We start from the raw sequence: 56,247 nt of genomic DNA, 5'->3' as shown, positions 1-56,247 counted from the left end.
GATCGCCCGCAGGGCCGACTCCGCCTGGTGCCGGGTGTCCCGGTAGATCTCGTCGTCCTCCAGCACGGCGAGCAGGGTCGGCGTCGCGGGCGCCGCGGCCGCACCGGCCCGCCTGAGGGCGTACATCAGCCAGTACTTGGTCGACTCATCTCCGAACCAGTGGTCGGCGTCCTCGCGGGCGGGGAAGGGGAAGGCGCGGAGCGCCGCGTGCACCGCCGGAACCGCGGCGGCGCCCCGTTCGCCCAAGGTGGCCGCGGTCAGCACACCGAGGAAGCTGCCGGCCTCGGGCAGACTCGCGACAAGCTCCTCCGTCGAGGACTCGCCCTCGCCGGTGAAGTGTGCCAGTAACCGCTCGGCGGAACCGTGGCCGTCGTGACGATCGAACATCTGGAAAAGGACGGTGGTGGCCTTGCCCTCGTCGATCTCCGCCAGCGCGATCACCGCGGCCTCCCGGGCCGCCGGGTCCGCACCGTTCGCGATCAGGTCCGCCAGCGCGTCCACCGCCGTACCGTGCCAGGCTTCGTCGAGGTCGCGCGAGGCCAGCTCACGGACTGCGGTCACGCTCGCCGGGCCGTCGTCCCAGTGGTGGCGGACGTCATCGAGCAGGGTCTCCACGTCGCCGCCGTCCATCACCCAGGAGGGGTGGCCGACGCGTCGCGGCACGAGCCCGGCATGGCCGGACCAGTGGAGAACGTGGACCTGGCCGCCGCGCCCGCCGATCAGCCAGCACCGCCCGTCCGGCGTACCGGCCACCTGGGTCAGCTCCCTGGGGCCGGCGGGCGTGGGGGGCGTGAAGCGGCCGACGGGCCCACGGCCGTGCAACCGCCAGAGCGCGGCCGTTCCATCCTGGGAAACCGACATCACCAGGTCAGTGCGGGTGGCGAGCGCCAACGCCCGGACGCGGCCGCCATGCGCCTGAACGCGCCCAAGGCAGTGCCCCGAGCGGGCATCCCACCACGACAGCGAACCGTCCCTCCCGCCGAGCACCACCAGCGGCAGGTCCGGATGCGCCGCGATCGCCGTCGGCCGGGCTGACGGGGCGAACGCGGCCACGACCGCCCCGGTCTCCGCGTCGAGAACGACCACCCGGCCGCGCCGCGGGGACACCACGAGCCGCCACCGGTCGCAACAGCGCGTCAGCCGCTGATCCGCCGCATCGCGTCCGCCGAAGGCCCACACGAGCCCGGCGTCGCCATAGGTCTCCCCGCAAGGTCGTCGCCAGGCCTCGATCCGGCCCGCGTCACTGCTCACGACGATCAGGCCGGAGCCGGTGCGCCCCAATGCCATCGGGGAATCCGACTTGATGCTGCCGTAGAGGGGGCCGAAGACGCCCAGCCAGCGGAGGTCTCCGCACTGCCTGAGCACCGCCTCCCGGTCCGAGGACGTGAGGAACCGCCCGCCGTCCCAGGGGAGCTGCCGCCACTCCAGGGCCTCGGCGGTCACCGTCCATAGCGAGGCCGACGGGCCTGTGGTCAGCAACGTAGGCCGCTTGGCGTCGCCGATGAACACAGCGCTCTCCACAGACCCGCCTTGCAGCCCTCCCACATAGGCGGTCAGCAGGCCATGGCGCAGATCCCACAGCCGGACCTCGCCGCCGCGCGCGCCGGTCGCCCCGATCCGTCCGTCCGGGGAGACCGCGACCGCGGTGACGGCGTCGCCGTGGTCCTCCGACGCCCCGATGTAAAGATCACCTTCGTCGGGCATCCCCGAGAGGTAGCACATTTCGGGTGTGTCCGGCGAGATATACGGCAAAGCGGAGCTGCCGCAGCCTCGCCAGACCTGATGACACTTCGATTCAGGCCGGGTGCAGGTCAGATTTGCTAGGTTGCTTGCGCAATGCGGCAGATATTGCCAACGGGGAGGTTTAATGCGCAGGTGGGCTGCTCCATCCGTGATCGGCTGGACAATCGCGTCGATCGTTGTGCCAGGTGCCGCGCATTTGCGTGCCGGACGCAAGCGTACCGGTCTGATCATGATGGGGATCTTCGGTGTGCTGCTGATCGGTGCCGTGATCGCGCTGGTCAACGCCAAGGCGCTGGCCGGTCTGCTCCTCGACCCGACCTGGCTGACCGTGATCATAGGCCTGTGCGTGGTGGGCGGGCTGGCATGGGCCGCAGTCGTGATCAGTTCCTACGTCGTGCTGCGTCCCAGCAAGCTCGGTAGCCGGGGTCAACTCGGTACGGGCGCGGTCGCGGGCGTGCTCGCGGTAGCCGTGGCACTGCCGTTCGGACTGGTCGCCACCACTGCCCGCACCTCCGACGACGCGATCGGCTCCATCTTCAAGGCTTCACCGTCTCAGCCGATCGATCACAAGGATCCGTGGCGAGGACGTGATCGGCTCAACATCGCGCTGCTGGGCGGCGACGGCGCGGCCTCACGCAAGGGAGTGAGCATCCGCACCGACAGCATCAACGTGGTCAGTATCGATGTCCACACCGGCGACTCAGTGGTCTTCGCGCTACCGCGGGAGATGGAGAACGCACCGTTCACGCCAGGCTCCGCACTGGCCAAGCGATTCCCGCCGCCGAAGAACTTCTGGCTGCCACCGGGTCAGGGCCGCGGCTCCGCCGACCTGATCAACGGCATCTGGGCCTACGCCGACATGCACCCCGAGGTCGCCGGCCACTCCCCCGACCGCGCCCCGGAGGCGACCAAGAACGCGCTCAGCCAGATCCTCGGCATCAAAATCGACTACTACATGCTGGTCAACATGTGGGGCGTGGCGCGCCTGATCGACGCTCTCGGCGGCGTCACCATCAACGTCGAGCAGGACATCTGCTACGGCGTGGGCCGCGCCGACGGCGGCGTGGTCAAGGCCGGCAACCGCACCCTCAACGGCACTCAGGCTCTCTGGTACGGCCGGGCCCGCGACCATCCGGGCAGCACCTGCGCGGGCGGCGACAACCGCACCCGGATGCGCCGCCAACAGTGCGTGATGAGTGCCATGCTCAGCCAACTCAACCCGAGCAACGTGCTGCTGAAGTTCAACGCCCTGGCCAAGGCGGCCAAGGAGACCTTCCGCACCGACGTCCCGCGTGGCCTTCTGCAGGACCTGGTCCCACTCGCCCAGAAGGTCAAGACCGCCCGGGTGTCCAAACTGAACTTCGTTCCGCCCGCCTACAACCCGGCATACCCGAATTATCCACTCATCCTCAGGACGGTGAAGGCCGCCATCGCGCGCTCCCGCGGCTCGAACCAGACTGTCCGCGCCGAAGCCGCCACCCCCTTCTCCTTCCAGTACGGCTACCGCCACGCGCTCGCCGCGTCAGGGCATCAAGCAATCCAGTCGACTGGACACGCTGAACTCGTCATGCGCGCCCACCAACAAGGGAACCTAGCCGGCCCCGGCCGCGAAATATCGGACGGCATTGATCAAGGCGGCTTCGCATGAACTATCGCATTTGCCGGCGACCCGCCCTTCCTCTACAAGCTGTAGAGTATGCGCGATATTCGGGTGAAAGGTGAAGCATGCTGCGCTGGTTCCGGGTCGTGGCGGTGGCCGAGGCTTGCTCGTGGGCGGGGCTGCTGGTCGGGATGTTCTTCAAGTACGTGGCCGCGACCGGCGAACTCGGGGTCAAGGTGTTCGGGCCGATCCACGGGGCGCTGTTCGTGCTGTACGTGGTCGGAGTGATGCTCTCGGCGCGAGAGGCGGGCTGGAGCCGAGGCGCGGTGGTGCTGGGCCTGGCGTGCGCGGTGCCGCCGTTCACCTCACTGTGGTTCGAACGGCGGATGGCGGCGCGCGCGGCGGCCGGTCAACCCGCCTGACCCGGATGGGTGATCACGGGCTCGCGCCCATGATCGCGCTGGCGTTGAGACGGCACCGCCACCCGGCCGGCACATCGTCATGACCATGCTCGAACGGCTGCCGACGACGGTGTGGTCATCGCATGAGCAGGGCGTTCAGTTCGTCGGCGATCAGCAGGTTGGGGTCGATCTTCATGCCGGTGAAGTGGCCGGCGAGTTCGAGCGAGAGCACGCCGTGCAAGCGGGTCCAGAAGGACAGGGCGCGATGCAGACTGGCGGCGTCCGCCGGGTGGCCGGAGGCCCACTCACGGTGAGTTTCCAGGTGGGCGTCGAATGGGGTCGCCGGCTTGTCCGCCGATACCGCGCCGCAGACCTCGAGCAGCACCGTCATGACCTCGAATGAGATCGTGGTGGTGTCGTCGGGTGCGTGGTAGCCGGAGCACCGTACACGCTTCGCGCGGATCACCACCCAACGGCGGCACCTGCTCGCCGGTCGACGAGCGCACCGTGCGAACCTCTTACACGAAAGCGGGCCCGGTGCCCGTCCGAGTGTGAGGAGCCCCCCGACGTGTCCCCCGTGATTCTCTCCGCCGCAGGCGTCTGTCTCGTCCTTGACGTCGCGGGCTCCGGCCTGCCGCGCGTGCGCCATTTCGGTGCCGACCTCGGCGCGGTCGCCGAGCCGCACCTCCTGCCCGCGCTGGCGTCGCTGACGCCCGCGCCGCCGCTGGTGCCGGTCCAGGGCGACAGCTGGTACGGCAGGCCGGGCCTGGCCGGAGCCCGTACGTCCGGGAATTGGCCGGTCAGGTGGAGCCTTGAGACCCCGGTCGAGGCGCGGGCCGTGCCCGGTTCGGGCGGCAGCGTGACCGTGACAGCGTCCGACGAGCGGGCCGGGCTGCGGCTGGTGAGCGAGCTGGCCATGGACGCCCAAGGCGTGGTCACGATGCGGCACGCGCTGACCAACACCGCCGCCGATCCGTACCGCGTGGACGGGTTGACCTGCGCGTTGCCGCTGCCCGCGCGGGCGGATGAGCTGCTCGACTTCACCGGGCGGTGGGCGCTGGAGAAGGTGCCGCAGCGCAGGCCGCTGGCCTACGGCGTCTGGTCGCGGGAGAACAGGCGCGGGCGCACGGGGCACGACGGCACGGGCCTGCTGGTGGCGGGGACCGGCGGGTTCGGGTTCCGGCATGGCGAGGTGTGGGCGGCGCACGCCGGGTGGAGCGGCGACCACGTCCACTACGTCGAACGGCTGCAGGAGGGCGTGACGCTGCTGGCCGCGGGCGAACTGCTCGCGCCCGGCGAGATCACCCTGGGCGAGGGCGAGACGTACGAGACCCCGCTGGTCTATTTCACCTGGTCGGACTCCGGGCTCGACGAGGCCGGCGGGCGGTTGCACAGCCACCTGCGCTCGCGGGGCCCGCGCCCGGCCCGCCCGGTCACCCTGAACAACTGGGAGGCCACCTACTTCGACCACGGCCTCGACCGGCTGCTGGCGCTGGCCGACCGGGCGGCGGAGGTGGGGATCGAGCGGTTCGTCCTCGACGACGGCTGGTTCCGCGGCCGCCGCGACGACCGGGCCGGGCTCGGCGACTGGTACGTGGACGAGGGGGTGTGGCCCGACGGGCTGCACCCGCTGGCCGCGCACGTGCGCAAGCACGGCATGCAGTTCGGGCTCTGGTTCGAGCCGGAGATGATCAACCTCGACTCCGACCTCGCCCGTGAGCACCCCGAATGGGTGCTCGGCCGCGCCGACCGGCTCCCGCCGCCGCAGCGCAACCAGCACGTGCTCGACCTGGCCCGGCCGGAGGTCTTCGACTACCTGCTGGAACGGCTCGACACGCTGGTGGGCGAGTACGCGCTGGACTACATCAAGTGGGACCACAACCGCGACATCGCCGAGCCCGTCCACGACGGCGTGGCGGGCGTGCACGCGCAGACCCTGGCCGCATACCGGCTGATCGACGAGCTGCGCCGCCGCCATCCCGGGCTGGAGATCGAGTCGTGCTCGTCCGGCGGCGCGCGCATCGACTACGGCATCCTGGCCCGCACCGACCGGGTCTGGACCTCCGACAGCAACGACGCGCTCGACCGGCAGGCCATCCAGCGCTGGACCGGCCTGCTCGTGCCGCCGGAGCTGATGGGCAGCCACGTCGGCGCGCCCCACGACCACGTCACCGGCCGGTCGCTGCCGCTGTCGTTCCGGTGCGCCACCGCGCTGTTCGGCCACATGGGCGTCGAGTGGGACCTGACGTCGGCGAGCGACGCCGAACGCGCGGAGCTGGCGGAGTGGATCGCCCTGCACAAGCGGCTGCGGCCGACGCTGCACGGCGGGACCGTTGTCCGTGCCGACCATCCCGACCCGGCGGTGCTGCTGCACGGCGTCGTCCGGGACGGGCACGCGGTGTTCGCCTGCGTCCAGCTCGCCTCCCGCGTGGCCACGGGCCCGGCCCCGCTGCGCCTGCCCGGACTGGACCCCGAGGCCGTCTACGAGGTACGGGTGGCGGGCCGCCTTCCCACAGGTGTCGCGCTGCCGGAGTGGACGGCCGCCCCGGTACACCTGCGGGGGTCGGTCCTGGCCGGGCTCGGGCTGCCGTCCCCGGCCCTGAAGCCCGCCACCGCGCTGGTCATCGAACTGGAGCTGGTGCGCTGAACCTGGTTCGGTAATCAGACGGGCTCATCGCGAAGAACTGCCGGAAGCGGCGGCTGGCGTAGTTGGGGTCGCTCCACCCCACCTGCCGGCCGATCGCCGCGACCGGCAGGTCCGTCTCGATGAGCAACGCCGCCGCCCGTTCGGCGCGCAGCCGGTTCAGGTAGGCCATCGGCGAGATCCCGAGCTGGGCGGTGAACGTCCTGGCCAGGTGCGCGGACGAGACGTGCGCGAGCGCCGCCAGGTCGTCCACCGACCAGCCCCGGCGCGGGTCGCCCTCCAGCTCCTGTACGGCCAGCAGCACGGCGGGGTGCGTCCCCGCGCTCCGGGCAGCGGGTTCGCCGAGCGATGCCGCGGCGCCGCCCAGCAGGCACAGCAACGCTCCGACCTGCGTGATGTGCCCGCCCACCGCCGCGGGAAGCGCGGCCTCCACCACCGCGAGCGCCCCGCCGTCCAGCCGCGACACGTGTCCCGAGCGGTGCAGCAGCCGGCCGATGTGCGGTTCGGCCCGCAGCCATGCCAGCTCCCGCTGGAACATCTCCGGACCGACGTACACGTTGTGCACCACCAGCTCGCGGCAGTCGCGGTAGCCGTGCCAGTCGCCGGGTCGCAGCAGCGCGACCGAGCCGCGGCTCAGCTCCTGTTCGCCGGTGACCGAGACGTGCGTAGCCGTACCGCTGACGACCACGGCCAGCTCCAGGAAGTCGTGGCTGTGCGCGGCGTTGTCGGCCGCCAGCTCATGCCGCTCCGCCACCACGGCGGGCCGGGCGGGGGTGAAGACGTCGTCGCGTCGTACTCGGTGCACATCAGGATTGTGCTACGCACGAGCATCCCCGTCCTAGCCCGTCCCCTGGCCGCCCGGCGAGAGTGGAGGCACATCGACAAGGGAGAAGCACATGCTTGACGACGCTCAGGTGTCCGCCTACCGGCGTGACGGTTTCATCCACGTGCCCCAGGTGATCTCGCGGCCGGAGGCCGACCGGTACGCCAAGGCGGCGCTGGCCGCGCAGGAGACCGTGCGGGACAACCGCGAGGGCGCCATCTTCGTCCAGTTGCTCCAGCTCTGGCAGCAGGACGAGACGCTCCGCGAGCTCACCCTGCATCCGGGGCTCGCCGCGATCGCGACCCGCCTGGCGGGCGTGCCGTTGCGGCTCTGGCACGACCAGTTGCTGATCAAGCAGCCGCACAACGGCGCGGCCACCGAGTTCCACCAGGACCAGCCGTACTGGCCGCACGCCGGCTCGCGACACGCCCTGTCGGCCTGGATCGCGCTGGTCGACGTGCCCGTCGAGCGGGGCTGCATGACGTTCCTGCCCGGCTCGCAGGACCTCCAGGACCTGCGCGCCCAGGACTTGTCGGACGAGAAGGATCTCTTCCGGGTGGCGCCCGAGCTGCGGTGGCGGCAGCGGGTGACCGTCCCGTTGAAGGCGGGGGACTGCACCTTCCACAACTCGTACCTGGCCCACACCGCCACGCCCAACTTCACCGACGACCCGCGCATCGCGCACGTGGTCATCTACATGGACGCCGACGCGGTCTTCGCTTCCGAACCGGCGCACGTGCTGACCGACCCCCTCGGCCTCACCCCCGGCCGGCCCCTGCCCGACGAGCACTTCCCGCCGCTGCCCGCCACCGACTAGCCCCGCCCGGCACCGCCCCTCATACCCGGTAGAGCCGCTCGATCGCCGGACGGGGAAAGGGGCAGTGCCGGCCCGCCGCCTTCTTCAGTCTTCGCCGTGATAGGCGCGTAGCTCGCGGCGTGCCTGGTGACGGCCTCGGCGGCGCTCTTCGCGCCGGAAGTAGCGCCACTCCCGGCCCCCATCGCCGTAACCGAACAGGTGGTAGGCGTAGGCGGTGGCGCTCCAGTAACAGCCGCCCGTACGGTGGCTCAGAGACGCGCTGCCGGCGGTGATCTCGTCCGGCAGCGTGCACGGCCCGAACCGGTGATCGTGTACGGGCAGGCAGGTCGCCATCGGCGCGTCGGCCATCCGTACCCACCAGGGCCGGGTCTTGTCGGTCTTGCTCATACGGTCACCTTTCGGCTCCGTGACACCCCGGGCTGGGGCTGTCATGAGACCGGATGCACCGTGATCACCTCCGACTTCGCGCACGATGTATCAGGGCCGAAAGCGGCGTGGCCGCACAGAGAAGCTGATTCCGATCTTACCGACAGGAGAACTTGACCATGGCACCGCTACGCCTGATCTCATTCGGCTACCTGCACCAGCCCATCGGGCCCGACGGCCTTCCCATCCCGCCCGAAGCCGACCGGATCGAAGACGTCCGCGAACGCCTGCGCGATCCCGCGGCCGCGAGGTCGAAGTGGAACACCTCCATGCGCACCTGCCCCGCGTCTCGAACCAGGTCATCCCATGATCAGGCGCTGCGCCGGCCGTGGGTGGCTTACCGCCATATGGTCGAAAAGCTCTCCTCCGTATGACGTGCGTCAGTGCGCGGGGCGTGCGGTGCTGCCTCTGACGATGAGGGATGTGGCGAGTTCGATCCGCGTGCCGGCCGAGCCCTTGCGGTGGGTCAGCTCTTCGGTGATCAACCGGACCGCCTCGTTGGCCATGTCGTCGAGCGGCTGGCGGACCGTGGTGAGCGGCGGGGACATCATCTCGCACACAGGAGAGTCGTCGAAGCCGACGACGGACACCTCGTCGGGGATCCGGATGCCGCGCTCGGCCGCGGCCTGGTAGACGCCGGCGGCCTGCAGGTCGGAGCCCGCGAAGATGGCCGTGGGGCCGTCGGGGTGGTCGAGCAGCTCGGCGCCGAACGTCTTGCCGCCGGAGACGAGGAAGTCGCCGAAACGCGTGAGGTCCGGCCTCGGCTCGACGCCGAAGGTGCGGTGCGCGGCGAGGTAGCCCTCGTGGCGGTCGAGGCTGCACTGCGTGTCGAGCGGCCCGCCGATGAAGCCGATCCGCTCGTGACCCAGCTCGAGCAGATGGGTCGTCGCCATGACCCCGCCCGACCAGTTCGTGGCGCCGACGGTCGACAGGCGGGGGTCACGCTGGCCGACCGGGTCGAGGAGCACCAGCGGGACCCGCAGCAGCTCCTCGACCGCCGAGATCTCCTCCTGGTTGGCGCGCGAGAGCACGAAGACGATGCCGTCGGTGCTCCGCTTCCGCACGATCCCGATCCAGCGCCGGAGGTCGAAGTCGGGCCGCGCGGACGAGGTCACGACGAGCGAGAACCCCCAGCGCGCGGCCGCCTGCTCCGCCCCTTTGACGAGGACCTCCGCCCAGGGCGAGCCGAGCCCGTCGATGAGCAGGTCGATGAGGCCGACCCGGGGTGTGCTGAGCGGGCGGAGCGCTTCGTATCCGGAGGCCCGGACCGCTTCGAGGACCTTGTCGCGGGTGGCGGCGGAGACGTGCTTCTTGCCGCTCAGCACCTTCGAGACCGTCGGCACCGACACTCCGGCCGCCACCGCGACGTCGGAGAGGGTGGGTCGGGGCACAGGACCTCCCGTTTGGCGTCGTGAAACTTTCGGAAACTCTATCGGCTCATGGCCGCAGACCGACCTGGTCTTTGAGGCGTGATTGGCAACTGTTGACACGACTACGGGCCGGAGCCTAGCGTAACCGCACGGCAATGTCACAGCAATTTATCCGAAAATAGGCCGAAAATTTTCTGCTGCGATATTCCAGCATCACATCTAGCGCTATCAACAGTGAGGGTGCGTGCATGACGATCGATGAGCGCCGAGCGCGACGCGTCGGTGACCTGCTGGCCGGCATGTCGCTCGACGAGAAGCTCGCGCAGCTCGTGGGCGTGTGGCTGAACGTCAACCGCGAAGAGGGGGTCGTCGCGCCGCTGCAGGATGCGATGCAGGGAGAGGACGTCGCCTTCGAGGAGTTCGCCCGCCATGGCCTCGGGCAGATCACCCGCCACTACGGGACCCGGCCCGTCGATCCGGAGTGGGCGAGCACCCTGCTGGCCGCGCGGCAGCGGTGGCTGCTCGACCACACCCGCCTCGGAGTGCCGGCGCTGGCACACGAGGAATGCCTCACCGGTCTGGCGGCCTGGCGGGCCACGACCTATCCGGTCCCGCCGGCGTGGGGGGCATCGTTCGACCCCGAACTGGTCGAGCGGATGGGCCGGCAGATCGGGTCGAGCATGGCCGCGCTCGGCATTCACCAGGGGCTCGCTCCCGTGCTCGATGTGATCCGCGACCAGAGGTGGGGCCGGGTCGAGGAGTGCGTCTCCGAGGATCCGTACGAGGTCGCGACGATCGGGGCGGCGTACGTGCGGGGGCTCCAGTCCGCGGGCGTCATCGCCACGTTGAAGCATTTCGTCGGCTATTCCAACTCCCGCGCCGGCCGGAACCTGGCCCCGGTCCACGCGGGGCCGCGTGAAGTGTCCGACGTGCTGCTGTTCCCCTTCGAGGTGGCGGTCCGGGACGCGGGGGCGGGCTCGGTGATGAATTCCTACGCGGAGATCGACGGGATCCCGGTCGCCGCGGACGCCCACTACCTGACCAGGATTCTGCGCGACGAGTGGGGTTTCGAAGGCACCGTCGTCGCGGACTACTTCGCGGTCGCCTTCCTGCACACGTTGCACGCCGTCGCGTCCGACGCCGAGGACGCGGCCGTGCAGGCGCTCACGGCGGGAATCGATGTCGAGCTCCCCACCGGGGTGGCCTATCTGGAGCCGTTGAAGCGGGCCGTGTCGAGCGGGCGGATCGCCGAATCGCTGATCGACCGGGCCCTGCGCCGCGTGCTGCTGCAGAAGGCGGAGCTCGGGCTGCTCGACGACGACTACGAGCCGGCTCCTTCGGGGCCCGTCGACCTGGACGGCGCCGAATCCCGGGCGCTGGCGCGGCAGTTGGCGGAAGAGTCCATCGTGCTGCTGACCAACAACGGCCTGCTTCCCCTCGGTGACGGCGCGGGCAGGCGCGTCGCCGTCATAGGCCCGAACGCGGACAGCGTCACCGCGCTGTTCGGCTGCTATTCCTTCGTCAATCACGTCCTGCCGCACTTCCCCGACGTCGAGCCCGGCATCGCGTCGCCGACGCTGCTCGACGCCCTGCGGACGGAGTTTCCGGACGCGGTGCTCCAGGTCGAGCCCGGCACGGGTGTCGACGACGGCGACCGCACGGGCATCGCCGACGCGGCACGCCTGGCGGCCGCCTCCGATGTGGTGATCCTCGTGCTCGGCGACCGCTCGGGCCTGTTCGGCCGGGGCACCTCCGGCGAGGGCTGCGACGTGGACACCCTCGACCTGCCCGGGGTCCAGCAGGAGCTCGCCGACGCGGTCATCGCCACGGGCACGCCGGTCGTGGCCGTCCTGCTGACCGGCCGCGCCTACGCCGTACCGGGCATCCTCCGCGAGGCCGCCGCCGTGGTGCAGGCGTTCTTCCCCGGCGAGGAGGGCGCGGGGGCCATCGCCCGGGTGCTCAGCGGCGCCGTGAACCCATCGGGCCGGCTGCCGATGAGCATGCCCGGCTCGGTCGCCGGTCAGCCGTACAGCTATCTGCATCCCCGGCTCGGCGCGGCCAGTTCGGTGAGCAACATCGACCCCGCTCCGGTGCTGGGTTTCGGCCACGGGTTGAGCTACACGAGTTTCGCCTACGAAGAGGTGACCGTGGCCGGGACGGCCCCGGCGGCGGACGGGTCGATCCGCTGTTCGGTCGTCGTCCGTAACGCCGGTGACCGGGCGGGTGCGGAGATCGTGCAGGTGTACGCGTCGGACGTAGTCGCCTCGGTCACCCGGCCCGTCGCCCAGCTCGTCGGGTACGCGCGTGTCGAGCTCGACCCCGGCGAGCGCGCGTCGGTCGACTTCGAGGTGCCGACGCGGCTGCTGGCCTTCACCGGGCGCGACGGCCGGCGCGTCGTCGAGCCCGGCGAGGTGACGGTGACCGTCCGCCGCTCCGTCACCGACGTCGTCGCCGAGCGGCCGGTGACGCTGACCGGGCCGGTGTACGAGATCACCGGCGCCGAACGGCGGTTGACCACGGTCGACGTACAGAAGCCACATCACTCCGAGAAGGGACATTCGTCATGACCGTGGTCGTTCAGACGAGTGTCCTCCGCCGCTGAGCGACCCGCCGCCAGGACGCCAGCCGTACCGCCGACGCCCCGAGCACCAGGATCGCGATGATCAGCACCGTCAGCCCGGCGGCCCGCTGATCGGCGGACAGGTCCGACACCCCCGGCGGCGACACCAGCGTGAACCAGTCCAGGCCCACCCCCGGCCCGAACCACAGGGCCAGCCCGAGCGCGAGCGGCACGACGGCGACCACCGCGAGCAGCCGCGCCCGCGTCACCCAGGTGACCGGGCGCGGCAGCGGATCCACCCCGGTCAGCACCCAGAAACACAGCATCCCGGTGCAGAACAGCAGGGCCAGAGTGAGCAGGTGCGCCGCGTAACTGTACGACGACTGCTCCAGCCAGCCGGTCCCGTACAGCAGCGCCACGGGCACGACCTGCAGCGCCGCGACGGTCACGGGGTGGGTGAGGCGCGAAGCGAGGCCGCTGTCCAGGATCGCGCGGGGCACGTCGCCGTACTGCGATCGGTCGGTGGTGGTCTGGGCGGCGAGCGTCAGCGGCGCGCCGAGCGCCAGCAGCAGCGGCGCCACGAGGGCGACCAGGACGTACTGCAGCGCCTGCGCGGACAGCATCGCGCGGGCGTAGCCGCCCACGCCGCCGAGCAGGGCGAACGCCAGCACCGCGAGCCCGGCCAGCCACGCGGCGGTACGGCCGGGCGGCCACGGCACCCCGTCGCGGGCCAGGCGGCGCAGCCCGATGAGGTAGCCGACCGCGGGGACGGCCAGCAGGAGCAGGATCAGCGGGTCCAGCCTGACCTCGGTGACCAGGTTGCCGATCGAGAAGGGCGGCAGGTCGTACTCCAGCAGGAGGTGGTCGTGGCCGCCGCCGCCCTCCGAGGGCGGTGGCGGGGTGCGCGACAGACCCACGGCCAGCCCGACGGCCGCGGCCATGACGATGGCCTCACCGGTGGCCAGCCGGACGAACGTGTGCCGCACCGGACGTTCGGCCAGGCCCGCGACCGTGCGGCGGCGATGGTGCCAGCCGAAGGCGCCCAGGGCCACCAGCGCGGCCGCCTTGGCCAGGATGAGCAGGCCGTAACGGGTCTGCCAGAGCTGGGCGACGGCGTCGAGCCGCACCCAGGCACTGGCCACGCCGGACACGGCCACCGCGGCGAAGCAGGCCAGCGCCAGCGTGCTGAACCTAGGCACCACCTCCGCCAGCCGGTCCGACCGCCGGAAGTGGACCAGCACGGCGGCCAGGCCGCCCACCCACACCGCCACCGTCACCAGGTGCGCCATCAGGGCGGAGATCGCGATGTCGTGGTCGCCCGCCGAGGCGGCGTGGCCGACGTAGGCGGGCGGCAGCACCGCGAAGGCGGCGACCGCCAGCAGGAAGCCGTTCAACCAGGGTGAAGGCCCGAAGCTCGTGCCGATCGCCACCACCCCCGCCGCCACGGCCACGATGAACAGCGCCTGCGTCTGGGGAACGGTGGTGCCGAACGTCAGGATCGACGGGTCCTCCAGCAGATCGGCGAGCGGCAGGCCGGTGACCTCCGAGATCGTCAGCAGGTACGTCACGGCCGCGGCGGCGGCCCAGCTCAGCGCCCACCGGCCGGCGGCGCGCAGGCAGGCGGCGGCCTCCGGCGTGCCGCGCGGGGCCAGGAGCACGGCGGCGACCAGTGTTCCCACGGTGGCGAAGGCGCACAGGTCATAGACGAAACGGGCCAGGGGCAGGCCCCAGTCGGTGATCGGTCCCGCCTTGGGCAGGCCCGGGAACGACTGCTGCGGCAGACTTCCGCCGAACAGCAGGGCCGCGACCAGCACCAGGACTCCGGCGGCCACGGCGACAACGGCGTAACGGCGGGCCGTCGACGGCCCGCCTCGGGAAGTGGACACGGCTGCTCAGGTGCGGGTGGGCAGGGGTCGACGGCATGCGGGGGTGGACGTCATGGTGTTCTCCACGTGGCTGCGGGATGGGGGTTCAGAGAGCAGCCGGGAGCGGGGGGCCACGCCGGACGACCGCGTGACGTAAGACGCTTTCGTACGGGATGCCGGGCGGGCGGTAAGCGGGCGTCGGCGGAGCGGGCGGGCGTACGGGGCACGGCGCCAGGATCAGGACCACGCGTACGGCCAGGCGCCGCAGCACCGACCACAGCGCGGTCTCGCCCCTGGCCACCCACCATCCGGTCACCAGCATGGCGGTGAGATGGCAGAGCTCCATCTCGACGTCGGAGCCCAGCCCATGACCGGGCGGCATGGAGGCGGGGGCGGCGTGCCAGGCGAACAGGCCGTGCAGGAGGAGTTGCGCCGAGCCGAGCAGGAGGGCGATCAGGACTGGTTCGCGCTCCCGGCCGGCCGCCACGGCCGTGATGGCCGTCACGACCCCGGCTCCGAGCGCGAGCGGGCCGGGACCCGGCAGTGTGCCGCCCGCGAACCAATGGGCCAGGGCGGCCAGCGCCACGCAGACGGCCGCGAAGAGGGCCGACCGCGCTAATCGCAACGGCAGCATGGCTCGCATGGTGCCCAAATGCTCCCACACCAGGAGCCTGTCGGGAGGCCCGTTATAACCTATGGCCCTATATCCCGAAATTTCGCGCTTTATCGTGGTGCGCTACGTTATAGCCGTGACGAACGGGACGCCGGCCGAGCTCTTCACCACCAAGGCCGACCACGCGTACCTGCGGGTCAAGGAGCTGATCCTGTCCGGAGTCCTGCCGCCCGGCTCCGTGATCGCGCAGGTCAAGCTGGCGCGTGACATCGGCATCAGCACCACGCCGCTCCGCGAGGCGCTGCGCCGGCTGAAGAGCGAGGGCCTGGTGGCGCTGGACGCCCACCGCGACGCCCGGGTGGCGCCACTGTCCGCGGAAGAGGCGCGCGACCTGCTGGAGATGCGGCGCTCCCTCGACCCCTTGGCCGTCGCCCTGGCCGCCGAGCGCAGGACCAGGGCCGACATCGCGGGCATGCGCGCGGCCGCCGAGGGGCTCGGCCCGCTGCCCGGCGACCCCGCGTACGAGCAGCTCGTCGCCCATCGCCGCTTCCACGCCGCCCTGTACGGCGCCTCGCACAACGACCTGCTCATCGGCACGCTCGACGGCCTGTGGGACAAGTCCGACCGCTATCGCCGCCTGGCCCTGGAGGTCGAACGCGGCCAGGCCGCCCGCGACCGCAAGGCGGCCGAGCACGAGGCCCTGCTGGAGTACGTGATCGCCGGAGACGCCGACGGCGCGGCGGCCGTCATGCGTGAGCACATCGACACCAGCCTGGGCGCGCAGGCCGCCCGGCGGCTGCGCGCGCAAGCCGACTCCGCCCGCGCCGACTCTGACCGCGCTGATTTCGACCGGGCTGATTTCGACCGGGCTGGATCTGAGCGGGCTGGATCTGAGCGGGCTAGATCTGAGCGGGCTGGATCTGAAGTGGACGGGATCGATGTCTGACGGCTGGCATCGGCGCCATCGGACGGCTCTGCTGCTGGGGCACTCCATGGGGACGCAGGTGGTCACGTTCGTGCTGCGGCCGACCATGTCGTACGGGGCGATCGAGCTGCACGTCCCGGCGGCGTGGCTGGGCGTGCTGGGCGCCAGCTTCGCCGTCGCGCCGCTCGTCCTGGCCATCCCCGCCGGTCAGGCCGCCGACCGGTACGGCGAGCGGCGCATGGCCGTGGCGGGGGCGGTGCTGCTCACGGCCGCCTGTGCCGCGTTCCTGGCGTTCGGCCACACGATTCCCGGGCTGATCGCGGGCGGCGTGCTGCTCGGCACGGGACATCTCGGCTGCGTCATCGCCCAGCAGGCGCTGGTGGCGAACGTGACCGTGCCCGGCCGGTACGACACGGCCTTCGGGCACTACACGTTCGCCGCCTCGCTGGGCCAGGCCGCGGGGCCGGTCCTGATCACCGTGTTCGGCGGCGCGCTGGCCATTCCCGACACCGGCCGGATCTATCTGTGGACCTGCGGGATCGCTGCCGTACTCGTCGTGCTGTCGGCGCTCCTGACCGGCAGCCCGCGGTCCGCCGCGCAGGTCCGTGGCGACGGCGCCGGAGTGCGCTCGCTGCTGCGGCTGCCGGGTCTCGCGCACGCGCTCGTGACGAGCTGCGTGGTGCTGGCCGCGGTCGACATCACGCTCGTCTACCTGCCGGCGCTGGGCACCGAACAAGGGCTCGCCTCGGGCGTGGTGGGCGGCCTGCTGGCGATCCGTGGTGTGGCGTCGATGGGGTCGCGGTTCTTCCTGGGCCGCCTCTCGCGCGCCTTCGGCAGGCGACGCCTCCTGGTGGTCAGCACCGTCGCGGCGGCCCTGGCCATGGTGGTCACGCCGCTGCCCATGCCGCTGTGGCTGCTGGCCTGTGTGCTGCTGGTCATGGGGTTCGGGCTGGGGGTGGGGCAGCCGATGACCATGTCGTGGCTCGCGGAGTCAGCGCCCGCCGGTCTTCGGGGGCGGGCGATGTCGCTGCGGCTGGCGGGCAACCGTACCGGGCAGATCCTCATCCCGGGCGCGGCCGGACTGGTGGCGGCGGGGGCGGGGGCCGCGGGAGTGCTCCTGATCACCGCACTCGGCCTCGGCTGGGCAGGCGTGGCCGCCCGCCGCCTGCCCGTCGACACGTGACCGCCGTGAGCCACCTGCCGTTCGCTCGCGCGAGGCGGCAGGCGGGCATCCCCTTGTAACGTGGTGCCGGTCCAGGCATCCACCCAGGGGAGCAGCCGCATGCGCTGGCAGGTCCACGCGGAAGAACCGCTCTACACCGACCGCTGGCTCGACGTCCGCGTGGCCGATGTGGAACTGCCGGACGGACGGCATCTCGATCATCGACTCATCCGGACCGCGCCCGGAGCGGGTGCGGTCGTCACTGACGAGCAGAACCGCGTGTTGCTCATCTGGCGGCACCGCTTCATCACCGACACCTGGGGCTGGGAGATCCCGATCGGCAAGATCGAGCAGGGCGAGGAGCCGATCGCAGCCGCCGCCCGCGAAGTCGAAGAGGAGACCGGCTGGCGGCCCGGCCCCCTGCGGCCGCTGCTCTACACCCAGCCGACCAACGGCATCTCCGACTCCGAACACCACGTCTTCCACGCCGACAGCGCCCAGCACATCGGGACGCCTACAGAGCCATGGGAGGCCGAGCGCATCGAGTGGGTACCGCTCACCGACATCCGCCGCCTGATCGACAAGCGTGACATCGTGAGCGGGACCAGCATGAACGCGCTGCTCTACGTCCTCAGTGAGGTGTAGGCGTCGGCCGTGGTACCGCCGTCCCACACCCCACAAGAGCTTGGTTTATCGACCCACGGGGTTGTGGCCGGGCATCACCAATCTGCCGCCCCCGTAACGGAAGTAGCATGCGCAACCTCGATGAACCCTGAACGCTTTTCATCCTGAGTAGCGGCCTGTCTCGATGGCGTGCAGGACCGTGATGGCCTGCACGATCGTGGTGATGCGGTGCGGGCAGCAGCGCACTTTCGCCAGGACCTTCCAGGCCTTCAAGGTGGCGACGGCGCGTTCGCCGTGGTCAGCGCGTCGATCAGTCCGGCGGCGCGGGCGGCGGTCAGGTCGTGGGTGCTGCCCGGCAGTGCGGGCGAGGCCCACACCAGGCGCCCGGCCGGATCAGCCAGGACCTGCACGTTCACTCCGTGCCGGTGATCCTTTCCCAAGTAGTACGGCTTCTGGTCGGCGAGCCGGTCGATCGGGATGAGGGCGCCGTCCAGGATCGCGTACGCCAACCGGGACGCGCGCATCATCGCCGAGTGCAGGTCGTCGGCGAGTTGGGCGAGCAGGTCGACGATAAACCCGGCGACGTCGGTGGTCATCCCCGCGATAATGGCCGACGTGGAAGAGGTCGAGGTCGTCGTCGCCCATAACGAGCGCGCGACCCTGCGCGTCGGCGACGTGTTCCTGAAGATCGACGCTGATCAGGCGCGCACCGACGTCGAGGTCGAGGCGATGGCTATGGCGCCGATCCCGACTCCGGAGGTCCTGTGGCGGAAGCCGCCCGTGCTCGCGCTCGCCGCCCTCCCAGGCACGGCACTCGGCCGCCTCGGCGAGCCGTCGACCGCGTCGCCGGCGGCGTGGGCCGCGGCGGGTGCCGCCGCACGGATGCTGCACGACGCGCCACTGCCGCCATGGCCCGGTCGGAGTCTCGGCGAGATCGCATCGCACCTCGACGGCGAATGCGAGTGGCTCGTCACGAACGGCGTCCTTCCCACCGACCTGGTCACGCGCAACCGACGGGTCGCCGAGGCTGCGCTCCGGCCGTGGACACCGGTGTTCACGCACGGCGACCTGCAGATCAGCCACGTGTTCATCGACGGTGACGAGATCACCGGCGTGATCGACTGGTCCGAGGCGGCCCAGGGCGATGCCCTGTACGACCTCGCCACCTTGACGCTCGGACACGAGGAACACCTTGGCGACGTCGTCGCCGGCTACGGCACCGACGTCGACCTCGACGTGATACGCGCGTTGTGGTCGTTGCGAAGCCTGCTGGCGGTCCGCTGGCTGGTCGAGCACGGCTTCGACCCGTCCTCACCAGGCTGCGAGGTCGACGTGCTGAGATCCCGGCTGTGAGGCCGCACGAGCCCGACGGCCACGAGCGCCGTTCTGCCGCATCGAGCGGGCCATCTCCTGAAGCGCGTCGTCGCTGTTCGAGCGGCAGGCATAGACGTGATAGCTGAGGTCAGGGTGCTGCGTGACCCGTACCTTCGTCGTGATCGTCCAGGCCGCGGGCGCTGAGGGCCTCGCCGAGCGCGTCCGCGTGACGCAACGCGCTCACCACCAGTGGTACGGCGAAGGCGCGCACGCTCCACTCCACTCCCCTGGCGCGCTGGGCCTCCCGCACCCGGGTGGCCAGGTCGGCCATGACCGGCACGCTGCGGATCGTGAGGGACAGCAGCAACGACAACCGAAACGGGTCAAGCCCCACCCACCGCGCCGGCGACAGACAGCGCTCGAGGAACGCCATCATGGCGACCGTCCGCGTCGTCAGGGTGACCAGCCCGGCCAGAGCGACGGCCAGGACGACCCGCGACACCGAAGTGATCGCCGACGGCAGATCCGCGAACACCACCTGCATGACGAACAGCGCGACAGCGAACCAGCGGACCGGCCGGACCTGCGCCCAGGCCGCCGCCGCACCCACCCCCGAAACGGCGAACAGCACGCCCACCACCAGCGCGGCGACCGCCATCGCCACCGGCGCGCGCAGGAGGACGAGCACCGTGCACAAGGCGGCCAGACCCGCGAGCTTGGCCCCCGCAGGGAGGCGGTGCAGCGGCGAGTCACCCGGGACGTAGGCGCCGGTGAGCCCGTTCACGACATGAGCTTCCGGTAGTGGTCGATGGCCGCCCGCGGCGTGGTGTCGGCCACGATCCGCCCCTCGTCCAGCACCAGCAGGCGATCGAAGTCCGCCAGCAGGGCGAGATCGTGGCTGACCACGACCACCTGTTGCGGCAGCTCGCGCAGCACATCGGCGACCAGCCGGGAGTGGCGCAGGTCCAGCAGGGTCGTGGGTTCGTCCATGACGAGGATCTCGGGTTCGAGCACCAGGACCGAGCAGAGGGCGAGCAGCTGTTTCTGACCGCCGGACAACTGGTGGGCGGGGTGGTCGGCGTGGCCTGCCAGGCCGTACCTCTCCAGGATGTCGGCGACCCTGCGCTCGACCTCCTCGCGCGGCAGCTTCCGCCGGCGCAGGGAGAACGCGACGTCCTCGGCCACGGTCGGCATCACGATCTGCGCGTCGGGATCGGTGAACAGGAACCCGACACGCCGCCTGATCCTGGCCGCGTGGCGGCGGGTGTCGTCACCGAGGACGGTGACGGTGCCGGAGGTCGGCAGGACCAGGCCGTTCAGCAGCCGGGCCAGGGTGCTCTTGCCCGAGCCGTTGGCCCCGATCACGCCCACGCGCCGCTCGGGCAGCGCGGCCGTGACGCCGCACAGCACCTCACGCTGCCCCAACCGGACCCGCACGTCGTCCAGCTCGATCACGCACACCACCCATACATCTCAACCGGCTCGCTCACTGACCCCACCCACGGATGCCGGTCATCTCCATCACGGATTCCACCGATCCCGCTCATACCACCTCGAACAGGGCGGCGACTCCGAGGCCGCCGCCGACCGCCGCCGTCGCCAGCCCCAGCGTCCCCGGCGGCGCACCCGACCGCACCAGCCGCGTGAACAGCCGCGCGACCACAACGGCTCCGCTCGCCCCCCACGGATGACCGAGCGCCAGCGCGCCACCGTCCGCGCAGACCCGCTCCCTGTCGGCGCCGAGCGGGTCGAGCCCGAGCGCGTCGGTGACGGCCAGCGTCTGGGCCGCGAACGCCTCCACGATCTCCACCGCCGCGATCTGTTCCATGCTCACTCCGGTACGGCCGAGCAGCCGCCGTACCGCGGGCACCGGACCCCAGCCGGGCAGGGCGGGATCGCAGCCGACGACCGCGCCGCCCCGCAGCCGGAGTCCGGGCAGCCCGGCTCTGGCCCGCAGCCGTTCCGAGGTGAGGGCGACCACCGCCGCCCCGTCACTGACCGGCGACGAGTTCCCGGCCGTCACGGACCCACCCGGGACGAACGCCGCCGGCAACCGCGACAGCGACGCCGGCCGCATCAGCCGGGGACGCTGGTCCTCCGTCCGGCCGCCGACCTCGACGATCTCCGCCGCGAACCGCCCCGCCTCCCGCGCGGCCACCGCCTTGGCGTTGCTCGCGCCCGCGTAGTCGTCCTGGCGTTCCCGATCCACACCGCGCGCCGCGGCGAGCGCCTCGGCGGCGGCCCCCATGTCCGGGTCCGGGTGGCCTGCCGGGGTGAAGGGCGCCCGCTCGTACGGAACGTCGGGGCTCCCCCGGTGCGCCCGGAGCGGCGCGGTGGAGGCGCTCTCGGCCCCACCGGCGATGACCAGCTCCATCTCCTCACTGGCCACGGCCTGACCGGCCATCAGGATCGCCGCCAGTCCGCTGCCGCACTGCCGATCCACCGTGACACCGGGAACCGCCTCACCCAGCCCCGCGCCCAACGCCGAGACCCGCGCCAGATTCCCGCCGGGACCCATGCAGTTGCCGAGCACCACGTCGTCGATGGGCACACCGAGGCAGGCGACGTCACGGGCAACCACCTCGATGACCGGCGCCGCCAGCCTGTCGGCCGTCACCTCCTTGAAGGCGTGCCCGGCAGTCCCGATCGCCGTACGACGCGCGGCCACGATGACCGGCACGGCCTCTGATGGGAGTCGCGTCATCAGCGGAGCCGCCAGAGGTACGGGTCGCCGTCTGCCGGACGGGCGGCGTCGGCGTCTGCCCGGCGGGCGATATCGCCGTCTGTGAAGCGGGCGATGTCATCGTCCGCTCGGCGGGCGGTATCACCGTTTGGCAAGCGGGCGATGTCACCGTCTGCCAGGCGGGCGGTGAGGAGGCCGCGGGCCGGCTTGCCTGCCGAGGTGCGGGGCAGGGTGCCCACCGCGTACCAGCGGCGGGGGCGTTGCGCCGCGGCCAGGCCGCCGCGTGCCGCGGCCTCGAGCGTGGCCCGGGACGGCGGCGTCCCGGCGCCCACTTCCACAATGGCCGTGACCACCGCGCCCAGGTCCGGGTGCGGCGAGCCGACCACCACGACGTCGCCCACTCCGCGCACGGTCCTGAGCACCTCCTCGACGTCCTCCGGTACGACCGTGGCCCCGCCGGTCTGGATCGCGCCGTCTCCCCGGCCGCGCAGCCGCAGGACCTCACCCGGCAGGTACGGCTCCGCCACGTCGCCGACGCTCATCCACCCGTCGTCGTCGACCCGCAGCGGCCCCGACGCCCCTGCCAGGTAGCCCTCGGCCAGCCAGGGCGACCGCACCCACACCTCGCCGAGCGACTGGTCGGGGTGCGTCCTGACCTGAAGTTCGGTGCCTGGAAAAGGGCGCAGCCCCGCGCCGTCGACGTCGATGGCCACGAAGGACAGCTCGGTGGCGCCGTAGTAGGACACCACCCGTACCCCGGCGCCCGCCGCCCGCTCCCGCAGCCCCGCGGGCAATGCCGCCCCGCCGATCACGACGGTCCGCAGCGGGGCGCCCTCCGGCAGGGCATCCAGTACGGCGGGCAGGAGGTGCGGCACCAGGTGCGCCACGGTGGCCCGGCCGAGCTGCGCGCCCAAGGACCCGGGTGACCAGCGGCCCGGCACCAGGACCGTGGCGCCGACGGCCAGCGCGTGCACGGCCGCGAAGCCGTACAGGGACGAGCTCAGAGGCCCGGGCACCAGGACGACGTCGGCGGGCCCGATCCCGGCGAGCTCGCTCACCTGCGGGAACGACCCGGTCCAGGACGCGCGAGTGCGGACCACGGCCCGCGGCCGGCCGGTGCTCCCGGAGCTGAAACACGCCCAGGCCCGATCCCCGGCCTCCGGCCGCGGCCACACCGCCGCAGGTGCGTCCGCCGCGGCGGATGACCGCACACCTCCCTCAGCGGGTGACACAAGGCCGTCCGCCCCGCGAGCAGCGTTCATCTCACCGGGAGGACGGCCATCGAGGCCGCCGAGGTGACCTCGATGGTCAGGGTGATCGGGGTGACCGAGGTGGTCGAGGTGACCGAGGTGGTCGAGGTGAACGAAGTGACCTGGGTGGTCGAGGTGGTCAAGGCCGTTGAGGTGGAGGTCCGCTGGGATCGCGGCCCGTACGCGCTCGTCCCACGCCGGGTCGCACAGCAGCGGCGTACCCCCCGCCAGGTCCGTCGCCAGTGCGGCGGTGAGCTGGTCCGCCGGGTCGGTCAGGGTGATCGCGACCAGGGCGCCGCGGCCCATCCCCAGCGCGGCAAGGTGCGTCGCCGTACCGTGGATCCGTCGGGCGAGCTCCGCGTAGCTCAGTTCGCCCGACGGACCGCACACCGCGAGGCGGTGTGGGTGGTCGGAAGCGTGTCGCAATACCTGTACGGCGACCGGCATGACCGGGTCAGCCCTCCTTGCCGGCGCGGAGCCGTTCGCGATGTACGGCCGGGACGGCGTCAGGGTATGCCCGTTGAGTCCCCCTCGTCACAATCGACGCCAGCACCGCCTTGATCAGGTCACCGGGCAGGAACGTGAGACTGAGCAGCGCCGCCTTGCCCAGCGAGATCCCGCTGACCAGCGCCTGCACCGGGAGGCCGACCAGGTAGATCACCCCGATGCCGCCGGCCACACAGGCCACCACCAGCCGTACGACGCTCGGGTGATGACCGCCGCGTTCGACGATCCAGCCGGTCACGGCCGCGCCGGGCAGCCAGCCGAGCAGGAACCCAGCCGACGGCCCCACGAACACGCCCAGCCCCCCACGCCCGCCGGCCAGCAGCGGCAGACCCGCGGCCACCAGCACGAGCAGGACGGCGACGGCCACGGCGGCCCGCCACGACCCCAGAATCGTGCCCGCCAGCATGACGCCGAACGTCTGCAGCGTGATCGGGACCGCGTTGCCGAAGGCGTTCAGGGTGCCCGGCAGGCCGAGCGCGGCGATCAGCGCCGCGAAGACGGCGATCCGGGCGATGTCGCCGGTGGGGAAACCGTTCCCCAGGTTGAACTTCGGCATGTCGCCTCCTCCACTCTTGTAGGTGCGCGGATCCGATCTCACACCACAACGTCGCAGGACACGCATGGAGGGATGCCACAACAATCGCCCACGATAGATGTCGCACCCAGAGAGGCGGCATTTGAGTAGGGGCTTACTCTCGCCGAACATGGGCGGCTCCCCGACCGGGAGGTCACCCGCTCTTACATCGGTGACGGCCTCACCCCAACGGACTTCACCACCGCCACCGACGATCACGAGGGCACTGAGCTGACCGCCCCGCGTGGCACGACCCTCCGCCTGCACCGGATCCTGCGCCCGGCCCCGGACGGCGGGCCTCTCCTTCCGCCGGAAGCGACCGGCCACGTCGCCGGCTCCTGGCACATGCCGGATGGCGTCCGCGCGCGGGGATTGTTCGTTGTCGTTCGCACCGGCCCCGGCAGGTGACCGCCCGCGCGGCCCATCAAGATCGTTAGTACCTGACGCAATCCTGCTTGGCCAGAACCAGGCTCATCCCGGCGACCTTGTTGCTGCTGTTCGACACGTAGAACATGTAGTACGCCTTCTTGCCCGGCACATCGGCGGTGGGGTACCCACCCGGACCACGCCGCAGATGGGGGTAGGCGGCCTTCAACTGCGCCCTGGTGGAGCCGAGGCTGATGCCCTGAGGCGTCTTGAGGCCGGCCGGCGCGACGATCATGGCCACGCCGTGCTTCTTGGAGATGTACATCCCCACCCGGTATTCGCCGTACGGGCTCTCCTTGAGGTCCCAGCCCGTGCACCTGGCGGAGTCTCCAACTGTTTTGCGGACGATTCGCCCGGTCGCCTTGGCCTTCGAGGCGGTCATGCCGAGCTTCAGGTTGCCGTACCCGTACGGCCCCAGCGTCGCCTTCTGAGCGGCGAACGCGGCGGGCGCGACGGCGACCGGCACGGCACCTCCCGCCAGCGCCATCACCAGCACTGAACGGCCGATCCGTAGGGCGGTCGCCTGCTTCATGGTGTTTCCTCCTCAAACTTTGACTTGATCACTTTAGTGATAGTCCGGATTGGTTGTGGAGAATTCGCACGGTTTCCGGCAAACGCCGCCTCATCACGATGGGCGCCGCCAGGTCATTCGCGAAGCCAGAGGTGGTCAAGCGCCTCCACGCCAGGTGGGCAGGGGCCGGTGACCGGCGGCGACCTCGTACGCGGCCACGGCCATGAGGCGTGTGGAGTCGAGTGTCGGCAGCGGTGACACCTCGGGTGCCACCAGGAGCGGGATCTCGGTGCAGACGAGCGCTACGGCGTCGCACCCGCTGTCCGCCAACCGCGCGATGACACGGACGTACTCCTGCCGCGACTCCTCGGTGAACACCCCGTTCACCAGCTCAGCAAAGATGATCTCGTTGATGATCCGCCGGTCGTCCGCCTCCGGCACCTCGGCCGCGATCCCGCGTGCGGCGAGCGCCTCCGGATAAAGCCCGCTGTCCATCGTGTACGACGTACCGAGCACGGCGACCTTCGCACGCCCGTCGCGAACCGCCTGGTCGGCGACCACCTCGGCGATGTGCAGGCCAGGCAGGGCGAGATCCTCGCCGGGCCGTTCGAGCGCCAGGTGGGCGGTGTTGTCCGGACAGGCGAAGAAGTCGGCCCCGGCGCGGGCGAGGCGCTCGACGCTGACGGCCAGCCTGGCCCTGATCGAGTCGTAGTCACCCGCGTCCCAGGCGGGCATGCTGTAGCCGAAGGCGATGTAGTCGAGGGTCACGTCGGGATGCTCGTGCCGGCCCACCCGGCGAAAACCCTCCTGGCAGTAGGCCAGAAAGCACAGGGCCGCGCCTTCGGTGCTGTGGGCGAGGATGCCGAGATGCCGCATGATGATCATTCCTTCGGTGCCGGGAGCCTTCGCCCACCTCCGCGTAAGGCGCCACGATGTGCCGGCGCGGCGGCGGGGTGGCCTGCGGCGACTACGACGTGATCTCAACCGTACGGCAGAACCGGCGACGGCTGTCGCCACGACCGCCGTGGAGCGATGTGATCGCTCATTTCTTCCCAGATTCGAGGGAAAGCACCACTCGCGGGAACCGTGAAACTGGACGGTATTGGGCTGCAACTCGCTACTAATCGTTTATCGAGCCACTGGCGATTGAATCATCGCAACATTTGCGCTCAAGCAGCGGGGGGAAATAGTCATGTCATCAAGCGAACAACGACCCGACGACCAGCCGGCGTTATCCGACGACGGTAACGGAGCCAGACGATCCCCGGCGGACGTCGTCATGCCGGAGCTCTCTCGCCGCGCTTTTCTGGGGACCAGCCTCGGAGCCATGGCGTTGGGCTCGCTGTCCTGGGTCGGCGCGCCCATCCCGACGTCATGGCATTGGGCCCCTCGCGGCAAGCCCGGCCCTGAGGTGACGTACGGGATCGGTGCGGTGGCAGTCGTGGAGAGGGCAACGCCGGCCTCCCGCCCCTTCGTCTTCGTACGGGCGGAGGACAGTCATCTGTGGATTCTCTGGCAAAAGCCAGACGGCACCTGGGAATGGGCCGACCAAGGAGGAAAGGTCGATCGACCGGTTGGCGTCATCGCTCTCGACGACACCCCGCAGGGAAATCGACCTTACGCGTTCGTCATACGAGACCAACATCTCTGGGTGAACTGGTGGAACGGTACAACGTGGATCTGGTCCGACCAGGGGCAGCCGCCGAGCGTCAACCTTTTCCGAGGCCTCGGCGCGGTGACGATCGCGCTGAAGCCGACGATGAGTCCCGCGCCCTTCGCCGTCGTCACCGGCAGCGACGGCAATGCGTGGGTGAACTGGTGGAACGGGTCGTCCTGGCTCTGGTACAGCATGGGTTCGCCCGGCGTCGCGATCGGCTCCTCGATGGGAGTCCTCGCTGTCACGGACGAGAGGACCGGCGAGCAGAGCCTGCAGGTCTACGTGTGGGGCGGCGACGGGCAGTTGTGGCTCGGCGTCACGGACATGGTGGCCTCACGGTGGACCGCTCTTGGCGGGCCCCAGTACCCTGCGGTGATCGGTGGACCGGCCGGTGCGGCGATCATCAAGCGCGGCCCCGGGCAGCTCTCCCAGTCCTGCTGCTTCGTCCTGAGCGTATCGACCGGCAACGTCTGGGTCTGTCAGGACGACTCCTGGCTCGAGGTGGGCGCCCCGCCGAGTGACCTTTACGCCCTTGCCGGCCTGGGTGCGATCAGCGTCCCGGACATGAACAACAACTCCCAATACGCGCTGGTCTTCGTGACCGACGGCAACAACTCCGTCTGGGCCTGCCGGTGGGACGGCGTCAAGGCGGTCTGGGAGGACCACGGGAATCCGACTGGCCGTACCATCGACGCGGGCATCGGCATCACCAACACCTCTGCCTCGCCTGGAGCAGCTCAGCTGCCCCATGCTTTCATGCGAACCACCGACGGACTCGTATACGAGAACTGGCAGCAGTAAGCCCGCGCGGGAGTCGCCCGCACATGGTCACGTGGTTTCGAGCATGGCGGTGATCCGCCGGCGGACCTCGTCGCTCACCGGCACCTGTACGACCATCACCAGGTCAGGGCGCTCGACCAGGCGGAGCTGGAACATCTCCAGCTCGACCCGCCCGGCCCCGGGATGATCGAGTTCGATCGTCGCGGGTCTGAAGGTGCGGACGGGGTACTCGGTCCACCACTCCCGGAACTCCGGACTCTCCGCGGTCAGCCCGGCCACGATGTCCGCGAACCGCGCGTCGTCCGGTCGCTGCCCGGCCATGGCCCGGAACTGGCTGAGGACGGCCCGCGCCGCCGGCTCCCATCGGGTCATGCGGGCCCGGTTCTTCTCATCGGTGAACATCATCCACAGCAGGTTGCGCCGGTCAGGCGGAAAGTTATCCGGATCGTGGCGGATCAGCGCGTACGGCCGGTTCCATGCCAGGTAGTCGAAATGGCCGTCATAGATCGAGGCGATGTTCGGCGCCGCGGCGTCGACCAGGCGGCGCAGTCGCGGACGTACATCATCGGTGGGGGTTCGCCGGTCCGGGGCGGCGAGGCCGGCCAGGTCGCGGAGGTGGCGGTGGTGGTCCGGACCGAGGAGCAGCGCGCGGGCCAGCGCGTCGATCACCTGAGCCGACGCGGAGATGTTCCTGCCCTGCTCGAGCCAGGTGTACCAGGTAACGCCGACGCCGGACAGCTCGGCGACCTCCTCGCGCCGGAGGCCGGCGGTCCGGCGTCGCCCCGGCATCCCGTCTTCCGGCAACCCCACGTCGGCCGGCCGCAGCCGGGCCCGCCGCGCGCGCAGAAAGGCACCCAGCTCGGCGCGCCGCGCCGTCTGCCCGCTGTCGTGACCGCTTCCCACAGCGCTCCCATGGACGGTGAACCGACCGGCAGGTTAGCAGTATCTGTACCAGGATCGACCGTCTCTTCGTGGCTAGCCTGATCTTTGTCACTGTCAGGCGGAGGAGGGGACATGGCTCAGCAAAAGGGGCCGGTGCTGGTGATCGGCGCCACCGGCCAGCAAGGGGGCGCGGCCGCGCGCCAGTTACTCGATCGTGGCTGGGAGGTTCGCGCTCTGGTACGGGACGCCGGCTCGCCGGGCGCCGAATCGCTGCGGACGGCGGGGGCCACTCTGGCCACCGGCGACCTGGACGACCCGGCGTCGCTCCGGGCGGCGATGGACGGCGCGTACGGCGTCTTCCTGGTGCTGACCATGCTCACCGGCCCCAAGGTGACCCCTGAAGGGGTGGCGGCCGAGGAACGGCGCGGCACGGCGGTGGCCGAGATCGCCAAGGAGTCCGGCATCGGGCACCTGGTCTACAGCTCGATCAGCGGCGCGGGCCTGGTGAGCGACATCCCGTACTACGACAGCAAGGCCCGCATCGAGGAACGCATCGGCCTGCTCGGGCTGCCGGCCACCGTCCTGCGGCCCGTCATGTTCATGGAGAACTTCACCTCCCTCACCCGCCCGGTCATGGACGGCGACGAGCTGGTGGTCAACCTCGCCGTACGCCCGGAGACGCGGGTACGGCTGATCGCGATGCGGGACATCGGGGCGTTCGCCGCGATCGCGTTCGACCAGCCCGGCGCGTTCATCGGCCGGACCCTCGAGATCGCCGGAGACTGCCTCTCCGCTGAGGCGATCGCCGAGACCTTCGGCCGGGCCGGTGGCCTGCCCGCCCGCTTCCATCAGGTGCCCATCGAGCAGATACGGGCCTTCGACGACCAGGTGGCCAAGATGTTCGCCTGGCTCGGCGAACGCGACGACGACGAACCCGACTTCCCGGCGCTCCGGGCCGCCCACCCGGGCCTGATGACACTGGAGAACTGGCTCGACACGACCGGGTGGAAGCCATGACCGATGGACTGTTGCTCCCGCCCGGCGCCGGATCCCGCATCCAGACCGCCGGCATCACGCTCAAGGTAGGTGCGGAGCGGTCGGCGAGCTGGTCGGTGTTCGAGGCCGACGTCGCACCGGGATTCGATGTCGGGGCGCACCTGCACCATAACGTCGAGGAGGTGTTCTACGTCCTCGAGGGGGAGCTCGAACTGCTCGCCTTCCATCCCCGCGACAAAGCCGACGACGACTGGCGGACCTGGGAGTCGGATGCCGGCACGCCGGTGTTCAAAGGCGGTCCGGGGAGTGTCATGTTCGTGCCCGCCGGCTGCCCGCATGCCTTCTTCAACCCCGGCCCCGAGCCCGCGCGGATGCTCTTCCTCGTCTCCCCGTCCGGCCACGAGCACTACCTGCGCGAACTCGCCGACCTGATAGCCACCGGCCGGCCACCGGATCAGGAGGCGATCGCCGCACTACGGACCCGCCACGACATCCACCAGCTCACGCCCCTCGCGAACCGCCTATAGCCACAGCTCGGAGATCCGGGCCTGGTCCCGGTCGGTGGGGGTGAAGGTGACGAGTTTGTGCTCGGGTTCGTCGGCGAGCTGGAGGACGACGTGGTGCAACTCGAGCTCCCCGAGGACCGGATGGCGCAGCCGCTTGGTGCCGGAGGCCAGAGGTACGACCTTGTGCTGCGGCCACCACTCCCGCACCTCGGGGCTCGCCGCGTGCAGGCGGTCGAGCAGCGCGCTGAAGGCGGGGTCGCCGGGGTGCCGGGCCGCGGCCGTACGGAAGCGGCCGAGCAGCGCGGAGGCCTCGCCCGGCCAGTCGACCATGACCTGCCGGGCGCCGGGATCGGTGAACATCCACCAGAGCATGTTGCGCGCCTCCGGTGGCCGGGCCGGCCAGTCGGTCCACAACGCCCGGGCGGCCCGGTTGGCCGCCAGTACGTCGAAGCACCGGCCGGTGACGTAGGTCGGGCACGGGTCGAGCCGGTCCACGAGTGAGACGACGACAGGTGAGAGCGATTCGGCGACGGCGGGTGTCTCGGCGGGCGGGGCGCCGTGGATGAGCTCATGGATATGGCCGCGCTCGGCGGCGTCGAGGCGCAGCGCCACCGCGAGCGCGTCGAGCACCTGGCGCGACGGGCGCACTTCGCGGCCCTGCTCCAGGTAGGTGTAGTACGTCGAGGAAATGGCCGCGAGCTGGGCCACCTCTTCCCGGCGCAGTCCGCGGGTCCGCCGCCGGGCCCCCGCGGGCAGGCCGACGTCGGCGGGCTGAAGGCGCTCGCGGCGGGAGCGGAGCAGGTCTCCCAGCTCTCTGGCCCGGATCGCGGATTGCGACATCCTGGTACTTCCATTACTAGAAAAAACCTGCTGTGGATACCAGAATAAGCCGTGGTTACGGTGAAAGCCATGAACGTACGAACCCTCGGGCCGGAAGGTCTCACCGTCTCGGCAGTCGGCCTCGGCTGCATGGGCATGTCTCAGGGCTACGGGCCGGCCGACGACGCCGAGTCGATCGCCACCCTGCACCGGGCCATCGACATCGGCGTCACCTTCTGGGACACCGCCATGAGCTACGGCCGTGGCCACAACGAGCAGTTGCTCGGCCGGGCGCTGGCGGGGCGCCGGGACGAGGTGGTCCTGGCCACCAAGTTCGGCATCATCCGCGGCGACGACGGTGTCCGGGTCGATGGCCGGCCTGAGAACGTCCGCGCCTACTGCGAGGCGTCACTGGCCCGGCTGGGCGTCGACCACCTAGACCTGTACTACCAGCACCGCGTCGACCCGCAGGTGCCGATCGAGGAGACCGTCGGCGCCATGGCGGAGCTGGTCGCCGAAGGCAAGGTCCGCCATCTCGGGCTGTCGGAGGCGAGCCCCGGCGAGCTGGAGCGCGCGGCCGCCACCCATCCGATCAGCGCGGCGCAGTACGAATGGTCGCTGTGGTGGCGGGACATCGAGGACGATGTGCTGCCCACCGCCCGCCGGCTGGGCATCGGGCTGGTCCCCTACAGCCCGCTCGGCCGCGGCTTCCTGGCCGGCGCCGTCACCACGGACACCCTCGGAGCCGGTGACTTCCGTCTCGGCGATCCGCGATTCCAGGACGACAGCCTGGAGCGCAACCAGGCGCTCGCCACCGAAGTACGGCGGCTGGCCGCCGAGCGCGAGGTGACCCCGGCTCAGCTCGCGCTCGCCTGGCTGCTGGCCCAGGGCGACGACGTCGTCCCGATCCCCGGGACCCGGCGCGCCACACGTCTGGCGGAGAACGCCGGCAGTGCCGACGTCGTCCTGTCTCCCGCCGACCTCGACCGGCTGGAGGCGGCCGTACCCCGGTCGGCCTGGTCGGGAGACCGCCAGTCGTTCGCCGCCCACCGGACGGTCCGCGCCGTGTGACAGGAGCCACCCCCGCGCGTACGATGTGCCGCGCCGCCACGACGCCTAGACTTCCCGACCGTGGCAGGCATCGTTTTCAGGCAGCTCACCGGCGTGCTGGCCGGGCTGGTCACCGGAGCCGCGGCCCTCGCCCTGCTGGCCTTCGCCTGGCCGTACCGGAGCAGGTGGGCGCCGCGGATGGTGGCGCTGGAACGGGCCCGGCTGGCCGCCTGGTTCGGGCAGGAGACCGACGGGTCCGCCTCCGGTCACGGCTATCTCGCGCTGCGTGCGCTGGTCGGGGTGTTCGGCGGCTATCTGGCGCTGGCGCTGCTGTTCCTCGCCCTGCTGTTCCTGGGCGGCAGCATGTGGGTGGTGTTCTCCGGCGAGTACGCCCCGGTGGCGCTGGACCTGCCGGGCATCAGGCTGTCGATGCACAGCTGGGCGGTCGGCCTGGCCTGCGGGGTGCTGATGCTGGCTCTGGGCGCGTTCTGGTGCCGCCTGCTGGTGGCGACCGAGCGGCGACTGGCCGTACGCTTCCTCGGTCCCGGGCCGCAGGAGCTGATGCGGCGGCGCATCGCCGAGCTGACCGTCACCCGTTACGGCATCGTGCGGGTGGTCGACGACGAGCGGCGCAGGATCGAGCGCGACCTGCATGACGGCGTGCAGCAGCGCGGCGTGGCGCTGGCCATGCTGCTCGGGCGGGCCCGGCACAGCCCCGCCGGGGCCGCCGAGCTGGTGGACCAGGCGTACGCCGAGTCGCGGCAGCTCCTCGACGAGCTGCGTAGCGTGGCGTGGCGCATCTACCCGACGGCGCTCGACGAGCTGGGCCTGCGCACGGCGCTGGCCGGTGTCGCCGAACGGTCGTGCGTGCCGGTGACCGTCGAATACGGGCTGGCCGGGCGGCCCGTCTCCGAGGTGGAGACCGCCCTGTACTTCGTGGCCAGGGAGGCGATCACCAACGCGGTCAAGCACGCGCGGGCGAGTGACATCCTGGTCGTGCTGAGCGAGGACGAACGGGCGGTACGCCTGGTGGTCTCCGACGACGGCCGGGGCGGCGCCGACCCGGCGGGCGGCGGACTGTCGGGGCTGGCCCGGCGGGTGATGGCGCTCGACGGCCGGTTCGAGGTCGACAGCCCCTCCGGCGGCGGCACCAGGATCTGCGCGACCCTCCCGAAGGAGGGACAGTGCGGCTGACCGCGACCCGCGATGTGCCGCCGCCGGAGGAGGGGACGTGCGGCTGATTCTCGCCGACGACGCCGTGCTGCTGCGTGAGGGCCTGATCAGGCTGCTGGAGGATGCCGGGCACGAGGTCGTGGCCGCGACCGGCGACGCGGAGTCCCTGATCGCGGCGGTGGCCGAACACCAGCCGGAGATCGCCGTGGTGGACGTCCGGATGCCGCCCACCCACTCCAACGAGGGGCTCCGCGCGGCGCTGGAGATCCGCGAACGCTGGCCCGCGGTGGGCGTGCTGGTCCTGTCGCAGTACGTGGAGAAGACGTACGCGGCCAAACTGCTCTCCGGGGTCACCGAGGGCATGGGCTACCTGCTGAAGGACCGGGTGTCGGAGGTGGCGGACTTCCTGGGGTCGCTGGAGCGGATCCGCGAGGGCGGGACCGTCATCGACCCGGACGTGGTCAAGCAGCTCCTCGCCCGCACCACCCACGTGGACCCGCTGCGTACACTCAGCGAACGCGAGTCGCAAGTGCTGCGGCAACTCGCCCAGGGCTACACCAACGCCGCGATCTCCACGAACCTCCACATCTCCCTGAGCACAGTGGAGAAGCACGTCAACGCCATCTTCGACAAGCTCGGCCTGCCCGTGACCCCCACCTACAGCAGACGGGTGCTGGCGATCCTGCGCCACCTCGACGGCTGAGCGCCGCCTGACGCCTCAAGCGAGCTGGGCGGCGCGCGACTCCAGATAGCGCTGCTCGGGGAGGCTGAGCGTGCGGCGGGCGGCCAGCTCGTACTGGGTGCGCGCCGCCTCCCGGTCGCCCGCGAGGTCGAGCAGGTGCGCGCGTACGGCCAGCACCCGGTGATGCCCGGCGAGCGCCGGATCGGTCTCCGCCTTCGCCAGCCTCTCCAGCCCGGCCTCCGGCCCGTGGACCATGGCGACGGCGACGATCCGGTTGAGCGTGACCATCGGGCCCGGCGCGATGCCGTCGAGCAGGTCGTACAGGGCGAGGATCTGCCGCCAGTCGGTGTCCTCGGCCCGCGGCGCCTCGTCGTGCACGGCCGCGATCGCGGCCTGCACCTGGTAGGGACCGATCGGCGCGGCGGCCAGCGTCTTGGTGATCAGCTGGGCTCCTTCGGCGATGGCCGCGGCGTCCCACCGGCCGCGGTCCTGCTCGGCCAGCGGCACCAGCCCGCCGTCGGGCCGGGTGCGGGCGGGGCGGCGGGCGTCGGTGAGCAGCATCAGGGCGAGCAGCCCGGCCACCTCACCGTCGCCGGGCAGGCGGTCGTGCAGCTGCCTGATCAGGCGGATGGCCTCGCCGGACAGCTCCACGCGGTGCAGCGTGCCGCCGGAGCTGGCGGTGTAGCCCTCGTTGAAGATCAGGTACAGCACGTGCAGCACCGCGCCCACCCGCTCGGCCTGCTCGGCCTCCGGAGGCAGCGTGAACTCGGCGCCGCTGCCCTTGATCCGCTGCTTGGCGCGGCTGATGCGCTGCGCCACGGTCGGCTCGGGCACCAGCAGCGCGCGGGCGATCTCCGCGGTGGTCAGCCCGCCGACGGCACGCAGCGTCAGCGCCACCTGGGAGACCGGGGTGAGCGCGGGATGACAGCAGAGCAGCAGCAGCGTGAGCGTGTCGTCCACGGCGGGCGCCGGATCCGGCTCCGGCGGCGCCAGCGCGGCCGCGCTCTCCTCTCTGCGCCGTCGCGCGGACTCGCTGCGCCACAGCTCGATCCGCCGGCGGGCGGCGACCGTGATCAACCAGCCCTTGGGGTTGTCGGGCATCCCTTCGCCGGGCCACTGGACGGCGGCCGCCAGCAGGGCCTCCTGCACGGCGTCCTCGCACAGGTCGAAGTCGCCGTAGCGCCGTACGACCGCGCCGAGGACCTGCGGCGCCAGCTCTCGCAGCAGCCCTTCCAAGATTCCCCCTTGAAAACGTGTCGAATCCGGCCATCCGGCTTCTACGTCCCCGATGACGGAAGGAAACCATCATGTTCGAGAACACCAGGGCCTTCAGCGGCTTCTCCACCGACGACATCCCGGCCGCCAAGCGGTTCTACGGCGAGACGCTCGGCCTGCGCGTCTCCGAGGACCACGGGATCCTCACGCTGCACATCGCGGGCGACCGCGACACGATCGTCTACCCGAAGCAGGACCACACGCCGGCGACGTTCACGATATTGAACTTCCCCGTCAGCGACATCGACGAGGCGGTGGACGAGCTGGTGGCGCGCGGGGTCGTCTTCGAGCGGCTGGAGGGCACGGACGACAAGGGCGTCAACCGCGCGGGCGGTCCGCTGATCGCTTGGTTCAAGGACCCGGCGGGCAACTGGCTGTCGGTGATCCAGCTGAACTGACCTCACGAACTGTTCAGCGCGATCTGTTGTGGAACCCCGGGCGTTCACGACTTTGTTGGCCGATTCGGTTGATGATTACCGGGTCGCGGGGGACGCTGAGGAGACTCGGGCCGCAGAGAGGACGAAGGAGGTTCCGTCGTGTCTCTGCGACCTAGATCCGCTGTTTCAGATCCCCGAGGCGACGGTCGCGGTGACACGAGCGGCGTTGCCCTGGCCCTGGAGCTGACCGACCCGGGATTCGACTTCTCGGTGCTCAGCGAGTTTCGGGGCCGGTTGATCGAGCACGGGATCGAGGCCAGGGTCTTCGACCTGCCGCTGAATCGCTGCTCGGAGCTGGGGCTGTTGCGTGCCGGTGGACGGCAGCGGACCGATTCCACGCACGTTCTGGCGGCGGTACGGACGTTGAACCGGATGGAGTTCGTCGGGGAGACCTTCAGGCCGGGTCAAGTTGACATAGGCAAGTACGGTCAGCACCCGGCGATGTCCGCCATCGCCCGGCGTCAGCCCGATGGCCGCCGGCTACCCAAGGCGGGGCACAGCGTCCACCAGGGCGCGGGTGTACGGGTGCCGGGGCTGCTGGAACACCTGCTCGACCTCGCCTTCCTCCACCACCCGGCCGTCCTTCATGACGAGCACCCGGTCGCTGACATGGTGGACGACGCCCAGGTCGTGGGAGATGAACAGCATGGCGGTCCCGTACTCGGCCTGAATCTCGGCGAGCAGGTCGAGCACCTGGGCCTGGATCGAGACGTCGAGCGCCGAGACAGGCTCGTCACAGACGAGCACGCCGGGGCGGGGGGCGAGGGCTCTGGCGATGGCGACCCGCTGGCGCTGGCCGCCGGACAGCTCTCTGGGATGGCGAGTGGCGTACGCGGCGGGCAGGCCGACACGCTCCAGCAGGTCCAGTGCCCGCGCCCGGCGTTCCCGGCGAGGCAGGGCGAGCGGCTCGGCGACCAGGCGGCCGACGGTGTGGCGGGGGTCGAAGGAGTCGAGCGGGTTCTGCGAGATGAGCTGGATGCGCTGCCGCATCGGCCGGCGCTCGCGTTCGGGCAGGCCGCTCCACTGCCGCTGGTGCAGGGTCACCTGTCCGGCCTCGGGTTCGAGCAGGCCGAGGACGAGCCTGGCGACCGTGGTCTTGCCCGAGCCGGACTCACCGACGATGCCGAGCGTCTCTCCCTCGTGCAGGGTGAAGGAGACGTCGTCCACGACGCGGCGCGGACCGTACGACATGGACAGGGCAGTGGCGGCGAGAACCTGCGCGGACAGACTCGGCTCGCCGCCCAGGAGCGGCCCGGACGGGGTCGAGGCACGGTCCGGGAACGGCTCGGACGAGCGCAGGGTGCGGCGTGGAAGTGGTGTGCCGTCCGACAGGCGGGTGCCTCTGGAGGCGGCGGAGGGGACGGCGGCGAGCAGCGAGCGCGTGTAATCGTGCGCGGGCGACGCCAGTACGCTCCGGGCGGGCCCCTCCTCGACGACGCGGCCGTCCTTCATGACCAGGATGCGGTCGGCGATCGACGCGACTACGGCGAGATCGTGGCTGATCAGCAGCAGCGCCGTCCCCGCGGCCTTGCGCTCGGCGAGCAGCCGCAGGATCTGGGCCTGCACGGTGACGTCGAGCGCGGTGGTGGGCTCGTCCGCGATGATCAGCTTGGGCTCGGCGGCGATGGCCGAGGCGATCAGCACCCGCTGGCGCAGCCCGCCGGACAGTTGGTGCGGGTGCTGGCGGGCGCGGGCGGCCGGGTCCGGGACGCCGACCGCGTCGAGCAGCTCCAGCACCCGTTCCGGCCGCCGTACACGGGGAACGACCTGGTGTACGGCCAGCACCTCGCCGATCTCGGCGGCCACGGTACGCAGCGGATCGAGCGAGACCAGCGCGTCCTGCAGCACCAGCCCGGCGAACCGGCCGCGCAACCGCCGCCACTCAGCCGGCCGGAAGCCGCGAACGTCCCTGCCGGACAGGTCGAACGACCGGGCGTCAACCCGGGAGCCCGGCCCGGCCAGGCCGAGCAGCGACCGGGCGGTGACGCTCTTGCCGGAGCCGGACTCGCCGACGATCGCCACGCACTCCCCCGCCGCGACCGACAGCGAGACGCCACGCACGACCTCGGTCCCGCCGAAGCTCACCCTCAGGTCCGCCACGGAGACCAGCGCGGCGTCAGAGGCAACGGCATCCGAGACAACCGCGCGAACGCTCCCGGCGTCACGCCCGCCAAGGCCAGCCCCAACGTCACGCCCGCTAAGGCTGGTCCCGACCTCACGCTCGCTGAGGCCGGTTCCGGTGTGCTCTTCTCGGAACGTGGTCACGGCGTCCTCCCCTCGAAGCGGTGTTGCAGGCGCCGCCCGATCACGGTCAGGCAGATGACGGTCAAGGTGATCGCGGCACCCGGGAACAGCGCCTCCCACCAGGCGACCCGCAGGTAGTTGCGTGCCTCGGCGAGCATGGCGCCCCACTCCGCGGCCGGAGGCTGAGGCCCCATGCCGAGGAAGCTGAGCCCCGACGCGCCGATGACGGCCTGGCCGAGCCCGATGGTGGCCAGCACCGGGATCGGGCCCAGCACATTGGGCAGCACATGCTGGGCGGTGATGACCGCCCGGGAACGGCCGAAGGTCACGGCCTGCTCGACGTACCCGGCGTGGCGGACCACGAAGGTCTGGGCCCGGATCACCCGCGCGTAGTTGGGGATCTGCGCGATGGCGATCGCGAAGATCACGTTCACGGTGCCGGGTCCGGTGATCGCGATGACGAGCAGCGCCAGCAGCAGTTCCGGCAGGGTCGACAGCACGTCGAACGACCGCGCCAGCGCCTCGTCCAGCCACTTCGGCGACAGCCCGGCGGCCAGGCCGAGCAGGATGCCCGAGGTCACGGCCACGGCGGTGGCCGTGACGCCGATGCTGAGCGAGTGCCGGGCGCCGTACACCACCCTGGACAGCACGTCCCTGCCGAGGTGGTCGCTGCCGAACCAGTGCGCGCCGCCGGGCGGGGTCAGCGCGCCCAGCGGGTCGGCCGAGAGCGGGTCCACGCCGGTGAGCAGGCCGGGTACGGCGACGGCCAGCGCCAGCAGGGTCAGGAAGGCGGTGGGTACGAGGATCCGCGCCGTCACGGTCAGCCCCCGATCCTGGGGTCGATGGCGCGGTAGGCCAGGTCGAGCAGCGTACTGATGGCCACGTAGACGACCGCCGACAGCAGCACCACGGCCATCACGACCGGCATGTCCCGGCCCGTGACCGCCTGCATCGCCACCTGCCCGAGCCCCGGCCGGCCGAACAGCGCCTCGGTGATCACCGTCCCGCCGAGCAGGGTGCCGGTGAACCACCCGGCCAGCGTCACGGCCGGGATCAGCGCGTGCCGGAGCGCGTGCCTGGCGACCAGGGCCCGCTCGGTCAGCCCGCGCGCTCTGGCCGTGACCGCGAACGGCTGCTCCAGCGCGCGTTCCAGCCCACCGCGCAGCACCTGCCCGAGTACGCCCGCGATCGGCAGGCCCAGGGCGAGCGCGGGCAGCACGAGCGCCTGCGGCCCCGATGCGCCGGACACCGGGAACCAGCCGAACGTGAACGAGAACACCGACAGCAGCACGATCCCGATGAGGAACGGCGGCACCGAGACCGACACCAGTTCGACGGCCGAGGCCGTACCGCGCAGCCAGCGGCCCCGCCCCGCGGTGGCGAGCGCGATGATCACGGCGAGCGACACACCGGTCGCCGCGGCGGCGAGGGTGAGCTGGAGCGTCGGGCCGACCTGGGTGGCGAGGATCTCGCCGACGCCGCGCTGGAGCTGGTAGGAGCGGCCGAAGTCGCCGTGCAGCAGCCGCCACAGGTACGACAGGTACTGGACCACCTCGGGACGGTCGAGCCCCCACTCGGCGACGATCTTGGCCCGGATCTCCGGCGTGTCGACGCCGTTGCCGATCAGGATGTCGATGGTGTCGCCCGGGGCGAGCAGCAGTGCGACGTACGACGAGGTGGCGGCGGCCCAGAGCACGGCCAGCCCGGTGCCCAAGCGTTTGATCATGTGCCGGCCTGGACGTCGTAGGCGTTGCGCGGCGTTCCCGAGCCGGGGTCGAAGCCGAGGCCGTGCACGCTCTTCTGGGCGGCGAGCTGGTCGGCGGGCACATAGATCGGGAACACGATGGCCTTCTCCGTCACCACGGCCCGCTGCACCCGGGTGTAGATCTCCTTGCGCAGTGCCTGGTCGGCGGTGGCGGACGCCTGGGCCAGCCACTTGTCCACCCGCGGGTCGGAGAAGCGGGTGCGGTTGATGGCCCCCTTGCTCGGCAGGATGAGGTTGAGCGCGGCGCCGACGTCGGAGTCGCCGCGGGAGTTCTCGAAGATCTCGTACTGGTTCTCGTCCAGGGCCTGCTGCGCCGTGCCCTGGTCGACGATCTTCACCTGGAAGTCGATGCCCGCGGTCTGCTTGACCTGGGCCTGAATGGCCTGGGCGAGGATGTCGCGGCGGTCCCGGACGAACGGCGCCGAGGAGACGCTGCGTACGGTGAGCCGTTTGCCGTCCTTGACCCTGAAGCCCGCACTGTCGCGGCGCGTCCAGCCGGCCTCGTCGAGCAGCGCGTTGGCCTTGGCCGTGTCGCCGCCGAACGTGTGCTCAAGCGACGGGTCGTAGAACGGGCTCGCCTTGCCGACGACGCTCCACGCCCTGGTGGCGGTGCCCTGGTAGACGGAGGCGAGGACGGCGTCGACGTTCACGGCCTCGCGGAAGGCCTGCCGTACGCGCTGGTCGTCGAAGGGGGCATGCGAGGTGTTGAAGTAGTAGGAGAAGGAGGTGCCCGAGTTGAGCGCGGTCTGGAAGGCGTGGTCCTTCTTGATCAGGTTCACCTCGGTCGCGGGGACTCCCTCGATGACCTGCACCTGGCCGGAGGTGAGCGCGCCGACGCGGACCGCGGCCTCGGGCAGGAAGCGGTAGGTGAGCTCCGAGAGGTACGCGGGCCCCTGGTGGCCGGCGCTCGGCGGCGCCCACTTGTAGGCGGGGTTGCGGTGGTAGTGGATCTCCTGGCCCTGTACGTACCGGTCGAGGATGAACGGCCCGGTGCCGACCAGGTCGAGGCCGCCGAACTTGAGGTTCTTGGCACTCTTCAGCGACTTGGGCGAGACCTGCCCGCTGTACGGCGAGGCCAGGAAGTCGAGGAACAGCCCGTCGGGCTTCTTGAGCGTGACCTTCACCGTGGTGGGCGACACCACCTCGGCCTTGTCGAAAGCCGCGAGCTGGATCGCCGCCACGGCCGCGTTGTAGCCCGGCACCAGGAACTGCTCCAGGTTGGCCTTGACCGCCGCCGCGTCGAACTTCGTGCCGTCATGGAAGGTCACGTCGTCGCGCAGCTCGAAGGTGTAGGTCAGCCCGTCGTCCGACACCTTCCACGACTTCGCCAGCCACGGCTCGAAGGCGCCGTCGCGGCCACGGGAGAGCAGCGCGTCGAACTGGTTGAACACGAGCAGCCTGACCTTGTTCTGCGCCCACTGCTGCGGGTTCAGGGTGATGGGCTGCGTCTCGATCGCCCAGGTCAGGGTGGCGGCCTGGGCTTGCTGGGCGGACGGCTGGGAGCCGCAGGCGGCCAGGGTGAGCACGAGGACGGGGAGGATCCGCTTCATGAGCGGCCGTCCCAGGCGCCGGCCAGCAGCTCGTAGGACCGTACGCGGTCGGCGTGGTCGTGCGTGATGGTCGTGACCAGCAGCTCGTCGGCGCCCGTCACCCTCCGCAGCACGCGCAGCCGCTCGGCGACGGCGTCGGGCGTGCCGACGAACCGCGTGTCGATCCGGTCCTTCACCAGCGCCAGGTCCTCGGCGCTCCAGACGTGCGCGTCGGCTTCCTCGGGGGTCGGGTACGTCCTGGCGCCCTCGCCGGTCCTGATGCTGCGTACCCACAGTCCGTACGGCTTGGCCAGCTCCCGCGCGGTCGCGTCGTCCGCCGCCACCACGACGTCGGCCGACACGATCACGAAGGGCTCGGCCAGTGCCTTCGACGGCTTGAACGCCTGGCGGTAGGCCTCGACGGCTTCGAGCACGGAGGATGGGCTGACGTGGTAGTTCGCCGCGAACGGCAGGCCGCGTTCACCCGCCACCTGGGCGCTCTGGCCGCCGCTGCTGCCGAGGATCCACAGCTCCACCTCCGCCCCCTCGCCGGGGACGGCGTGCGCCTCGTGTTCGCCGGTCAGGAACGCGATGACGTCGTCGATCTGCTCGGCGAAGTCGGGCGTCCGGGCGCCGGGCTGCTGGAGCAGCGAGGCGTGAAAGGCCAGGTGCGGATGCGCGGCGAGCCTGGACCAGTCGAAGGGCGGCGGTATGAGCAACCCATCGACCACCCGCCCCGCCTCCCCGCCGGCCGGAGTCGTTGGGGGGGCCTTGGCGGCGAGTTCGGCGCGGCGTTGGCCGGAGCGGCCGATGCCGAGGTCTATCCGGCCCGGATACAGCGTGTCGATCAGCCCGAACTGCTCGACCACCGACAGCGGCGTCTGATGCCCGAGCTGCACGGCTCCGGACCCGACCCTGATCCGGCTGGTGGCCGCCGCCACCAGCCCGATGAGCACGGCCGGGGCCGAGCTGGCCACGCCGGGGGCGAAGTGGTGCTCGGCCAGCCAGTAGCGGCGGTAGCCGGCCGCCTCGGCCCGCCGGGCCAGGTCGAGCGTGTTGAGCAACGCGTCACGCGCGGTGCCGCCGGAGGATATGGGAGCGAGGTCGAGGATGGATAGCGTCATGGTGTCCTCTCCGGAAACGGCCTGCTGGGGATCTCCCGGCGCAGTACGGGCGCGATCTCGGCCTGGAACAGCTCCAGCGCGCCCCGGTGCTGCTTGGGCGTGAGCCCGTCGGCGTCGGCGTGCAGGTGCATGACCTCGTGCCCGAACCGCTTGTGATAGCGCAGCACCTTGTCGATGATCTGCTGCGGGCTGCCGACCAGGATCGAACTGCGTTCGATGGCGTCCTCCAGCGTGCTGAACACCGGCTTGAGCCCGAGCTTGGCGAACAGCGCCAGCCGGGCGTCGAAGATCGGCCGGTAGGTCTCGATGGCTTCCTGGGAGGAGCGGGCCGCGTAGTAGCCCGCCGTCCCGGCCCCGATCAGCGCCTCGGCCGGGTCGTGCCCGTAGTGGGCCCACTGCTGCCGGTAGTAGTCGATGAGTTCGGCGTACGGCTCGATGGGGTTGGTGACGTTCGCGGAGAACAGCGGGTCACCGTAGCGCGCGGCCAGGTCCACGGACTCCTTGCTGGTGGCGCTGCCGTGCCACACCCTGATCGGCCGCTGGAGCGGCCGGGGCCAGGTCTCGGCCTCCGTCAGCGAGGGACGGAAGCGGCCCTCCCAGGTGACCTTGTCCTCCCGCCAGAGGCGGCGGAACAGCTCGTACCCCTCGCGGTTGCGGTCCCACTGATCCTCGGCGGTGACGTGGAAGAGCTGCGCCTGCGCGGCGCCGTTCCCCTTGCCGATGATCAGCTCCAGCCTGCCGTCCGAGAGGTGGTCGAGCGTGGCGTAGTCCTCATAGGCCCGTACGGGATCGAGCAGGCTCAGGGTGGTGACCGCGGTGAACAGCCGGATCCTGGACGTCTTCGCCGCGATGTGGCTCAGCACCACCGGCGGCGAGGAGGAGATGAACGGCCGCTCATGCCGCTCCCCCACCCCGAACCCGTCGAAGCCCAGCTCCTCGGCCAGGACGGCGTTCTCGACGACCTCGCGGAACCGCTCGGTGTGCGACCTCTCGTCGTTATGGACGATCAACGTGATAGCAAGAAATTTCATGACACCTCCGCGTAGCGGCTGGCCGGGCGCGGCAGGCCGAGCAGCCCGCGCAGCGTCGTGGCCTCGTACGATCGCCTGAACACCCCGCGCCCGCGCAGCTCCGTCGTCAGCCCTCTGGTGATCGCCTCCAGGTCGTACGGCAGCGCGCCGGGGCGCAGCCGGAACCCCTGGATCCCGGCCCGCCGCCACTGGAGCAGCAGCTCGGCCAGCTCCTGCGGCGTGCCGGTGAAGATCGCGGCATCGGAGCGCAGCTCGGCCCCGTCGAGCCGGTCGAGGCGGGCCTTCCGCTCGGCCGCGTCGTCGCCCAGGAACACCACCAGGTCGGCGAAGACCTTCAGCTCCGCCGACAGGGCGCCGTCCAGCGCGACGGCGAGGTGCAGGGTCATGACAGCTCCAGATGATCACGCAGGGTGGTGCCGGTGTAGTCGGTACGGAAGGCGCCGCGTTCCTGCAGCAGCGGCACTACGCGGTCCACGAACTCGTCGAGCCCACCGGGCGTCAGATGCGGCACCAGGATGAACCCGTCGGCCGCATCGGCCTGTACGTGCTCGTCGATCTGCCTGGCCACGCCCGCCGGAGTACCGACGAACGTCTGCCGCCCGGTCACCTCGATCACCAGCTCGCGGATCGACAGCTTCTTCTCCTCGGCCAGCGCCCGCCATTTGGCGGCCACCGCGGCCCGGTCGCCGATCTGCACCCGCCCCTGCGAGACGCCTTCCGACAGGTCGGGCTCGACCTCCGGCAGCGGCCCGTCGGGGTCGTAGGCCGACATGTCACGACCCCACACCTGCTCGATGAAAGCGGTCGCGGTCTGCGGGCCGACCTGCTGGCGGCGGATGACGGCCGCGTTCTCGGCGGCCTCCTCCTCGGTGTCACCCAGCGCGTACGTGGCGGCGGGCATGATCTTCAACTGGTCAGGCTCGCGCTGATAGCGGGCCAGGCGGCGTTTGACGTCGGCGTAGAAGGCCCGGCCGTCCTCCAGCGTGCCGTGGCGGCTGAAGATGACGTCGGCTGTGGCGGCGGCGAACTCTCTGCCCTCGTCGGAGTCCCCCGCCTGGATGATGACGGGATGCCCCTGGGGGCTGCGCGGCAGGGTGAACCGGCCCTCGACGGTGAAATGCGGGCCCTCGTGGTGGACGGTCCCGATGGCGCCGGGGCGTACGAACTGGGCGTGGTCCTTGTCGGCGAGGTGCGCGCCCGGCTGCCAGGAGTCCCAGAGCTCCCGCGAGAGGCGGACGAACTCGGCGGCGCGCGTGTAACGGTCGGCGCGGTCGAGGTAGCCGCCGCGCCGGAAGTTCTCGCCGGTGAAGGCGTCGGAGGTGGTCACCACGTTCCAGGCGGCCCGGCCGTCGCTGAGGTGGTCCAGCGTCGACAGGCGCCTGGCCAGTTCGTACGGCTCGTTGAAGGTGGCGTTGACGGTGCCCGCCAGACCGAGGCGCTCGGTGACGGCGGCGAGCGCGCTCAGCACGGTGAGCGCCTCGGGGCGGCCGACCACGTCGAGGTCGTGGATGCGGCCTTTGAGCTCGCGCAGCCGCAGCCCCTCGGCCAGGAAGAAGAAGTCGAACTTGCCCCGCTCGGCCGTCCTGGCCAGATGGGCGAACGAGGCGAAGTCGATCTGACTGCCGGAGCGGGGGTCGGCCCAGACGGTGGTGTTGTTCACGCCGGGGAAGTGGGCTGCGAGGTGGATCTGCTTGCGCGTCACCGGTCGAAAGGGATCGTGTAGGCCGGTGTGTCGGCGAAATCGGACATCGCGCCTCCTTCTAAATGCCTACACAAACAGTAGGAAAATAGGGTTTTTATGTCAATGCCTCCACGAAAGAACGGCGGCGGGCTCCCCATGCGCGCACTGGAAGCGTGGGTGGGCCTGACGCCCGGCGCGCTCCACAGCTACTTCCCCGGCCGAGCCACGATCGTGGTCGCGCCGGCCGATCGACTGCTCGGCGAGGCCGATGTCGGCCTACTGGAGGACGGGGATCGCGAGCCGCACGCGCGGATCACGGTCTTCGCGCCGAACCTGCGCCCGGTGCTCATGCGCCATCCCGCGGCGATGCCGTCGATCCTCGGCGCAGCCGTCAGCGGGCCGGTCGCGGCGCGGGCAGGCGAGAGCCTGCTCGCCGCCCTGCCCGACCCGCGCGCGAGCTACACGGTCATGGTGTACGTACTCGGCGCCATCGCGCTGGACGCCGCCGGCCCCGTGCCGCCGGAGGACGAGCGGATCGTCGCCGCCTTCGAAACGCCTGGTCAGAACAGGCCGTTGAGCGGCGGTTCCGTGCCGTTGAGGCGGTGGGCGCCGACCACGGCCGCCTTCCAGGACCGCGGGTTGTGGTTGGCGACCGTGCGCGCGTTGCGCCAGTGCCGGTCCAGGTTGTGCCGCTGCGCCACGGCGGTGCCGCCACCGACGTCGAACAGCAGCTCGGCCGCCTTCAACGCCGACTCGACCGCGAAGAACTGCGCCTGGGCGACCTCGACCGCCGCCTCCGTCAACGCGTCCTGATCGAGCCCGCCTTGATCGGGCCCGTTCAGGTCGCGCCCGTTCAGGTCGCGCCCGTCCGAGTCTGAGGCGGCGGTCGCCCAGGCCCGGTCTATCGCCGAGGCCGCGCGCAGGACGGCGGCCTCGGCGGCGTAGGTCCGCGCGGCGATCTCGCCCACCGCGTGCTGAACGTACGGGTCGTCCACCGAGCGATCCGCGCTGCTGTGCTCGATCGGCCTGGACTTGGCCCGGGCGAAGGCGACCGCGTCGCCGAGCGCGCTCCTGGCGATGCCCGCCTCCACGGCGGCCAGGTAGAGCTGCAGGAACGGCGTGACGGCCGAACGACCCTGGCCGCCGCGCCGGCTGATCTCCTCCGGGTACACGGTGACGGCGGTGAGCTTCGTGGTGCCGCTGGCGGTCAGCCGCTGGCCGACGCCGTCGAAGTCGTCGACGAGTTCCAGCCCCGGCCGGTCGCGGGGCAGGGTGAAGAACACCTTCTCGCCGTCGTCGTCCACGGCGGACAGGCCGATCCAGTCGGCGTAGAGGGCTCCGGTGCTGTAGTACTTGCTGCCGTTGACCTCGAAGTGGTCGCCCTGCCGGGTGATGCGGGTGCGGACGGCGCCGCTGGGGCCGCCGACCTCCCAGCCCGCGTTGCCGAAGACGTCTCCGGCCAGGAACCGCGGATACCACGTCCGCCGCTCGGCCTCGGCCGCCGCCAGCAGGTGCTCGACGCGGCCGAAGCTCGGGCGGACCGCCTGGGCGATGTTCGAGTCGGCCGCGGCCAGGTCGATGAGGAAGGCGAACACCTCCTGCACGGACGCGCCCGCTCCGCCGTACTCGACGGGGATTCTGAAGGTGAACAGGCCGTTGGCGGCGAGCGCCCGGATCTGGGCGTGCGGCAGCTCGCGGAGGCGTTCCCGCTCGGCGGCCCCGGCGGCGATCTCGGGCAGCAGCTCGGCGGCCCGCTGTCGCAGCAGATCCGCACGGCCGCCGCCCACGCGGGTGGAGGCGGTCATCGGGCCGCTGCCCCCGCGAACGGGATCGAGGCCGGCTCGGACTCTCCGGGCTCGAACGGATGCCGCCACAGCCCGCGCTCGCGCAGGATCGGCAGCACGCCCTCGCCGAACCAGTACGCCTCCTCGACGTGCGGATGCCCCGACAGCACGAACTCGGTGATCCCGAGCCGGTGATACTCCTCGATGCGGTCGGCGACCTCGGCGTGGCTGCCGACGAGCGCCGTGCCCGCGCCGCCGCGGACCAGCCCCACGCCCGCCCACAGGTTGGGGTAGATCTCCAGGTCGTCCCGCTTGCCGCCGTGCAGGTCGAGCATCCGCCGCTGGCCTTCCGACTCGCTGCGGGCCAGGCCCTCCTGCACCTGGGCGACGGTCTGCGGGTCGATGCCGTCGAGCAGCCGGCGCGCCTGGGCCCAGGCCTGCTCGCTGGTGTCACGGGAGATCACGTGCAGCCTGATGCCGTGCCGGAGCGTACGGCCTTCGGCGGCGGCGAGCCCGTTCACCCAGGAGATCTTCGAGGCGACCGCGGCGGGCGGTTCGCCCCAGGTCAGGTAGGCGTCCACATGACGGGCCGCCACCCGGCCCGCCGCCGGGGACGAGCCGCCGAAGTAGACCTCGGGCACCGGGTCGGGCAGCCGGTTGAGCCGGGCGTCCTCGACACGCAGGTGCTCGCCGGTGAAGGAGACCGTCTCGCCGCGCCACAGCGTCCGTACGATGTGCAGGAACTCGTCGGTACGCGCGTAGCGCTGCTCCTTGTCCAGGAAGTCGCCGTACGCGCGCTGCTCGTGGCTCTCGCCGCCGGTCACGACGTTGAGCAGCAGCCGTCCCCCGGAGTGCCGCTGGAAGGTGGCGGCCATCTGGGCGGCCAGGGTCGGCGACACCAGCCCCGGACGGAAGGCCACCAGGAACTTCAGCCGCTCCGTGGTGTCGGCGAGCATGGCCGTGGTCAGCCAGGCGTCCTCGCACCAGGCGCCGGTCGGTGTCAGCGCGCCGACGAAGCCGAGCTGCTCGGCCGCGTGCACGATCTGGCGCAGGTACGCCAGGGTCGCCGGGCGGGCGCCGCCGGCCGATCCGGCGGGCAGGCCGTGGCCGCCGCCGACGATGTCACGGCTGTCGCCGTAGGTGGGCAGGAACCAGTGGAACGTCAAGGTCATCGTTATTCCCCTTAGAGCAGGCCGTGGCGGGGCGGGAGTTGCCCGTTGAGTACGTACCGCCCGATGTGCTGGATCTTCCAGCGGGCCGGATCGTGCAGGGTGTGCGTGCGGGCATTGCGCCAGTGCCGGTTCAGGTTGAGCCCGTCGAGGCTGGACCGCGTGCCGCCCAGCTCGAAGACCGCGCTGCCCAGCTCCACGGCGACCGGGTCCGCGAACACCTTCGCGGTGGCGACCGCGATGGAGGCGGCGGCGGCCGATTCGTCGGTCAGGTCCGCGCGGGCCGCGTCGACGGCGGCGCCGGCCACGCCGAGCAGCGCCTCGGCGGCCCGCACCTTGACGGCCAGCTCGCCGACCCGCTGAAGGATCAGCGGGTCGTCGGCCGCGCGGTCATGACCGCTCTCGAACCATGGCCGGGCCTTGGTCCTGACGAACTCGGCGGCCTCGTCGAGCGCGCCCGCGGCGATGCCGACGTCGATGGCGGCGTGCAGCAGTTGCGCGAGCGCGCCGTGCAGTTGCGGCCCGGTGAAGGTCAGGTGGTGCGGTACGACCCTGGACCCGGGTACGGCCACGTCGTCCAGGAGCACCGTGCCGCTGGCCGTGGTGCGCTGCCCCATGCCGGCCCAGTCGTCGACCACGGTCAGCCCGGGGGCGTCGCGCGGGATGTAGGCCACGTGCAGGGTGTCGTCCTCGCGCCTGGCCAGCACGGGGATCCAGTCGGCGAACAGCGCGCCGGTGCTGTAGTGCTTGGTCCCGCTCAGCACGAAGTCGCCGTCGGCACCGGGGACCAGCCTGGTGCGGTAGTCCTGAACGTGCTTGGTGCCCGCCTCCGACTGGGCGTTGCCGAACCGCTTGCCGGCCAGGACCTCCTCGAAGAAGAACTTCCGCTGGTCGGCGTCCCCCTGCTGCCGCAGCACGTTGACGTAGACGAAGTGGCTCTGGGGGATCTGCGCGATGTTCGGGTCGGCGGCGGCCAGCAGCCTGAACACCTCGGCGACGGTCCCGGCCCGCACGTCGGCTCCGCCGTACGCGCGGGGCACGGTGATCGCGAGCAGCCCGCTGGCCGAGAGCCGATCGAGCTCGGGGCCCGGCAGACGGCGCTCGGCGTCGCGTACGGCCGCGTCCACCGCGAATTCCCCGGCCAGGTCGCGGGCCACGGCCAGCGCCTCGGCGTCATCCGCGATGACATTGGTCATGGTTTTTCGTCCGTTCTGCATATACGTTATGGTTCACCGTAATCCCTGTATATCCGGTAGGCAATACCTGTTTTGCCGAGAGGAAGGCTCCCATGCCTAGAAAACCGCTGCTCGCCGTGGCATTGATCGCGTCCCTGATGTCGCCGATGGCGTGTGGCACGAGCTCGGGCACGGGAGCCACCGGTGGCACCACCACCGGCGGCGCGCCCAAAGCGGGCGGCACGCTCGTGCTCGGTGAGAACGGCGACGAGCCGGCCTGCCTCGACCCGCACCAGCTTGTGACGACGAACACCACGGTCGTCGACCGGCCGATCTTCGACTCCCTGCTGTGGCAGGACGCCACGGGCAAGCTCAAACCCTGGCTGGCCGAGAGCTGGAAGATCTCCCCTGACGGACTGACATACACCTTCAAGCTGCGCCAGGGCGTGAAATTTCATGACGGGTCGGTTTGGAACGCCGAGGCGCTCAAGGTCAACCTCGAGCACATGAGGGACCCGGCCACCAAGTCACCACTGGCCGCCGCCTACATCGCGCCCTACAAAGACGCCAAGGTCGTCGACGACCAGACGTTGGAGGTCCACCTGACCTCGCCGTACTCCGCGTTCCTGAACGTGCTCGCCCAGTCCTACCTCGCGATGATCTCTCCCAAGCAGATCAAGGAGGCTCCGGGGACGACCTGCGAGCACCCGATCGGCTCGGGACCGTTCGTCTTCGACAAGTGGACCAAGGGTCAGAGCATCACCTACCGGAAGAACCCGGACTACGCCTGGGGCCCGCCCGGCGCGGCGCACACGGGCCCCGCCCGGCTGGACGGCCTGGAGATCCGCTTCCTCGGCGAGGACGCGACCCGCTACAACGCCCTGCTGTCGGGCGAGGTGAACGTCATCGACAACACCCCGCCGTCGAACGTCCAGGACGTGAAGGCCAACCAAGACCTGGGCTTCACCACGATCGACCGGCCGGGACACCCGTTCTCCATCTGGCGCAACACGGGCCGGGCGCCCTTCGGCGACCTCAAGGTGCGGCAGGCGCTCACGCTGGCGGTAGACCGCAAGGCGATCATCGACAGCGTCTCGTTCGGCCAGTGGAAGCTCGCGACCGGCTTCATCACCCCCTCGACGCCCGACTACGCGGGCGGCCTCGATGGCCGGATCACCTATGACCCCGCAAAGGCGAACCAACTGCTCGACGAGGCCGGCTGGACCACCAAGGGCGCCGACGGCATCCGCGTCAAGAACGGCAAGCGGCTGACCGCGATCGCGCTCGACACGGGGGTGAACCCGCAGAACACCCAGATCCTGGTGCAGACCCAGGCCGCCGCCGCCAAGGTCGGCATCGAGATAAAGATCCAGAACGTCACGCCGCAGGTCTCCGCCGATCGCACGGCGGCCGGCGACTTCGACCTGTCCGTCGGCATCTGGACCACCAACACCGCCGACGTGCTGTGGATCCAGTACGCCTCGGACAACATCACCACCGCCAAGCGCCGCGGCCAGAACGTCACCAGGCTCGCCGACCCGGCCCTCGACGGCCTCCTGGAGCAGGCCCGCAAGGCCACCGGCGACGCCGAGCGGGCCGAGTTCTACAACCAGGCGCAGGCCAGGCTGATCGACCTCGCGCCGGCCATCCCCCTGTACAACCGGCCGAGCCTCGTGTCGTTCCAGAAGCAGGTGCACGGCCTGGACTGGGACCACGCGTACGGCGCGGTCACCTTCTACGACACCTGGCTGGGCTGAACCATGACGAAGATCCGTACCGCCGCCGCCTTCGCCCTCGCGCTGCTGCTGACCGCCTGCGGCACCGCCACCGGGGCACAGGGCGGGGACTCCAAGACGGGCGGCACCCTTGTCCTCGGGGAGAACGGCCAGGAGCCGACCTGCCTCGACCCGCACGGCAACGCCAGCTCCGACGGCCCCGTGACGACCGTGCCCGTGGCGGACTCGCTGGTGTGGTTCGACGCGAGCGGCAAGGTCCAGCCCTGGCTGGCCGACAGCTGGACCGTCTCCCAAGACGGCCTCACCTACACCTTCAAGCTCCACCAAGGCGTGAAATTTCATGACGGGGCGGTCTGGGACGCCGAGGCGCTCAAGGTCAACTTCGAGCACATGAAGGACCCGGCCACCAAGTCACCGCTGGCCGCGGCCTACATCGCGCCGTACAAGGATGCCAAGGTCGTCGACGACCACACGCTCGAGGTCCACCTGAGCTCGGCGTACTCCCCCTTCCTGGACATCCTCGCCCAGGGCTACCTCGGCATGATCTCCCCCAAGCAGATCAAGGAGGCCCCGCAGACCATCTGCGAGCACCCGATCGGCTCGGGGCCGTTCGTCTTCGACAAGTGGACCAAGGGCCAGAGCATCACCTACCACCGCAACCCCGACTACAACTGGGGCCCGAAGGGCGCCAAGCACACGGGCCCCGCGTACCTGGACAAACTGGAGATCCGCTTCCTCACCGAGGACGCCACCCGCTACAACGCGCTGGCCGCCGGCGAGGTGAACGCGATCGACTTCACCCCGCCCCAGAACGTCGAGGACGTCAAGGCCAACCCGGACCTGGGCTTCCTCAGCGCCATCCGGCCCGGCCACCCGATGTCGTTCTGGCTGAACACCTCGCGCGCCCCCTTCGACGACGTCAAGGTGCGCCAGGCGCTGCTGGCCGCCGTGGACCGCACGTCGATCATCGGCGGCATCTCCTTCGGCCAGTACGAGGTGGCGCAGGGCTTCGTCACCCCGTCCACCCCCGGCTACGCCAGCGGCCTCGAAGGCCGGATCACCTACGACCCCGCCAAGGCGAACCGGCTGCTCGACGAGGCCGGCTGGACCACCAAGGGCGCCGACGGCATCCGTGTCAAGAACGGCAAGCGGCTGACCGCCTTCTTCCCCATCGCCGCGAACTTCCCCGCCCAGCGCATGCAGATCGCCGTGCAGACGCAGGCCGCGGCCAAGAAGATCGGCCTCGACATCCAGATCCAGACGCCGCCCGAGCAGGAGCTGAGCGACCGTTCGCTCAAGGGCGACTACGACCTGACCTCGGGACTGTGGGCCACGAACACGGCCGACGTGCTGTGGATCCAGTACTCCTCGGACAACATCACCACGGACCAGAGGCGCGGCCAGAACGTGGCTCGCCTGAAGGACGCCAAGGTCGACGACCTGCTGCAGCAGGCCAGGGAGAGCACGGACAAGGCCGCGCGGGCCGAGTTGTACAACCAGGCGCAGGCCCGGCTGATCGAGCTGGTGCCCGCCATCCCGTTCTACAACGACCCGCGGCCCGTCTCGTACCAGAAGAAGGTGCGCGACCTGTCGTTCACCCCGGCCTACCCGTCGCCGTACTTCTACGACACCTGGCTGGACGAATGACGATCACCTCTATCCTGAGACTGGTCGGCTGGCGCCTGCTGGCCGGGGTCGGCGTGCTGTGGGGTGCGGCGACCCTGACCTTCCTGGTGCTGCACTTCACCCCCGGCGATCCCGCCCAGGCGATCGTCGGCGGGGAGAACGCCGCCCCGACCCCCGAGGTGATCGCCCAGGTCACCGCCGAATACGGCCTCGACCAGCCGTGGTACCTCCAGTACCTCGACCACCTGTGGCGCATCGTACGCGGCGATCTGGGCACGTCCTATCGGCTGCACACCCCGGTCACCCAGGCGATCGGCGAGCAGGCCGCAGCCACCGTCGAGCTGGCGCTGGCCGCGGCGGTCATCGGGCTCGCGCTGGCTCTCGCGGTCGCGGTCGCGACGGCCAAGCGGCGCCGCTGGATCCGTGGGCTGGCCGCCGGTTCCGAGCTGGTGGTCGCCTCGACGCCGACGTTCTGGCTGGGGATCGTGCTGCTGACCGTCTTCTCGTTCGGGCTGCGGCTGTTCCCGGCGACCGGCAGCCATGGGCTCGCCTCGCTGGTCCTGCCCGCCCTCGCCCTGGCCCTGCCGATCGCGGGGGTGCTCGGCCACGTGCTGCGCGAGGCCCTCGAGGAGGTGCTCGACGAGCCGTTCATCGTCAGCGCCCGTACCCGCGGCCTCGCGGACCTGACCGTGCGGCTGCGCCACGCGCTCAGGCACGCCCTGATGCCGCTGGTCACCATGACCGGCTACTGGGTGGGCGCCCTGCTGGGCGGCGCGGTCATCACCGAGACGCTGTTCACCCGGCAGGGCATCGGCCGGCTGCTCATCTCCGCCGTCAACGCCAAGGACCTGCCGGTGGTGCTGGGCGTCGTGCTCCTGTCGGCCTGGATCTACGTGCTGGTCAACCTCGTGGTCGACCTGCTCTACCTGGCCATCGACCCCAGGCTGCGGCCCGTCGCCGGGGTGCGTCCCGTCGCGAAGGGGGTCTCGTGAAGCGTCCCGGCGTCTATCTGGCCGCGGCCGTGCTGGTCCTGCTCGTACTGGCCGCCGTCGCCCCGCACCTGTTCACCGCCCAGGACCCGCTGGCCGTCGACAGCGCGCGCACGCTCAAGCCACCCGGCGCCGGCCACCTGCTCGGCACCGACGAGAACGGCCGGGACGTCTTCAGCCGCATCGTGTACGGCACGCGTACGTCCCTGCTGCTCGGCTTCGGCGCGATCGCCATCGCGCTGACCTTCGGCGGGCTGCTGGGACTCGCGGCGGGCCTGGGCAACCGGCTCGTGGAGAACGTCATCATGCGGATCTCCGACATCGGGCTGGCCTTCCCCGAACTGCTGCTGGCCCTGGTGGTCATCACCGTGGCGGGCGGCGGCACGTCCAACGCGCTGCTGGCCATCGGCGTGGCCGGCATCCCCGGCTACGCGCGGCTGGTCCGTGCGCAGACGCTGACCATCCGCGGGTCCAGCTATGTGGAGGCGGCCCACGCGCTGGGCCTGTCGGCGCCGCGGGTGGTGTTCCGGCACGTGCTGCCGAACGCCGTCAAGCCGGTGCTGATCCTGGCCACCATCGGCGTCGGCTCCGCCCTGGTGGCCGGGTCGGCGCTGAGCTTCCTCGGCCTCGGCACGCCGCCGCCGGAGCCCGAGTGGGGCTCGATGCTGTCGACCGCCCGCAACTTCATCTCGCGCGCCTGGTGGTACGGCGTGTTCCCGGGCGCGGCGATCACGCTGACGGTGATCAGCGTGACCGTCGTCGGCCGGGCGCTCAGATTGCGATCAGAGGGGAAGTCCTGGTGACCCTGGTGAAGGTGGAGAATCTACGCGTCGCATTCGGCGGCGTGACCGCCGTGGACGGCGTCTCCTTCGAGATCCGGCGCGGCGAGTGCCTGGCCCTGGTCGGCGAGTCCGGCTCCGGCAAGAGCGTCACCGCGCGCACCCTCGTCGGGCTGACCGGCGAAGGCGCGCGGGTGAGCGCGGACGAGCTGACGTTCGGCGGCCAGGACCTGACCCGGGTGCGGGAACGCGGCTGGCGGCGCATCCGCGGCGGCCGGATCGGCTTCGTGCTCCAGGACGCCCTGGTGTCGCTGGACCCGCTGCGCAAGGTCGGCAAGGAGATCGCCGAGGTGCTCGCCGCGCACACCACCCTGTCGGGCACGGCGCGCACGGCCCGGGTGGCCGAACTGCTCACCCAGGTCGGCGTGCCGGAGCCCGAGCTGCGGGCCGGGCAACTACCGCACGAACTGTCCGGCGGGCTCAGGCAGCGGGCGCTGATCGCAACCGCCATCGCGGGCGAACCCGAACTGGTCATCGCCGACGAGCCGACGACCGCGCTCGACGTCACCGTGCAGGCACAGGTCCTCGACCTGTTGGCCGAGCTCAAGAGCAAGGACAGATCGCTGCTGGTCATCAGCCATGATTTGGCCGTGGTGGCCCGGCTGGCCGATCGGGTGGCGGTGCTGAAGGACGGCCGCGTCGTCGAGCACGGGCCGACCGCGCGGGTGCTGTCGCAGCCCGAGCACGACTACACCAAGCAGTTGCTCCGGGCGATCCCGGCCGAGCACACCAAGGGCACCCGGCTCTCCGGCACGGGCCCCTCCCCCGCGCCGCCCCGCCGGGCGCCGGGCGAGGTGGTGGTGCGGGCCGACGGCATCAGCAAATCCTTCGGCGGACGGCCCGCCGTACGGGAGGTGTCGTTCGCGCTACGGGCCGGAGAGACGGTGGGGATCGTGGGCGAGTCGGGGTCGGGCAAGACGACGACCGCCAGGATCGCGCTCGGGCTGACCGAGCCCGACGCCGGCACGGTGGAGGTGCGTGGGCAGTCGTGGACCGGGCCCGGCCGCCGTGCCCTGCGCAGGGACGTACAGCTCGTCTACCAGGACACCCTGGCCGCGTTCGACCCGCGCTACACGGTCGCCAAGGTGCTCGCCGAGGCGCTGGCGGTGGCCGGGGGGCCCCGCCGGCTGCGGCGGGAGCGGTCCGTGGAGCTGCTGGAGCTGGTCGGGCTCGGCGCGCAGCACCTGGCGCGGCGCCCGCTGCACCTGTCCGGCGGCCAGCGCCAGCGGGTCGCCATCGCGCGGGCGCTGGCCCCCGAGCCGGGGGTGATCGTGTGCGACGAGCCGGTGTCCGCGCTCGACGTGTCGGTGCAGGCCCAGGTGCTGGATCTGCTGGAGGACGTGCAGCGGGAGACCGGGGTCGCCTACCTGTTCATCTCGCACGACCTGGGCGTGGTCTACCACGTCTGCGACCGGGTGCTGGTGATGAAGGACGGCCGGGTGGTCGAGGAGGGTCCCGTGGAGACGGTCTTCCGCGCGCCGTCGCATCCGTACACCCAGGAACTCATCGCGGCCATCCCGAGACTGACGGCGGTGTGACATGACGCATGTGATCAAGAACGACGAGGAGGCCGTGGAGGTGGCCCGCGCGCTGGCCCGCGGCTTCGCCGAAGGGGCGGCGCGGCGGGACGCCGAGCGGATCCTGCCGGTGACGGAGCTGGCGGAACTGTCCGGCAGCGGCCTGCTCGGCATCACGGTCCCGGCCGCGCACGGCGGCGCGGGCGTGCGCACCGCGACGCTCGGCGCGGTCATCAGGGAGCTGTCGGCCGCCGACGCCAGCATCGGGCAGATCCCGCAGAACCACTTCTGGTACGTGGACGCCATCAGGGAGAACGGCACGCCGGAGCAGCAGGAGTTCTTCTACCGCGAGGTGCTGGCGGGGCGACGGCTGGGCAATGCCGCCGTGGACGCCCGCGGCCCCGACGGCGCCCGCGAGCACGCCAGGCTGCGGCCGCACAACGGCGGCTTCCTGATCTCGGGGCGCAAGATCTACTCGACCGGGGCTCTGTTCGCGCACTGGATCCCGGTGGTCGCCCTGGACGGCGAGGATCTGCACCACATCGCGTTCGTGCCGCGTGACACGCGCGGGCTGACGGTCGTGGACGACTGGGACGGGATGGGCCAGCGCACGACCGCGAGCGGGACGGTGCTGCTCAAGGACGTGTTCGTGCCCGCCGGACGGGTGATGCCGGGTGTGGTGAACGAGGTGAGCACGTTCCGGAGCTTCGGGCTGCTCATTCACGCCGCCATCGACACCGGGATCGCCGAGGGGGCGCTGGCGGAGGCCGCCGCGTTCCTGCGCGGCTACACCAAGGGCGGCTGGCCGGGGCGCGAAGCCGCGCGGGTGGTCGAAGATCCGGTGGTCGTGCAGCGGTTCGGCGAGCTGGCCGTACTGACGCGGGCGGCCAGGGCGCTGCTGGAGAGCGCGGGCAACACCGTCGACGAGGCCCGCGCGGCGATC

52 protein-coding genes and 2 pseudogenes (2 of these 54 running past the window's edge) are annotated in these 56,247 nt (G+C 71.1%); 24 read left to right on the top strand and 30 right to left on the bottom strand.

Annotated features, from left to right (window positions below):
• Window positions 1-1,704, bottom strand: partial view of a hypothetical protein gene (locus KLK06_RS17595; RefSeq protein ID WP_214636540.1) — the 5' portion only. 321 nt of this gene lie to the left of the window's left edge; only the first 1,704 of its 2,025 coding nucleotides appear in the window; it begins with the start codon at window positions 1,702-1,704; its stop codon lies beyond the left edge, outside the window.
• A 100-nt stretch (window positions 1,705-1,804) separates the two neighbouring features.
• On the opposite strand from KLK06_RS17595, the gene KLK06_RS17590 reads away from it, so the two are divergent.
• Window positions 1,805-3,391, top strand: a complete 1,587-nt coding sequence (locus KLK06_RS17590; RefSeq protein WP_214636539.1) for an LCP family protein — start codon at window positions 1,805-1,807, stop codon at window positions 3,389-3,391.
• 77 nt (window positions 3,392-3,468) lie between these two features.
• A complete protein-coding gene (locus tag KLK06_RS17585) occupies window positions 3,469-3,765 on the top strand; it encodes a DUF3817 domain-containing protein (protein ID WP_214636538.1) in 297 nt (98 codons plus the stop codon).
• A 115-nt stretch (window positions 3,766-3,880) separates the two neighbouring features.
• On the opposite strand, the gene KLK06_RS61470 is transcribed toward KLK06_RS17585, so the two are convergent.
• Window positions 3,881-4,393: a TetR-like C-terminal domain-containing protein gene (locus KLK06_RS61470; RefSeq protein ID WP_284735020.1), complete on the bottom strand. Its 513-nt coding sequence runs from the start codon at window positions 4,391-4,393 to the stop codon at window positions 3,881-3,883.
• On the opposite strand from KLK06_RS61470, the gene KLK06_RS17575 reads away from it, so the two are divergent.
• The gene (locus tag KLK06_RS17575) at window positions 4,313-6,391 is read left to right on the top strand and encodes an alpha-galactosidase (RefSeq protein WP_214636536.1); all 2,079 of its coding nucleotides are present in this window, start codon (window positions 4,313-4,315) and stop codon (window positions 6,389-6,391) included. The genes KLK06_RS61470 and KLK06_RS17575 overlap by 81 nt on opposite strands.
• Here KLK06_RS17575 and KLK06_RS17570 read toward each other — a convergent pair.
• Complete coding sequence (locus tag KLK06_RS17570) at window positions 6,366-7,193, bottom strand: AraC family transcriptional regulator (RefSeq protein ID WP_214636535.1); 828 nt, start codon at window positions 7,191-7,193, stop codon at window positions 6,366-6,368. The two genes, KLK06_RS17575 and KLK06_RS17570, sit on opposite strands and share 26 nt — an antisense overlap.
• A 91-nt stretch (window positions 7,194-7,284) precedes the next feature.
• Here KLK06_RS17570 and KLK06_RS17565 point away from each other — a divergent pair, with 91 nt between their 5' ends.
• Complete coding sequence (locus KLK06_RS17565; RefSeq protein WP_214636534.1) at window positions 7,285-8,028, top strand: phytanoyl-CoA dioxygenase family protein; 744 nt, start codon at window positions 7,285-7,287, stop codon at window positions 8,026-8,028.
• Between the two features lie 84 nt (window positions 8,029-8,112).
• Here KLK06_RS17565 and KLK06_RS17560 read toward each other — a convergent pair whose 3' ends face one another.
• Window positions 8,113-8,415, bottom strand: coding sequence for a hypothetical protein (locus KLK06_RS17560; RefSeq protein WP_214636533.1), 303 nt, complete (start codon window positions 8,413-8,415; stop codon window positions 8,113-8,115).
• Between the two features lie 158 nt (window positions 8,416-8,573).
• Between KLK06_RS17560 and KLK06_RS17555 the strand changes: the two genes are divergently transcribed.
• Window positions 8,574-8,828, top strand: a complete 255-nt coding sequence (locus KLK06_RS17555; protein ID WP_214636532.1) for a hypothetical protein — start codon at window positions 8,574-8,576, stop codon at window positions 8,826-8,828.
• Between the two features lie 6 nt (window positions 8,829-8,834).
• Here KLK06_RS17555 and KLK06_RS17550 read toward each other — a convergent pair whose 3' ends face one another.
• Window positions 8,835-9,845: a LacI family DNA-binding transcriptional regulator gene (locus tag KLK06_RS17550; protein ID WP_214636531.1), complete on the bottom strand. Its 1,011-nt coding sequence runs from the start codon at window positions 9,843-9,845 to the stop codon at window positions 8,835-8,837.
• 227 nt (window positions 9,846-10,072) lie between these two features.
• Between KLK06_RS17550 and KLK06_RS17545 the strand changes: the two genes are divergently transcribed.
• A complete protein-coding gene (locus KLK06_RS17545; protein ID WP_214636530.1) occupies window positions 10,073-12,391 on the top strand; it encodes a glycoside hydrolase family 3 N-terminal domain-containing protein in 2,319 nt (772 codons plus the stop codon).
• Window positions 12,392-12,401: 10 nt separating this feature from the next.
• On the opposite strand, the gene KLK06_RS17540 is transcribed toward KLK06_RS17545, so the two are convergent.
• Together KLK06_RS17540 and KLK06_RS17535 are read right to left on the bottom strand one after the other, a co-directional pair.
• Window positions 12,402-14,270, bottom strand: coding sequence for a bifunctional copper resistance protein CopD/cytochrome c oxidase assembly protein (locus tag KLK06_RS17540; protein ID WP_214636529.1), 1,869 nt, complete (start codon window positions 14,268-14,270; stop codon window positions 12,402-12,404).
• Window positions 14,271-14,355: 85 nt separating this feature from the next.
• The gene (locus KLK06_RS17535) at window positions 14,356-14,883 is read right to left on the bottom strand and encodes an MFS transporter (RefSeq protein ID WP_250905547.1); all 528 of its coding nucleotides are present in this window, start codon (window positions 14,881-14,883) and stop codon (window positions 14,356-14,358) included.
• A gap of 115 nt (window positions 14,884-14,998) precedes the next feature.
• Here KLK06_RS17535 and KLK06_RS17530 point away from each other — a divergent pair, with 115 nt between their 5' ends.
• From KLK06_RS17530 to KLK06_RS17520, 3 genes are all read left to right on the top strand, one after another.
• Window positions 14,999-15,808 carry a GntR family transcriptional regulator gene (locus KLK06_RS17530; RefSeq protein WP_308168305.1) on the top strand — a complete coding sequence of 270 codons (810 nt, stop codon included), beginning with the start codon at window positions 14,999-15,001 and terminating at the stop codon, window positions 15,806-15,808.
• Entirely contained in the window at window positions 15,801-16,970 is a 1,170-nt protein-coding gene (locus tag KLK06_RS17525; protein ID WP_214636526.1) for an MFS transporter, read from the top strand. Before KLK06_RS17530 ends, KLK06_RS17525 begins: the two co-directional genes overlap by 8 nt.
• A gap of 99 nt (window positions 16,971-17,069) precedes the next feature.
• The gene (locus KLK06_RS17520; protein WP_214636525.1) at window positions 17,070-17,594 is read left to right on the top strand and encodes an NUDIX domain-containing protein; all 525 of its coding nucleotides are present in this window, start codon (window positions 17,070-17,072) and stop codon (window positions 17,592-17,594) included.
• 138 nt (window positions 17,595-17,732) lie between these two features.
• Here KLK06_RS17520 and KLK06_RS17515 read toward each other — a convergent pair.
• Window positions 17,733-18,142, bottom strand: a pseudogene (locus tag KLK06_RS17515) (transposase family protein); the annotation flags it as partial.
• Window positions 18,143-18,188: 46 nt separating this feature from the next.
• Between KLK06_RS17515 and KLK06_RS17510 the strand changes: the two are divergent.
• Window positions 18,189-18,926, top strand: coding sequence for a phosphotransferase (locus tag KLK06_RS17510; RefSeq protein WP_214636524.1), 738 nt, complete (start codon window positions 18,189-18,191; stop codon window positions 18,924-18,926).
• Window positions 18,927-19,035: 109 nt separating this feature from the next.
• Here the strand turns inward: KLK06_RS17510 and KLK06_RS17505 are convergent, their stop codons facing one another.
• The 7 genes from KLK06_RS17505 to KLK06_RS17475 all read right to left on the bottom strand — a co-directional run bounded on the left by KLK06_RS17505 (window position 19,036) and on the right by KLK06_RS17475 (window position 25,714).
• Window positions 19,036-19,671, bottom strand: coding sequence for an energy-coupling factor transporter transmembrane protein EcfT (locus KLK06_RS17505; protein ID WP_214636523.1), 636 nt, complete (start codon window positions 19,669-19,671; stop codon window positions 19,036-19,038).
• Window positions 19,668-20,342 carry an energy-coupling factor ABC transporter ATP-binding protein gene (locus KLK06_RS17500; protein ID WP_214636522.1) on the bottom strand — a complete coding sequence of 225 codons (675 nt, stop codon included), beginning with the start codon at window positions 20,340-20,342 and terminating at the stop codon, window positions 19,668-19,670. Before KLK06_RS17500 ends, KLK06_RS17505 begins: the two co-directional genes overlap by 4 nt.
• 88 nt (window positions 20,343-20,430) lie before the next feature.
• Window positions 20,431-21,591 carry a thiolase family protein gene (locus KLK06_RS17495; RefSeq protein ID WP_214636521.1) on the bottom strand — a complete coding sequence of 387 codons (1,161 nt, stop codon included), beginning with the start codon at window positions 21,589-21,591 and terminating at the stop codon, window positions 20,431-20,433.
• Window positions 21,591-23,267 carry a class I adenylate-forming enzyme family protein gene (locus tag KLK06_RS17490; RefSeq protein WP_214636520.1) on the bottom strand — a complete coding sequence of 559 codons (1,677 nt, stop codon included), beginning with the start codon at window positions 23,265-23,267 and terminating at the stop codon, window positions 21,591-21,593. The genes KLK06_RS17495 and KLK06_RS17490 overlap by 1 nt, the downstream gene beginning before the upstream one ends.
• Before the next feature lie 7 nt (window positions 23,268-23,274).
• On the bottom strand, window positions 23,275-23,883 hold the full coding sequence (locus KLK06_RS17485; protein ID WP_214636519.1) for a biotin transporter BioY: 609 nt from the start codon (window positions 23,881-23,883) through the stop codon (window positions 23,275-23,277).
• Window positions 23,884-24,334: 451 nt separating this feature from the next.
• Window positions 24,335-24,859 (bottom strand): hypothetical protein, encoded by a 525-nt coding sequence (locus tag KLK06_RS17480; RefSeq protein ID WP_214636518.1) that lies wholly within the window; start codon window positions 24,857-24,859, stop codon window positions 24,335-24,337.
• 135 nt (window positions 24,860-24,994) lie between these two features.
• Window positions 24,995-25,714, bottom strand: a complete 720-nt coding sequence (locus KLK06_RS17475; protein WP_214636517.1) for an aspartate/glutamate racemase family protein — start codon at window positions 25,712-25,714, stop codon at window positions 24,995-24,997.
• A gap of 775 nt (window positions 25,715-26,489) precedes the next feature.
• Between KLK06_RS17475 and KLK06_RS17470 the strand changes: the two genes are divergently transcribed.
• Entirely contained in the window at window positions 26,490-27,296 is an 807-nt protein-coding gene (locus KLK06_RS17470) for a hypothetical protein (protein ID WP_214636516.1), read from the top strand.
• 27 nt (window positions 27,297-27,323) lie between these two features.
• Here KLK06_RS17470 and KLK06_RS17465 read toward each other — a convergent pair whose 3' ends face one another.
• Window positions 27,324-28,178: a helix-turn-helix transcriptional regulator gene (locus KLK06_RS17465; protein WP_214636515.1), complete on the bottom strand. Its 855-nt coding sequence runs from the start codon at window positions 28,176-28,178 to the stop codon at window positions 27,324-27,326.
• Between the two features lie 111 nt (window positions 28,179-28,289).
• Between KLK06_RS17465 and KLK06_RS17460 the strand changes: the two genes are divergently transcribed.
• Complete coding sequence (locus KLK06_RS17460) at window positions 28,290-29,174, top strand: NmrA/HSCARG family protein (protein WP_214636514.1); 885 nt, start codon at window positions 28,290-28,292, stop codon at window positions 29,172-29,174.
• Window positions 29,171-29,680, top strand: a complete 510-nt coding sequence (locus tag KLK06_RS17455) for a cupin domain-containing protein (RefSeq protein ID WP_214636513.1) — start codon at window positions 29,171-29,173, stop codon at window positions 29,678-29,680. Before KLK06_RS17460 ends, KLK06_RS17455 begins: the two co-directional genes overlap by 4 nt.
• On the opposite strand, the gene KLK06_RS17450 is transcribed toward KLK06_RS17455, so the two are convergent.
• Window positions 29,675-30,499, bottom strand: coding sequence for a helix-turn-helix transcriptional regulator (locus KLK06_RS17450; protein WP_214636512.1), 825 nt, complete (start codon window positions 30,497-30,499; stop codon window positions 29,675-29,677). The genes KLK06_RS17455 and KLK06_RS17450 overlap by 6 nt on opposite strands.
• 69 nt (window positions 30,500-30,568) lie before the next feature.
• Between KLK06_RS17450 and KLK06_RS17445 the strand changes: the two genes are divergently transcribed.
• From KLK06_RS17445 to KLK06_RS17435, 3 genes are read left to right on the top strand one after another with little or no spacing between them, the layout of a single operon-like run.
• Window positions 30,569-31,549 (top strand): aldo/keto reductase, encoded by a 981-nt coding sequence (locus KLK06_RS17445; protein ID WP_214636511.1) that lies wholly within the window; start codon window positions 30,569-30,571, stop codon window positions 31,547-31,549.
• Between the two features lie 60 nt (window positions 31,550-31,609).
• Window positions 31,610-32,722: a histidine kinase gene (locus tag KLK06_RS17440; RefSeq protein WP_308168304.1), complete on the top strand. Its 1,113-nt coding sequence runs from the start codon at window positions 31,610-31,612 to the stop codon at window positions 32,720-32,722.
• Window positions 32,723-32,759: 37 nt separating this feature from the next.
• Window positions 32,760-33,404, top strand: a complete 645-nt coding sequence (locus tag KLK06_RS17435; protein WP_214636510.1) for a response regulator transcription factor — start codon at window positions 32,760-32,762, stop codon at window positions 33,402-33,404.
• A gap of 15 nt (window positions 33,405-33,419) precedes the next feature.
• Here KLK06_RS17435 and KLK06_RS17430 read toward each other — a convergent pair whose 3' ends face one another.
• Window positions 33,420-34,622: an RNA polymerase sigma factor gene (locus tag KLK06_RS17430; RefSeq protein WP_214636851.1), complete on the bottom strand. Its 1,203-nt coding sequence runs from the start codon at window positions 34,620-34,622 to the stop codon at window positions 33,420-33,422.
• Window positions 34,623-34,690: 68 nt separating this feature from the next.
• Between KLK06_RS17430 and KLK06_RS17425 the strand changes: the two genes are divergently transcribed.
• Both KLK06_RS17425 and KLK06_RS59930 read left to right on the top strand, forming a co-directional pair.
• Complete coding sequence (locus tag KLK06_RS17425; RefSeq protein ID WP_214636509.1) at window positions 34,691-35,056, top strand: VOC family protein; 366 nt, start codon at window positions 34,691-34,693, stop codon at window positions 35,054-35,056.
• Between the two features lie 210 nt (window positions 35,057-35,266).
• A pseudogene (locus KLK06_RS59930) lies at window positions 35,267-35,494 on the top strand (IS5/IS1182 family transposase); the annotation flags it as partial.
• 81 nt (window positions 35,495-35,575) lie between these two features.
• Here the strand turns inward: KLK06_RS59930 and KLK06_RS17415 are convergent.
• The 12 genes from KLK06_RS17415 to KLK06_RS63070 all read right to left on the bottom strand — a co-directional run bounded on the left by KLK06_RS17415 (window position 35,576) and on the right by KLK06_RS63070 (window position 49,055).
• Window positions 35,576-37,195 carry an ABC transporter ATP-binding protein gene (locus KLK06_RS17415; RefSeq protein WP_308168303.1) on the bottom strand — a complete coding sequence of 540 codons (1,620 nt, stop codon included), beginning with the start codon at window positions 37,193-37,195 and terminating at the stop codon, window positions 35,576-35,578.
• Window positions 37,196-37,356: 161 nt separating this feature from the next.
• Window positions 37,357-38,157, bottom strand: coding sequence for an ABC transporter permease (locus KLK06_RS17410; protein WP_308168302.1), 801 nt, complete (start codon window positions 38,155-38,157; stop codon window positions 37,357-37,359).
• Window positions 38,158-38,159: 2 nt separating this feature from the next.
• A complete protein-coding gene (locus tag KLK06_RS17405) occupies window positions 38,160-39,065 on the bottom strand; it encodes an ABC transporter permease (protein ID WP_214636507.1) in 906 nt (301 codons plus the stop codon).
• Window positions 39,062-40,654 carry an ABC transporter substrate-binding protein gene (locus KLK06_RS17400; protein ID WP_214636506.1) on the bottom strand — a complete coding sequence of 531 codons (1,593 nt, stop codon included), beginning with the start codon at window positions 40,652-40,654 and terminating at the stop codon, window positions 39,062-39,064. Before KLK06_RS17400 ends, KLK06_RS17405 begins: the two co-directional genes overlap by 4 nt.
• Window positions 40,651-41,757, bottom strand: a complete 1,107-nt coding sequence (locus tag KLK06_RS17395; RefSeq protein ID WP_214636505.1) for an MsnO8 family LLM class oxidoreductase — start codon at window positions 41,755-41,757, stop codon at window positions 40,651-40,653. The genes KLK06_RS17400 and KLK06_RS17395 overlap by 4 nt, the downstream gene beginning before the upstream one ends.
• Entirely contained in the window at window positions 41,754-42,788 is a 1,035-nt protein-coding gene (locus tag KLK06_RS17390) for an LLM class flavin-dependent oxidoreductase (protein ID WP_214636504.1), read from the bottom strand. Before KLK06_RS17390 ends, KLK06_RS17395 begins: the two co-directional genes overlap by 4 nt.
• Window positions 42,785-43,174 carry a hypothetical protein gene (locus tag KLK06_RS17385; RefSeq protein ID WP_250905545.1) on the bottom strand — a complete coding sequence of 130 codons (390 nt, stop codon included), beginning with the start codon at window positions 43,172-43,174 and terminating at the stop codon, window positions 42,785-42,787. Before KLK06_RS17385 ends, KLK06_RS17390 begins: the two co-directional genes overlap by 4 nt.
• Window positions 43,171-44,490 (bottom strand): NtaA/DmoA family FMN-dependent monooxygenase, encoded by a 1,320-nt coding sequence (locus KLK06_RS17380; RefSeq protein WP_308168301.1) that lies wholly within the window; start codon window positions 44,488-44,490, stop codon window positions 43,171-43,173. Before KLK06_RS17380 ends, KLK06_RS17385 begins: the two co-directional genes overlap by 4 nt.
• A gap of 539 nt (window positions 44,491-45,029) precedes the next feature.
• Complete coding sequence (locus KLK06_RS17375; RefSeq protein WP_214636503.1) at window positions 45,030-46,274, bottom strand: acyl-CoA dehydrogenase family protein; 1,245 nt, start codon at window positions 46,272-46,274, stop codon at window positions 45,030-45,032.
• On the bottom strand, window positions 46,271-47,425 hold the full coding sequence (locus tag KLK06_RS17370; protein WP_214636502.1) for an LLM class flavin-dependent oxidoreductase: 1,155 nt from the start codon (window positions 47,423-47,425) through the stop codon (window positions 46,271-46,273). The genes KLK06_RS17375 and KLK06_RS17370 overlap by 4 nt, the downstream gene beginning before the upstream one ends.
• Window positions 47,426-47,436: 11 nt before the next feature.
• On the bottom strand, window positions 47,437-48,618 hold the full coding sequence (locus tag KLK06_RS17365; protein WP_214636501.1) for an SfnB family sulfur acquisition oxidoreductase: 1,182 nt from the start codon (window positions 48,616-48,618) through the stop codon (window positions 47,437-47,439).
• A gap of 26 nt (window positions 48,619-48,644) precedes the next feature.
• Window positions 48,645-49,055: a metallopeptidase TldD-related protein gene (locus tag KLK06_RS63070; RefSeq protein ID WP_374197120.1), complete on the bottom strand. Its 411-nt coding sequence runs from the start codon at window positions 49,053-49,055 to the stop codon at window positions 48,645-48,647.
• On the opposite strand from KLK06_RS63070, the gene KLK06_RS17360 reads away from it, so the two are divergent.
• The 6 genes in view from KLK06_RS17360 to KLK06_RS17335 are tightly spaced (at most 3 nt apart) and all read left to right on the top strand, a layout consistent with a single transcriptional unit that may run on beyond the window.
• On the top strand, window positions 48,942-50,354 hold the full coding sequence (locus tag KLK06_RS17360; protein WP_374197127.1) for an ABC transporter substrate-binding protein: 1,413 nt from the start codon (window positions 48,942-48,944) through the stop codon (window positions 50,352-50,354). The two genes, KLK06_RS63070 and KLK06_RS17360, sit on opposite strands and share 114 nt — an antisense overlap.
• A gap of 3 nt (window positions 50,355-50,357) precedes the next feature.
• Window positions 50,358-51,980, top strand: coding sequence for an ABC transporter substrate-binding protein (locus tag KLK06_RS17355; RefSeq protein ID WP_214636499.1), 1,623 nt, complete (start codon window positions 50,358-50,360; stop codon window positions 51,978-51,980).
• Entirely contained in the window at window positions 51,977-52,951 is a 975-nt protein-coding gene (locus KLK06_RS17350) for an ABC transporter permease (protein ID WP_214636498.1), read from the top strand. Before KLK06_RS17355 ends, KLK06_RS17350 begins: the two co-directional genes overlap by 4 nt.
• Window positions 52,948-53,751, top strand: a complete 804-nt coding sequence (locus tag KLK06_RS17345) for an ABC transporter permease (protein ID WP_214636497.1) — start codon at window positions 52,948-52,950, stop codon at window positions 53,749-53,751. Before KLK06_RS17350 ends, KLK06_RS17345 begins: the two co-directional genes overlap by 4 nt.
• Window positions 53,748-55,325 carry an ABC transporter ATP-binding protein gene (locus KLK06_RS17340; protein ID WP_308168300.1) on the top strand — a complete coding sequence of 526 codons (1,578 nt, stop codon included), beginning with the start codon at window positions 53,748-53,750 and terminating at the stop codon, window positions 55,323-55,325. Before KLK06_RS17345 ends, KLK06_RS17340 begins: the two co-directional genes overlap by 4 nt.
• 1 nt (window position 55,326) lies before the next feature.
• Window positions 55,327-56,247, top strand: the 5' portion of a protein-coding gene (locus tag KLK06_RS17335) for an SfnB family sulfur acquisition oxidoreductase (RefSeq protein ID WP_214636496.1). Its footprint extends 279 nt past the window's final position; 921 of the gene's 1,200 nt are visible here — the first part of the coding sequence; it begins with the start codon at window positions 55,327-55,329; the stop codon falls past the right edge of the window.

The sequence above is a fragment of the Nonomuraea sp. NEAU-A123 genome (assembly GCF_018603905.1).
In the GTDB taxonomy this organism is placed as follows: domain Bacteria; phylum Actinomycetota; class Actinomycetes; order Streptosporangiales; family Streptosporangiaceae; genus Nonomuraea.
This window is presented reverse-complemented; position numbering and strand designations above follow the sequence as displayed.

Excerpts from the sequence above, each read along its gene's own strand:
- KLK06_RS17585 (WP_214636538.1), top strand. The coding sequence starts at position 3,469 with ATGCTGCGCTGGTTCCGGGTCGTGGCGGTGGCCGAGGCTTGCTCGTGG.
- KLK06_RS61470 (WP_284735020.1), bottom strand. The coding sequence starts at position 4,393 with ATGGCGCACGCGCGGCAGGCCGGAGCCCGCGACGTCAAGGACGAGACA.
- KLK06_RS17565 (WP_214636534.1), top strand. The coding sequence starts at position 7,285 with ATGCTTGACGACGCTCAGGTGTCCGCCTACCGGCGTGACGGTTTCATC.
- KLK06_RS17560 (WP_214636533.1), bottom strand. The coding sequence starts at position 8,415 with ATGAGCAAGACCGACAAGACCCGGCCCTGGTGGGTACGGATGGCCGAC.
- KLK06_RS17555 (WP_214636532.1), top strand. The coding sequence starts at position 8,574 with ATGGCACCGCTACGCCTGATCTCATTCGGCTACCTGCACCAGCCCATC.
- KLK06_RS17545 (WP_214636530.1), top strand. The coding sequence starts at position 10,073 with ATGACGATCGATGAGCGCCGAGCGCGACGCGTCGGTGACCTGCTGGCC.
- KLK06_RS17535 (WP_250905547.1), bottom strand. The coding sequence starts at position 14,883 with ATGCTGCCGTTGCGATTAGCGCGGTCGGCCCTCTTCGCGGCCGTCTGC.
- KLK06_RS17525 (WP_214636526.1), top strand. The coding sequence starts at position 15,801 with ATGTCTGACGGCTGGCATCGGCGCCATCGGACGGCTCTGCTGCTGGGG.
- KLK06_RS17520 (WP_214636525.1), top strand. The coding sequence starts at position 17,070 with ATGCGCTGGCAGGTCCACGCGGAAGAACCGCTCTACACCGACCGCTGG.
- KLK06_RS17495 (WP_214636521.1), bottom strand. The coding sequence starts at position 21,591 with ATGACGCGACTCCCATCAGAGGCCGTGCCGGTCATCGTGGCCGCGCGT.
- KLK06_RS17490 (WP_214636520.1), bottom strand. The coding sequence starts at position 23,267 with ATGCCGGTCGCCGTACAGGTATTGCGACACGCTTCCGACCACCCACAC.
- KLK06_RS17485 (WP_214636519.1), bottom strand. The coding sequence starts at position 23,883 with ATGCCGAAGTTCAACCTGGGGAACGGTTTCCCCACCGGCGACATCGCC.
- KLK06_RS17480 (WP_214636518.1), bottom strand. The coding sequence starts at position 24,859 with ATGAAGCAGGCGACCGCCCTACGGATCGGCCGTTCAGTGCTGGTGATG.
- KLK06_RS17475 (WP_214636517.1), bottom strand. The coding sequence starts at position 25,714 with ATGCGGCATCTCGGCATCCTCGCCCACAGCACCGAAGGCGCGGCCCTG.
- KLK06_RS17460 (WP_214636514.1), top strand. The coding sequence starts at position 28,290 with ATGGCTCAGCAAAAGGGGCCGGTGCTGGTGATCGGCGCCACCGGCCAG.
- KLK06_RS17455 (WP_214636513.1), top strand. The coding sequence starts at position 29,171 with ATGACCGATGGACTGTTGCTCCCGCCCGGCGCCGGATCCCGCATCCAG.
- KLK06_RS17450 (WP_214636512.1), bottom strand. The coding sequence starts at position 30,499 with ATGTCGCAATCCGCGATCCGGGCCAGAGAGCTGGGAGACCTGCTCCGC.
- KLK06_RS17445 (WP_214636511.1), top strand. The coding sequence starts at position 30,569 with ATGAACGTACGAACCCTCGGGCCGGAAGGTCTCACCGTCTCGGCAGTC.
- KLK06_RS17425 (WP_214636509.1), top strand. The coding sequence starts at position 34,691 with ATGTTCGAGAACACCAGGGCCTTCAGCGGCTTCTCCACCGACGACATC.
- KLK06_RS17405 (WP_214636507.1), bottom strand. The coding sequence starts at position 39,065 with ATGATCAAACGCTTGGGCACCGGGCTGGCCGTGCTCTGGGCCGCCGCC.
- KLK06_RS17400 (WP_214636506.1), bottom strand. The coding sequence starts at position 40,654 with ATGAAGCGGATCCTCCCCGTCCTCGTGCTCACCCTGGCCGCCTGCGGC.
- KLK06_RS17395 (WP_214636505.1), bottom strand. The coding sequence starts at position 41,757 with ATGACGCTATCCATCCTCGACCTCGCTCCCATATCCTCCGGCGGCACC.
- KLK06_RS17390 (WP_214636504.1), bottom strand. The coding sequence starts at position 42,788 with ATGAAATTTCTTGCTATCACGTTGATCGTCCATAACGACGAGAGGTCG.
- KLK06_RS17385 (WP_250905545.1), bottom strand. The coding sequence starts at position 43,174 with ATGACCCTGCACCTCGCCGTCGCGCTGGACGGCGCCCTGTCGGCGGAG.
- KLK06_RS17375 (WP_214636503.1), bottom strand. The coding sequence starts at position 46,274 with ATGACCGCCTCCACCCGCGTGGGCGGCGGCCGTGCGGATCTGCTGCGA.
- KLK06_RS17370 (WP_214636502.1), bottom strand. The coding sequence starts at position 47,425 with ATGACCTTGACGTTCCACTGGTTCCTGCCCACCTACGGCGACAGCCGT.
- KLK06_RS17365 (WP_214636501.1), bottom strand. The coding sequence starts at position 48,618 with ATGACCAATGTCATCGCGGATGACGCCGAGGCGCTGGCCGTGGCCCGC.
- KLK06_RS63070 (WP_374197120.1), bottom strand. The coding sequence starts at position 49,055 with ATGAAATTTCACGCCCTGGCGCAGCTTGAAGGTGTATGTCAGTCCGTC.
- KLK06_RS17355 (WP_214636499.1), top strand. The coding sequence starts at position 50,358 with ATGACGAAGATCCGTACCGCCGCCGCCTTCGCCCTCGCGCTGCTGCTG.
- KLK06_RS17350 (WP_214636498.1), top strand. The coding sequence starts at position 51,977 with ATGACGATCACCTCTATCCTGAGACTGGTCGGCTGGCGCCTGCTGGCC.